The sequence below is a fragment of the Marinobacter sp. genome, assembly GCF_052091845.1.
Classification (GTDB): domain Bacteria; phylum Pseudomonadota; class Gammaproteobacteria; order Pseudomonadales; family Oleiphilaceae; genus Marinobacter.
This window is the reverse complement of record NZ_JBQDCO010000008.1, coordinates 56,707-101,986: the sequence shown is the minus strand read 5'-3', so window position 1 is coordinate 101,986 and position 45,280 is coordinate 56,707. Positions and strand designations below refer to the sequence as shown.

The 45,280-nt window shown below is 54.1% G+C and carries 37 protein-coding genes, 1 tRNA gene and 2 pseudogenes (1 of these 40 cut by a window edge); 9 read left to right on the top strand and 31 right to left on the bottom strand.

Translation table 11 applies throughout. The annotated features are described in order from the left end of the window. Positions 1-54 precede the first annotated feature (54 nt). The 8 genes and pseudogenes from ACTHYN_RS04570 to ACTHYN_RS04535 all read right to left on the bottom strand — a co-directional run. A pseudogene (locus tag ACTHYN_RS04570) lies at positions 55-168 on the bottom strand (LysR family transcriptional regulator); the annotation flags it as partial. 96 nt (positions 169-264) lie between these two features. Beyond that, complete coding sequence (locus tag ACTHYN_RS04565; RefSeq protein ID WP_441811317.1) at positions 265-1,275, bottom strand: ABC transporter ATP-binding protein; 1,011 nt, start codon at positions 1,273-1,275, stop codon at positions 265-267. Continuing rightward, complete coding sequence (locus ACTHYN_RS04560; RefSeq protein ID WP_441811316.1) at positions 1,272-2,282, bottom strand: ABC transporter ATP-binding protein; 1,011 nt, start codon at positions 2,280-2,282, stop codon at positions 1,272-1,274. The genes ACTHYN_RS04565 and ACTHYN_RS04560 overlap by 4 nt, the downstream gene beginning before the upstream one ends. A 6-nt stretch (positions 2,283-2,288) precedes the next feature. After that, positions 2,289-3,221 carry an ABC transporter permease gene (locus ACTHYN_RS04555; RefSeq protein WP_441811315.1) on the bottom strand — a complete coding sequence of 311 codons (933 nt, stop codon included), beginning with the start codon at positions 3,219-3,221 and terminating at the stop codon, positions 2,289-2,291. Continuing rightward, a complete protein-coding gene (locus ACTHYN_RS04550) occupies positions 3,218-4,267 on the bottom strand; it encodes an ABC transporter permease (RefSeq protein ID WP_441811314.1) in 1,050 nt (349 codons plus the stop codon). The genes ACTHYN_RS04555 and ACTHYN_RS04550 overlap by 4 nt, the downstream gene beginning before the upstream one ends. Positions 4,268-4,351: 84 nt before the next feature. Next, positions 4,352-5,749 (bottom strand): annotated as a pseudogene (locus ACTHYN_RS04545) (ABC transporter substrate-binding protein). Positions 5,750-6,092: 343 nt separating this feature from the next. Continuing rightward, on the bottom strand, positions 6,093-6,815 hold the full coding sequence (locus tag ACTHYN_RS04540; protein WP_441811313.1) for an LrgB family protein: 723 nt from the start codon (positions 6,813-6,815) through the stop codon (positions 6,093-6,095). Further along, positions 6,808-7,173, bottom strand: coding sequence for a CidA/LrgA family protein (locus tag ACTHYN_RS04535; protein ID WP_441811312.1), 366 nt, complete (start codon positions 7,171-7,173; stop codon positions 6,808-6,810). Before ACTHYN_RS04535 ends, ACTHYN_RS04540 begins: the two co-directional genes overlap by 8 nt. A gap of 75 nt (positions 7,174-7,248) precedes the next feature. On the opposite strand from ACTHYN_RS04535, the gene ACTHYN_RS04530 reads away from it, so the two are divergent. Next, positions 7,249-7,788 carry a YaeQ family protein gene (locus ACTHYN_RS04530; RefSeq protein WP_441811311.1) on the top strand — a complete coding sequence of 180 codons (540 nt, stop codon included), beginning with the start codon at positions 7,249-7,251 and terminating at the stop codon, positions 7,786-7,788. Between the two features lie 101 nt (positions 7,789-7,889). After that, a tRNA-Arg gene (locus tag ACTHYN_RS04525) sits at positions 7,890-7,966 on the top strand. Between the two features lie 421 nt (positions 7,967-8,387). Here ACTHYN_RS04525 and ACTHYN_RS04520 read toward each other — a convergent pair. After that, on the bottom strand, positions 8,388-9,377 hold the full coding sequence (locus ACTHYN_RS04520; protein ID WP_441811310.1) for an Abi family protein: 990 nt from the start codon (positions 9,375-9,377) through the stop codon (positions 8,388-8,390). Positions 9,378-10,272: 895 nt separating this feature from the next. On the opposite strand from ACTHYN_RS04520, the gene ACTHYN_RS04515 reads away from it, so the two are divergent. Continuing rightward, positions 10,273-11,709: a uracil-xanthine permease family protein gene (locus ACTHYN_RS04515; RefSeq protein WP_441811309.1), complete on the top strand. Its 1,437-nt coding sequence runs from the start codon at positions 10,273-10,275 to the stop codon at positions 11,707-11,709. 99 nt (positions 11,710-11,808) lie between these two features. Here the strand turns inward: ACTHYN_RS04515 and uraD are convergent, their stop codons facing one another. Next, complete coding sequence (uraD, locus tag ACTHYN_RS04510; protein ID WP_441811308.1) at positions 11,809-12,324, bottom strand: 2-oxo-4-hydroxy-4-carboxy-5-ureidoimidazoline decarboxylase; 516 nt, start codon at positions 12,322-12,324, stop codon at positions 11,809-11,811. A gap of 312 nt (positions 12,325-12,636) precedes the next feature. Here uraD and ACTHYN_RS04505 point away from each other — a divergent pair, with 312 nt between their 5' ends. Then, positions 12,637-13,365, top strand: a complete 729-nt coding sequence (locus ACTHYN_RS04505) for a GntR family transcriptional regulator (protein ID WP_441811307.1) — start codon at positions 12,637-12,639, stop codon at positions 13,363-13,365. Positions 13,366-13,398: 33 nt separating this feature from the next. Here the strand turns inward: ACTHYN_RS04505 and pyk are convergent, their stop codons facing one another. From pyk to ACTHYN_RS04440, 13 genes are all read right to left on the bottom strand, one after another. Next, the gene (pyk, locus tag ACTHYN_RS04500) at positions 13,399-14,862 is read right to left on the bottom strand and encodes a pyruvate kinase (RefSeq protein ID WP_441811306.1); all 1,464 of its coding nucleotides are present in this window, start codon (positions 14,860-14,862) and stop codon (positions 13,399-13,401) included. 51 nt (positions 14,863-14,913) lie between these two features. After that, positions 14,914-15,801: a 2-hydroxy-3-oxopropionate reductase gene (locus ACTHYN_RS04495; RefSeq protein WP_441811305.1), complete on the bottom strand. Its 888-nt coding sequence runs from the start codon at positions 15,799-15,801 to the stop codon at positions 14,914-14,916. 33 nt (positions 15,802-15,834) lie between these two features. Further along, positions 15,835-16,611, bottom strand: a complete 777-nt coding sequence (gene hyi, locus ACTHYN_RS04490) for a hydroxypyruvate isomerase (protein WP_441811304.1) — start codon at positions 16,609-16,611, stop codon at positions 15,835-15,837. 84 nt (positions 16,612-16,695) lie between these two features. Beyond that, positions 16,696-18,471, bottom strand: a complete 1,776-nt coding sequence (gcl, locus tag ACTHYN_RS04485) for a glyoxylate carboligase (RefSeq protein ID WP_441811303.1) — start codon at positions 18,469-18,471, stop codon at positions 16,696-16,698. Between the two features lie 47 nt (positions 18,472-18,518). Further along, on the bottom strand, positions 18,519-19,016 hold the full coding sequence (locus ACTHYN_RS04480) for an ureidoglycolate lyase (protein WP_441811302.1): 498 nt from the start codon (positions 19,014-19,016) through the stop codon (positions 18,519-18,521). Between the two features lie 19 nt (positions 19,017-19,035). Then, positions 19,036-19,887, bottom strand: a complete 852-nt coding sequence (locus ACTHYN_RS04475) for a bifunctional allantoicase/(S)-ureidoglycine aminohydrolase (RefSeq protein ID WP_441811301.1) — start codon at positions 19,885-19,887, stop codon at positions 19,036-19,038. Further along, positions 19,884-20,831 carry an allantoinase PuuE gene (gene puuE / locus ACTHYN_RS04470; protein WP_441811300.1) on the bottom strand — a complete coding sequence of 316 codons (948 nt, stop codon included), beginning with the start codon at positions 20,829-20,831 and terminating at the stop codon, positions 19,884-19,886. Before puuE ends, ACTHYN_RS04475 begins: the two co-directional genes overlap by 4 nt. A 375-nt stretch (positions 20,832-21,206) precedes the next feature. Further along, the gene (locus ACTHYN_RS04465) at positions 21,207-22,430 is read right to left on the bottom strand and encodes a urate hydroxylase PuuD (RefSeq protein WP_441811299.1); all 1,224 of its coding nucleotides are present in this window, start codon (positions 22,428-22,430) and stop codon (positions 21,207-21,209) included. A gap of 65 nt (positions 22,431-22,495) precedes the next feature. Continuing rightward, positions 22,496-22,849, bottom strand: a complete 354-nt coding sequence (gene uraH / locus ACTHYN_RS04460; RefSeq protein ID WP_441811298.1) for a hydroxyisourate hydrolase — start codon at positions 22,847-22,849, stop codon at positions 22,496-22,498. A gap of 281 nt (positions 22,850-23,130) precedes the next feature. Next, a complete protein-coding gene (locus ACTHYN_RS04455) occupies positions 23,131-23,895 on the bottom strand; it encodes an outer membrane protein OmpK (RefSeq protein WP_441811297.1) in 765 nt (254 codons plus the stop codon). 37 nt (positions 23,896-23,932) lie between these two features. Next, positions 23,933-25,273: an NCS2 family permease gene (locus ACTHYN_RS04450; protein ID WP_441811296.1), complete on the bottom strand. Its 1,341-nt coding sequence runs from the start codon at positions 25,271-25,273 to the stop codon at positions 23,933-23,935. 160 nt (positions 25,274-25,433) lie between these two features. Beyond that, entirely contained in the window at positions 25,434-26,750 is a 1,317-nt protein-coding gene (gene guaD / locus ACTHYN_RS04445; RefSeq protein WP_441811295.1) for a guanine deaminase, read from the bottom strand. A 109-nt stretch (positions 26,751-26,859) separates the two neighbouring features. Continuing rightward, the gene (locus tag ACTHYN_RS04440) at positions 26,860-27,555 is read right to left on the bottom strand and encodes a TetR/AcrR family transcriptional regulator (protein WP_441811294.1); all 696 of its coding nucleotides are present in this window, start codon (positions 27,553-27,555) and stop codon (positions 26,860-26,862) included. A gap of 238 nt (positions 27,556-27,793) precedes the next feature. Between ACTHYN_RS04440 and xdhA the strand changes: the two genes are divergently transcribed. Genes xdhA through xdhC form a run of 3 tightly spaced genes read left to right on the top strand, consistent with a single transcriptional unit; the run spans position 27,794 to position 32,602 of the window. Beyond that, complete coding sequence (gene xdhA / locus ACTHYN_RS04435) at positions 27,794-29,344, top strand: xanthine dehydrogenase small subunit (RefSeq protein ID WP_441811293.1); 1,551 nt, start codon at positions 27,794-27,796, stop codon at positions 29,342-29,344. Beyond that, a complete protein-coding gene (gene xdhB / locus ACTHYN_RS04430) occupies positions 29,337-31,715 on the top strand; it encodes a xanthine dehydrogenase molybdopterin binding subunit (RefSeq protein WP_441811292.1) in 2,379 nt (792 codons plus the stop codon). Before xdhA ends, xdhB begins: the two co-directional genes overlap by 8 nt. Positions 31,716-31,717: 2 nt before the next feature. Next, positions 31,718-32,602, top strand: a complete 885-nt coding sequence (gene xdhC, locus ACTHYN_RS04425; RefSeq protein WP_441811291.1) for a xanthine dehydrogenase accessory protein XdhC — start codon at positions 31,718-31,720, stop codon at positions 32,600-32,602. Here the strand turns inward: xdhC and ACTHYN_RS04420 are convergent. The 8 genes from ACTHYN_RS04420 to ACTHYN_RS04385 form a co-directional block, all read right to left on the bottom strand. Then, the gene (locus tag ACTHYN_RS04420; protein WP_441811290.1) at positions 32,574-33,686 is read right to left on the bottom strand and encodes a helix-turn-helix domain-containing protein; all 1,113 of its coding nucleotides are present in this window, start codon (positions 33,684-33,686) and stop codon (positions 32,574-32,576) included. The two genes, xdhC and ACTHYN_RS04420, sit on opposite strands and share 29 nt — an antisense overlap. A gap of 154 nt (positions 33,687-33,840) precedes the next feature. Then, positions 33,841-34,380 (bottom strand): ricin-type beta-trefoil lectin domain protein, encoded by a 540-nt coding sequence (locus ACTHYN_RS04415; protein ID WP_441811289.1) that lies wholly within the window; start codon positions 34,378-34,380, stop codon positions 33,841-33,843. Further along, on the bottom strand, positions 34,377-35,759 hold the full coding sequence (locus ACTHYN_RS04410) for a hypothetical protein (RefSeq protein WP_441811288.1): 1,383 nt from the start codon (positions 35,757-35,759) through the stop codon (positions 34,377-34,379). The genes ACTHYN_RS04415 and ACTHYN_RS04410 overlap by 4 nt, the downstream gene beginning before the upstream one ends. Positions 35,760-35,940: 181 nt before the next feature. Next, positions 35,941-36,921 carry an NAD(P)H-dependent flavin oxidoreductase gene (locus ACTHYN_RS04405; RefSeq protein WP_441811287.1) on the bottom strand — a complete coding sequence of 327 codons (981 nt, stop codon included), beginning with the start codon at positions 36,919-36,921 and terminating at the stop codon, positions 35,941-35,943. Positions 36,922-36,996: 75 nt separating this feature from the next. Next, on the bottom strand, positions 36,997-38,181 hold the full coding sequence (locus ACTHYN_RS04400; protein ID WP_441811286.1) for an acetyl-CoA C-acyltransferase: 1,185 nt from the start codon (positions 38,179-38,181) through the stop codon (positions 36,997-36,999). A gap of 83 nt (positions 38,182-38,264) precedes the next feature. Beyond that, positions 38,265-40,358 carry a 3-hydroxyacyl-CoA dehydrogenase NAD-binding domain-containing protein gene (locus ACTHYN_RS04395; RefSeq protein WP_441811285.1) on the bottom strand — a complete coding sequence of 698 codons (2,094 nt, stop codon included), beginning with the start codon at positions 40,356-40,358 and terminating at the stop codon, positions 38,265-38,267. A 172-nt stretch (positions 40,359-40,530) separates the two neighbouring features. Further along, on the bottom strand, positions 40,531-41,325 hold the full coding sequence (locus ACTHYN_RS04390) for an IclR family transcriptional regulator (RefSeq protein ID WP_441811322.1): 795 nt from the start codon (positions 41,323-41,325) through the stop codon (positions 40,531-40,533). Positions 41,326-41,581: 256 nt separating this feature from the next. After that, positions 41,582-42,943, bottom strand: coding sequence for a hypothetical protein (locus ACTHYN_RS04385; RefSeq protein ID WP_441811284.1), 1,362 nt, complete (start codon positions 42,941-42,943; stop codon positions 41,582-41,584). Between the two features lie 247 nt (positions 42,944-43,190). Here ACTHYN_RS04385 and ACTHYN_RS04380 point away from each other — a divergent pair, with 247 nt between their 5' ends. After that, positions 43,191-44,360 (top strand): acyl-CoA dehydrogenase, encoded by a 1,170-nt coding sequence (locus ACTHYN_RS04380; protein WP_441811283.1) that lies wholly within the window; start codon positions 43,191-43,193, stop codon positions 44,358-44,360. A 57-nt stretch (positions 44,361-44,417) separates the two neighbouring features. Then, positions 44,418-45,280: the 5' portion of an acyl-CoA dehydrogenase family protein gene (locus ACTHYN_RS04375; protein ID WP_441811282.1), read on the top strand. 334 nt of this gene lie beyond the right edge of the window; 863 of the gene's 1,197 nt are visible here — the first part of the coding sequence; its start codon is at positions 44,418-44,420; its stop codon lies beyond the right edge, outside the window.

Here is a 45,280-nt window from a genome sequence, read left to right as displayed (position 1 = left end):
CGGATCATAGCTTAGGGACACCATCAGGTTGTCTAACTGATTGGGTCCACCTCACAGCTTGATGCGGCGACTGAACGTAGGCTGGCTTACGTGCTGAAGCTCAGCCGCACGAGAAAAATGGCGCGTGCGAGCAAGCGCCATGAAATCTTCCATCCAGCGTATTTCCATGGGCTCCCCGGCCAATAAGCAAAGAGTAGGGTTAAAGAGTAGCGGCGTTTCATGGGCTATTCAGTGCACGCATCATAACTTATCGCAGCCGCTTTCTTACAATCGCCCTTCCTCCACCGCATGGCAGGCAACCTGGGCGCCGCCATCGGTCGCGATCAGCTGGGGAATTTCCTGGTAACAACGCTCGTTTGCATAAGGGCAGCGGCCATGGAATACGCAGCCAGATGGCAGGTTAACCGGCGTGGGCACCTCCCCTTGCAGCCGAATATAATTGGGCCTGTCGTCTTCAAGCTTGGGAATTGCCGATAGCAACGCCTGGGTATACGGGTGGCGCGGCTCGGCAAACAAGGTTTTGGTGTCCGCCAGCTCACACACCCGCCCAAGATACATCACCGCCACCCGGGTACCGAAGTGCTCCACCACGGCCAGATCGTGGGTGATGAACAGATAAGTCAGGTTGCGGGTTTCCTGGGCGTCCATCAGCAGGTTCAGTACCTGGGCCTGAATGGACACATCCAGCGCAGAAATCGGCTCGTCTGCCACAATAAACTCAGGGTCTACGGCCAAAGCCCGGGCAATGGCAATGCGCTGGCGCTGACCACCGGAGAATTCGTGGCCAAACCGGCTCCCCCAATCCGGGTCTATGCCCACCGACGCCATCACCTCCTGAACCTTGCCTCGCACCTCATTGCGGGCCAACTCCGGATGGTGAAAGTGAATCGGCTCTTCCAGAGTTTTCTGAATGGTCATGCGCGGGTTCAGGGACGCATAGGGATTCTGGAAAATCATCTGCATTTTGCGACGATACGGCAGCACATCCCGTCCTTTGAGATTATCGATGCGCTGGCCGCTGTAATGTACTTCTCCACCGCTGGGTGACAGCAAGCCCATTACGGTGCGGGCAATGGTGGATTTTCCGCAGCCGGATTCACCCACCACACAAAGTGCTTCGCCTTTGTGAACCTGCAGATCCACACCGTTAATGGCGTGAACCGCTTCCTGCTTGCGCTGGAGACGGCCATTTTTGAAGGTGATTTGCTCCAGCAGATTGCCAGACAAATCGAACCGTTTTTCCAGCCCGCGAATATCTACTAATGGGGAGGTCATGATTCGGCCTCCTGCATGCGCTTCTCCTGCTCTATCAGGTTACTGACCTCGTAACACGCTACATCCACGTTTCCGGAACGTACGTATTGGGGCATGGTTTGCCGGCATTGGTCAGTCGCAAACTTGCACCGAGGGTGAAATGGGCAACCCGTAGGCACCTTATTTAACGACGGCATGGAACCGGGAATCTGGAACAACCTTGCACCCGGCTCCCCCATCTGCGGCAACGCATTGATCAGACCCTGGGTGTAAGGGTGCTGGGGATCGTTAATGATCTCCCGGGTTGGGCCCTGCTCGATTATGCGACCGGAATACATTACCAGCATGCGCTGGGTTACCTGGGAGACAACGCCCAGGTCGTGGGTGATCAGCATCAGCGCTACGTTTTCCTGCTCGCACAATTCCAGCAGGAGCGCCATGATCTCGGCCTGAATAGTCACATCCAGCGCAGTGGTGGGCTCATCTGCCACAATAATCTCCGGGTCCAGCAACAGCGCAATGGCGATAATAACCCGCTGGCGCATGCCCCCTGACAGCTCGTGGGGGTACTGATCAAGCCGCTTTTCCGGCGAGGGAATCTGCACCTTTTGCAGTTTCCCCAGTGCAATATCCCGCGCTGCCTTTGTGCTGATCCGGCGATGGGCCTTAATGGACTCAACCATCTGGGTGCCAATGCTCAGCACCGGATTCAGGGTCATCATCGGGTCCTGAAAAATCATGGCAATGCGGTTACCACGGATTTTACGCAGCTCTCGCTCGCTCATAGCCGCCAGGTCCCGGCCTTCAAACAGAATCTGCCCACCGGCGATGTAACCGGGACGGGCAACCAGGTTCAGAATGGAAAAAGCCGCAACCGATTTACCGGCACCAGACTCCCCCACCAGACCTAACCGCTCCCCCTTATCCAGGCTAAAGCTGATACCGCGCAGGGCTGTCAAATCGCCGCCTCGCACGGCAAACCGGACATCCAGGTCTTTTACTTCCAGCAGTGGCGTGTTGCTTTTCATGGTTCTTTAGCCCTTATACAGCCGTGGGTTCATGACATCCCGCAGCCAGTCACCCAACAGGTTGATGACCAGCACGAGTACAACCAGCACCAGGCCGGGAAGCAGAGTAATCCACCAGGAACCGCTCTGAATGTAGTCAAAGCCGGATTTGATCAGCGAACCCAGAGACGGCTGGGTTTCGGGCATGCCAAGGCCCAGGAACGACAGCGCCGCCTCAGAGATAATCGCGTTGGCGATTTGCACTGTAGCGATAACAAAAATCGGCGAAAGGGTATTGGGCAAAATGTGGCGGAACATGATTCGGTTGGTGCGAAAGCCCATCACCTTGGCCGCATCCACATATTCTTTCTTTTTCTCCGCCAGCACAGAGGCGCGCACGGTGCGAGCGATTTGCGGCCATTCGGCTACGCCAATGATGAAAATCAACATGTAGATGGCAATCTCACCGAACATCAGGTTGCCAAAACTGGCCTTGAACACCGCACCCACTATGATAGCGACCATCAGGGTGGAGAACGACAACTGAACATCGGCGATGCGCATGAGGATGGAATCCACCCGACCACCCAGGTAACCGGCCAGCAGCCCGAACAGGATACCCAGTGCAGCCTGCAAAACCACGGCACCAAAGCCAATCAGCAGGGACACGCGGGTGCCGTACAAAATGGTGGAAAGCATATCCCGGCCCTGGGCGTCGGTACCCAGCGGAAAGGCAGCATCTGCGCCGCCCATCCCCACCGGCGGCATTTCCGAGTTCATGATGTTGATCTGCGTGAGATCGTAGGGATCAGTGGGCGCCAGCATGGGCGCAAATATGGCTGCAAGGACCATCAAAAGCAGCACAAGAAAGCTCACAATCGCTACTTTGTCGCGTTTGAAGCTATACCAGAGAAAGGACTCGCGAAAACGATCCCAGCGTGAAAGAGTCGCTGTTGTCATGCTTTCTTACCTGTCAGTTTAACCGTGGGATTCACCAGTCCGTATACCAAATCCACCAGGGTGTTGGTGATCACGAAAATCAGGCCCACCACCATTAAATAGGCAACAATCAGTGGAATGTCGCTGCGGGTGATGGCTTCCAGAAACATCAGCCCTACGCCGGGCCACTGAAATACCGTCTCCGTGAGAATTGTGTAGGCCACCATAATGCCGATCTGCACGCCACCTACGGTAATAACCGGAAGCATGGTGTTCTTGAGGGCATGAAGAAAGTTGATCCGAACCGCACTCAGGCCCTTGGCCCGGCCGTAGCGAATATAGTCACTTTGCAATACCTCCATCATTTCCGCACGAATAAGGCGAATAAACAGCGGCAACATGATAGAAGCCAGAGACACGCACGGCAGCACCAGGTGCAACAGGCCGTCCTTCGAGAAAAAGCCGGAATACCAGGAGCCGAACAGGTGGGTGAGTTCATTACCGCGGCCGTAAGACGGCAGACCACCCTCGGTGCTCAGGGCGCCGTTCAGCCATTGCCCCCAGCCGGTGTCCACCGGAAACCAGGCCACGGTTACACCGATGGAATATATCTGTATTAGAACAATAGCCGTAAGGAACACCGGAATGGATATGCCAACGGTGCTCACGCCCATAAAAAACTTTGCCAGCAAGGCTCGCGGTCGTATGGCCGCATAAACCCCGATGGGCACAGATAAGAGCATGATCATGAGACTGGCGCCAATGACCAACTCCAGAGTGGCAGGCAGATGCTCGGAGATCACCTCCAGAGTAGGTTTGTCATAAAAATACGAATTGCCTAAATCCCCCTGGATGGCGTTGCCCGCAAACCGCAGATACTGCACCACCATGGCATCGTTCAGCCCCAGCTCTTCGCGCAGGGCTTCCCGCTCCTCCTGGGAGACAGACATACCGACCATTTCTTGAAGCGGATCCCCCAGACCATCCTGGATAGCAAACGCGATCACACTGATCACGAACATAACCAGTAAGGCCTGGGATATCCGTTGAACCAAAAACGCTAACATGAAGAATTTACCGATGAGGAGTAATGAACGCCTCTCTCCCCTTGCGGGAGAGAGGTTGGAGAGAGGGGATAGCAGACACCCTCTTTACTCTACGACCAAATCACCCAAATAAGGGAAGTTCATTACGTTCAGAACCGGCTCGATCTTCACGTTTTTCTTGCTCGCCCAAGCCAGATCCTGCCAATGCAGGGGCACAAACGCAGCCTCGTCGTAAAGGCGCTGCTCCACTTCCTGCAGCATAGAGGTGCGCTTTTCAACATCGGTTTCAACGCTGGCTTTTGCAACCAGAGCGTCGATTTCCGGGTTGCAGAAGTTGCCAGCGTTGTACTGGCCCGCACCACTGCCTGCTTCTGTGCAGAAGGTTAAAAACTCATAGAAGTTGGCAGAGTCCTCGGTATCTGCGTGCCAACCAATCAGCATCATATCGCCCGAGCGATTATCAAACTCAGGCCAGTACTGGGCTTTTGGCAGGGTTTTAAGATCCACTGTAATGTTGATGCGGGACAACATGGCCGCCGCAGCCTGGGCGATTTTGTCATCGTTCACGTAGCGGTTGTTTGGCGCCATCATGGTGATGGTAAAGCCATCTTCATAACCCGCTTCTTTCATCAACTGCTAGGCCTTTTTAACATCGTAGCGCGGTTTGAGCGACTCGTTGTGACCCTGGTAGCCAGCCGGAGAAAGCTGGGCTGCCGGGGTGGCAAAGCCTTTCATGATCTTCGCGGCGATGCCTTCCTGGTTAATGGCGTAGGCCACGGCCTGGCGTACCTTCGGGTTTTTGAACGCCTCAACCCGCTCCTGGTTCATGTGGAACAGGATGATACGAGTGCCGCTCATGGTTACCAGGCTAGAATCCTTATCACGCTTTATGCGATCCAGATCTGTAGGCGGCACCGGGGCGATAAAATCGACACCACCGGATAACAGTGCAGACACGCGAGTATTGTTTTCCTTGATCGGGGTCAGCACAATTTTCTTTACGTTACCCGGGGAGTCTTCATCCCAGTAATCCGCAAAGCGCTCAAATTCCATGCGCACGCCCTGCTGGCGTGACTTGACCGTGTAGGGGCCAGTGCCGGAAAGGTTGTCGGAAGCAAACGAGCTGCCGTGCTTCAAAATGGCATCCTTGGGCTTGCCATCTTCCGTCTCGCCGGAATAGAACTGGCTGTCCAGCGGGAAAATATAGGTAGCAGTGTTGAGCAGTAGCGGAAATGGCTCGCTGGTTGTCAGCTCGAAGGTGTAGTCGTCAACAACATTAATGCCGTTGAACGGCTTGAAGATAGCCTTGAAGTCCTGGCTTTCTTTCAGGCGATCGTAGGTAAACTTCACATCCTCAGCGGTAAGCTCGTTGCCGGAGTGGAACTTCACCCCTTCGCGAAGTTTGAAACGCATGGTTTTATCATCAACACGCTCCCAGCTTTCTGCGAGACGGGCCTCAAAACCAAGATCTTTCGTCCACCGAACCAGTGGATCAAACGCCATATGAGACAACTGCAGAATGCCACCAGAGAGCTGCTCGTGAATATCGAGGGTAACCGGATCGGCGTCGTACGCCATCTTCAGTTCTTTCGTCGCCTCGACAGACAATGCCAAGGGGGCCGAGACCAGCGCCATGGTCCCGACTATAGCTGCAAGTAGTTTTTTCATTGGGTTTTCCGTCGTTGTTTTACGAATTTTTACGGCATTTTTATGCACACCAAGACACAGGCGTCCCGGACGTCTGTAATAGAAATTAGTCGCGGAAACTACTTACGGCAATCGAAATTACAACTTACGGCTATTCGTGAACTGAATGACGACCAAAGCAGCCTGCTGCCACCGGCCTTTAAAGGCGAAAAACCAGAGGCAGGATGAGTGCGGTAAAAACACCGGTTAACCCCATGCCCAGAGACGCAAAAGCACCCGCAGTATGGCTGATCTCAAACGCCCTGGCCGTTCCGATCGCGTGACCATTCAGGCCAAGCGCAAATCCAAGAATGCGCTCGTCTTTTACTGATACCCACTTTGCCAGCAAGTCTACAAATAACGTCGCGACCACACCGGTTACCAGCAGCCCGCCCATCAATAATGGCACTGAGCCGCCCAGTTGCCTGGTGATGCCGATGGCAATGGGTGCGGTGACAGACTTGGGAGCCAACGACGCAAGCACCTCCGGTGTCGCGCCCATGGCCCAGGCAATCACTACGGCATAAACCCCTGCCAGCGTGGCCGCCAATGGCAGCGTGACAACAATCGGAAGCCACATGGCGCGTATGTGGTGAACCTGCTGATACAGCGGAATGCCCAGGGCGACCGTGGCAGGACCCAGTAATACGGTTATCCAGAGGGCCCCTTCCTGATAGTTCACATAGTCGATCGAGAGAATGGCAATTGCCGCCGCCAGCATCACGGCGGAAAGCACCACAGGAGGCAGCCACAAAGGCCGGCCCATGCGCGCAAATAGCCAGTTGCCGGCAAAAAAAGCAGTCAGCGTGAGCCCAATCGCAAACATTGGCCCAACAGACAAGGCATCAGCCAGAGAGAGAAAACGCCCGGAAATTTCAGTCATCGGCACGCTCCCGCCCAGACAGCCGCGCCATGCCTTTCATCAATAACATGGTGGTCAGAACACTCAGAAACGTACCCAGCAACAAGGCCGCCGATACCGCCAACCATTGCCCGGAAAACTGTGAGGCCATGAAAAACACACCCACCACACCTGGCATGATCAACAAAACCAGCACCGAAATCAGCGCCTGGCTGGCTAACGCCAAATCATCGCTCACGCTACCCCGCAACATCAGTGTAAAGGTCATCAATATCATACCCAACACGCCGCCGCTGACCGGTATCAAAAATATCAGTCGTAGTGCCTCGCCAAACAGGAAAAACAAAACCAGGATCAAAAAACCGCGCAACATCGACATGCTGTTTTGCTCATTACCCAAAGAATTGCTTTACACTAACGCAAACCAATATATCGATACCAATGCAGGACCGCTATGGCGCTCAAAGCAACCATTTTTAAAGCCACGCTCAATATTGCTGATATGGACAGGCACTATTATGCAGACCATCAACTCACGATAGCCCAGCACCCCTCAGAAAACGACGAGCGCATGATGATTCGGCTGCTGGCTTTTGCACTGAATGCCCGCGAAGGGCTGGAGTTTACCAAAGGCCTGAGCACAGAAGACGAGCCCGAGCTTTGGCAAAAAAGCCTGAGTGACGAAATTGAACTATGGATTGAGCTGGGCCTACCCGACGAGAGCCGCCTGCGCAAAGCCTGCAACCGCGCCCGCCAGGTTATCCTGTACGCCTACGGAGCCCGTGCCGTGCCTGTATGGCTGGAAAAGCACAAAAACAAGCTGAGCCGCTTCAGCAATCTGACGATTATTGAACTGCCAACGGAATCCACCGAAGCCCTCGCTGAGCTGGTAGAAAGGAGCATGAACTTTCAGATATCCATCCAGGATGGCGAAGTGTCGTTCAGCAATGACGATGCGCTGGTGAACATCACACCCGCGCCGCTTTTTCCATAATAGCAAGCGGCCGTTATCAACCAGCCAAGGGCTGGACAGAGTGCGCCTGCACACGTAAGATTGCGCACTCGAAATTGACGCGAAGCCGTTAACGTTCGAATGCGCCCGTAGCTCAGCTGGATAGAGTACCGCCCTCCGAAGGCGGTGGTCACAGGTTCGAATCCTGTCGGGCGCGCCATATTATTCAACAAAAACCGCCACTTACGGGTAATGCCGCGTGGCGGTTTTCGTTCCTGGTCACGCCAGGTGACATATCGGGGACACCGCGGAGTATCTTAAAGGCGGACTATCCGCCTCACCTTCATTGAGATGCAACAGGCTGTGAAGAGGCCTCCTAAGCTTAGCGTCCACCGGTCACAGGTAAACGCTGGCCTGACAGCTAAAAACTCAATTTGGTATTTCCCTGGCGCTATCTGAAAGTCCGGATAGGTTTGCCTGTTCGGCACCAGGCACTGCCCCAGGCGGAAAGAACCTAAAAACAGTGCCCTCATCTTCTATGCCATATCGAGCTCCCGAGAGCTCTTCTTCATCCGGATGTCCTCATCACTCAAATCCTGAAAAACACAATCCGAAACTGGCCTATCCAGTCGTACCTGTCGTCAACTCCAAAATACGTCGCCCCGCCAGTCAGCCGGAAATCCCATAACTTCCTCCGACACGCTGGGAAACTCATCAAACATCCCTTTCACTCGTTGATGCCAACTTGTGTCAGGACTGACCTTGTGCATCAAGTAATTGAGCATGCACATCACGACATATACCCGAACATTATGGCGAGGGCGAGTTAGAGAGTCCGGCCATTGAAACGAAGCCTTTTTGGGCAATTCGGGCTTGATGCCGAGCTCGCGGTTCCAGAGCCTGGCATGATGAGCACAAATATTGCGGGCTATCGTCAGTGTATGGAACCACGATTGAAGCAATGGCCAAGGTAACTCCATGCGCCTTGCAATGGTTTTTCTGTCTGCATCCTTCGCAAGGCCTGCGTACAAGTGAGATAAAGCACCCATTGTTAGCTCTTCGAGAGCAGCCCAGCCCGGCATCAGCTCTGGCTCCGAATATGTAAGCCCATAGTGTCGGGCATAACTTTCCTTCGAGCGCTTGACCTTGAGTTCCGTTTTTCTTTTAGCGGACGTCTGAGCCAACCTTTCTACTCGGGCGCACTCCCGCTCATAATCTCGTCGCTCGTCCTGCTGTTTGCTGCGCACTGTCTGCAGCAATTGAGTATGTTTATATCGCCCCTTGAACAACTGAGCGTCGAGGTACCAGTGCGCGCCATATTTCGGCCCCATGTGGTTACTGATCATCGCACGGGCAGCGATCTCTACCCTCTCGATTGCATCCATTACGAGCAAGCGCAACCGCCTATCAAAGCTGTAAAGATGACTCAGGTTACGAAAACCAGCACCTTCAGCGAATCGATGGTCGTCACCAGGAATTTGAAATGGTCGCATGTAGGGAGTGAGCCGAAAAAAACTTACGACCTCAAGGAAGCGGGCTGCGCGCTCCTCATCGTTAATCTGCAACCCTCGGCGCTTTAGGAGTTGAATCTGCTGCGAGACATCTATTGCGGGCTTGCTAAAGTGCATCATGCCTGTTTTCTCCAGGCATAAAAAAACCCGCTCGATTTGTGCGTGACTGCCGAGGCAGACATAGGCATGGCGGGTGTGTTGCTCGATAATATAGTGATGGCGTCCCGATTATGCAAGCTCAATTTTTGCCCTCTGTGACTCTACTTACCCACGTATATCGAGCATGGTATCACTGAGTGGCTAACCTTACACAGACCAACCCAGTGGTTTAGTGGCCCGATAATTCAGGCTACCGATATAGCTGGGGAGCTCACCACCATGTTTTTTTCAAGACGATGCCTCTGATCATTTCCGGACAGCGCCTGGCAAGACCCCGATTTCCTAGACACCCAACAGCTCCTTAAAATATCGTTTCTCGAACTCTACGGGCGCTATTCTGCTATTATTGCCATGCCGACGAACCGGGCTGTAAAACATTTCGGTATCATCAATCACGCCCCGTAGGGCCACACTGCTCTGCTGAATCCTTCAGGTAAAGCCAGATGGGAAGAGCGATGAACGTCTCCTGTTATTTGTCGCTCCGGTTGCCGAAGCCGAGATTAATGTTGGAGAAATACAGGCTCGGGCAACGACTCATCCATGAACAATTCCACACCACATAATCAGACTGTCGGACCAAAACTGTATACAACCAATACCCGCAGAAAAACACAGCAATAAAATTTATCGGCACTTCAGAAACGGCGACTCAACCATTTTCTTACGCTCGGTCAATAAGATGGCAGTGCCACCTCATGCCCGGCCAAGCATCATAGCTGTACAAGAATGCTCAGAAATCCAAATAAAAACACCATACGCGTTCTCTTTGTGATCATCTTATGTACAATAACCAAAAAAAAATGGAACAACTCGATCTTTTAATGCATACAACAACAAACGAGAGGACAGAACTCCAATGAGCGAATCTAATGCATCTCCGGAGCAAGGGAAGCATACAGAGGGGGTCAGCACATCCCTCTTTGAATATAATAGCCGACCGCCTTTCTTAAAGGCTCTGCCTCTGGGACTACAGCACTTTCTTGCGGCGATCGCTGGCATCATCACGCCGCCCATTATTGTCGCCGGTGTAGTTGGCGCGACGGTTCCCGACCGGCTCCTGCTGATACAGGTCGCTATTCTCGCCTCGGGTATTTGTACCCTTTTCCATCTCTACGGTGTCTGGAAACTTGGCGCCCGGGTACCTGCACTGTTTGGTGTTGGCTTTGCGTATGTGCCGACACTCATTGCCATAGGTAGCCAATTCGGCATTGAGGGCGTTCTTGGTGCCCAGTTGGTTGGTGGTATTACCATGATGGTCATCGGCTACTTTATCCAATACATTCGCCATCTTTTCCCGCCGGTGGTAGCGGGTACTGTTGTGCTGGTTATCGGTTTGTCGCTTTACAGTGTTGCCATCCGCTACATGGCGGGCAGTGGTAACGTCAACGCGGATGGCTTCGGCGATCCGATGAACTGGCTTGTAGGCCTGGTTACCCTGCTCGCAGTGCTGGCTGCCTCCCAGTACGGTAAAGGTGTAATCAAGCTGGCCTCGATTATTGTGGGCATCGTCGTTGGTTATCTTTTTGCTTTGTCCCTGGGCATGGTTAGTTTTGCGAACATCACCGCAGCAAGCGCGATAGCCCTGCCCGAGGTGATGCCATTCAAGTTGGAGTTCCACTCTGCGGCCATCGTCTCCATGGTCGTCATCTGCATCATCAACTCGGTACAAACCATTGGTGATCTGTCGGCCACCACCATCGGCGGCATGGACCGGGAACTGAAAACCAAGGAATTGACCGGCGGTTTGTTGGGCAACGGCCTGACAACAGCAGCCAGTGCACTCTTCGGCGCCCTGCCAACGTCCACGTTCAGCCAGAACGTTGGCATCGTAGCCATGACCAAGGTTGTCAGCCGTTTTGTACTGGTGATTGCCGGTGTTTTCCTGCTGATTGCCGGCCTCAGCCCCAAGTTCAGCGCGCTGATGACGACAATCCCTTACCCGGTACTGGGTGGCGCCACTATCACCGTGTTCGGCATGATCACGCTGATGGGCATCAAGCTGGTGATGGAAGACGAGCTGTCTTCACGCAACATGACCATTGTTGGCCTGGCGCTGGCGCTGAGCATGGGCATCGAAGCCGTTCCCACGTCCATCGCCATGTTCCCGGAATTTTTGCAGAACGTGATGGGCGGCTCGCCAATCACGGTAGCTGCGTTCGTGGCCTTCACGCTTAACCTGATCCTGCCGAACAAAACCCTGGCCGATGAAGCCAACGATCGCGCAGAGCTCGAAGAAGCCGAAATAGCCCATGCCGCTGAAGTAGCCAGAAAAGCGGCCGCAAACGAGACCTGACAGCCACACCTGGCTTCAACCTAAACACTGTCCCGGCAAAGCCCCGCCGGGACAGTTGGCGCTTCACTGCCCCCTTGCGTTCCTCCTACATCTTTGCCATTACATGGCCTGCAAACGGAACAACGCGATTTTGTTGATCTCAGCAACCGCACGCTGAAACTCCTGCTCCTGGGAGTTACCCATACGCTCCTCAAATGACGCCAGAATCTTGTGCCTATCGCTGCCCTTCACTGCCATGATAAAGATAAAACCAAACTTGGCTTTGTATGCCTCGTTTAGCCGCACAAAACGCTCAAATTCCTCTGGTGTGCACTCCTGAATTCCCGCACCTGCTTGCTCCGACGTGCTTGAAGCCGTCAATTCCCCCTGCAAGGCCGCTTTACCCGCCAGATCCGGGTGATCATTGATCAGAGCCAACTGGGTTTCTCGATCCGCGCTGAGAAGCACTTGGGACATACGCTCATGCATGGCTTCAACCTGATCCAGAGACTCATCTACACCGGAATCGTAAACTTGCTCAGCTACCCACGCAGAATGCTCGTAGATGTCCGCAAAAGCCTCCACAAAGGCGGCGCGATCTAGGGTGGAGGGGGTCAAAGTTTGAAAATCGCTCATATTTACTCCTTTTTGTGGTTTTATATTTTCGACAATAATGTATCATTTATGTATACAATTTTATTAAACTACACGGAGCCCTGTAGATCAATACCGTGTAGATTCTTGCCAAAGCAGGGCGCTTTCTTTGTAGCGATTGAAAAGGGTTTGTAAGATATTCCCCATTGTTTACTTCACAAACAGATGTTAATACGTCAGTGAATACAATAAAATTAGATATGTAGCTACCAACTTAGCCAAACAACTCTAAACCCAACATCAGGCTGAAATGGCGCCTGAATGCGCCCTCACACTACCCATTCGCGAGAGATTATGAGCAAGCAAGCAGACTCGGCAACCAGCACCAACCGTGCGTTCAAAAAAAGAACTGGATCGAAAAGCGATACCATATACGCTCACATTTTCGACGCCATTCTGGAGCACCGTCTGAGTCCCGGAACCAAATTAAGCGAAGAAGCTCTGGGTGAAATCTTTGGTGTTAGCCGCACCATAATCCGGCGGGAATTATTGCAACTGGCGCACGAGGGCGTGGTTTCTATTCGCCCTAACCGGGGTGCCATGGTCGCTAACCCAAGCGTAGAGGAGGCCCGCCAGATTCTTTACGCACGACGCCTGGTTGAGCGAACCATTACGGAATTGGTGGTTCAGAACGCAACAGAAAAGCAACTGGCCGAACTCAGAAAAATGGTGGTAGACGAGCAAAACTGCTTTACCCGCGGAGAGATGGGCACAGGCATCCGCTTATCAGGCGAATTCCACCTGAAACTGGCTGAAGTGGCGGGCAACGCCCCTCTTACCGGCTTTCAGCGCAGCCTGGTATCACAAACATCCCTGATCATCGCGCAGTACGAGAAGGTTACCCGCTCCCACTGCTCCTTCGATGAACACAACCAGTTGCTGGATGCGGTCGCTGCCAAAGATACGGAAAAGGCAATCTCTTTGATGATGCGCCACATGGATCACATCGATGAGAAACTGAACTTTGACGATGAGGGCACAACGGACGACCTGCACGTGATTTTCTCTCACGTGCGTGGGTAAAGCCCGCTGGCCCATCGCTATCAGGCACCCTGCTTAGCTGCCTGTGTTGACCTCGATGAATTTGATTGTATTGGTACTGGCGTCTGTATTCATTTTGTCGCCCCAGGTCAATATAACGTCATCGCCCTGCGCTGCAATTCCCTTGGACACCAACAACTCAATGGCCCGGTCGTTTAACTCGTGGGCCGGTATCCTGGTGTTATCAAAATGCACAGATACCACACCCCGGTAAAGTGCCATCCTGCGTTGTGCCACCTGGTTGCTGGCCAACCCGACAATCGGCAACCCTGAACGAATGCGCGAGGCAATCAACGGTGTACGACCGGTTGTTGTCATGCAAGCGATGGCGGCAACGCCTTCAAGGTGATTGGCAGCGTACATGGCAGACAGCGCGACTGCGTCGTCAATACGCGTAAAGCCCTGGTGCATGCGGTGGCCAGATTCCTGAGTGCTTTTCTCCCGCTCGGCTCCCAGGCACAAGCGATTCATGGCCTCTACCGCTTCGACCGGATACTCACCAGCTGCCGTTTCTGCAGATAGCATAACGGCATCGGTGCCATCGAGAACGGCGTTGGCCACATCAAACACTTCGGCCCTGGTGGGCAAAGAGGCGCTGATCATGGTCTCAAGCATCTGGGTTGCGGTAATCACCGCACGGTTCAATTGTCGCGCCCGCGTAATCATACGCTTCTGCACACCAATGAGCTGAGCGTCGCCGATTTCCACCCCAAGATCACCCCGGGCAACCATGACGGCTTCCGACGCCTGAATGATGCCATCCAGGGTTTCATCATCGGCCACAGCTTCTGCACGCTCAACCTTGGCCACCAGGCCAATATCCTTGCCGGCCTCGCCAAGAAGCTGGCGGGCCTCGTGCATATCTTCAGCGCTACGGGGGAAGGACACCGCCAGGTAGTCTACCCCCATGCTCACAGCTGCTTTGAGATCGGCCCGGTCTTTATCAGTAAGCGCGGCGGCCGATAAACCACCACCCTGCTTGTTGATGCCTTTGTTGTTGGAAAGCTTGCCTCCCACAACCACCTTGGTGCTAACCTCCGAGGCACTGACATGCTCAACTTCAAGCACCAGGCGACCGTCATCAAGCAGCAACAGATCGCCTGTGGCCACATCGCTTGCCAGCGACTTGTAATCGCACCCAACTCGCTGGGCGTCGCCTGCATCAGCCTCCATTGCCATATCAATAACAAACGGCTGCCCCTTGCCAAGGGTAACAGCGCCATCCTTGAAACGCGCAATGCGTATCTTGGGGCCCTGCAGGTCGCCCAGGGCGGCCACTGTTTTGCCCAACCGGTCCGCAACCTCACGAACAGCCGTCAGCCGGCGCTGGTGATCCTCGGTGGTGCCGTGAGAAAAGTTCAGGCGCACAACATCAACGCCTGCTTCAATCATGGCGTCCAGCACGCCAGGGCGGTCACTTGCCGGCCCCAGCGTAGCCACAATTTTAGTGCGACGGATCGTATTCTTTAAGTTTTTCATGTAGCCCTCGGAAGCACCAATATAATGGCGCAAAAATCATCAATGTTTGCGTTAGCTTCCTATTTCGTGATCAGCCAACTTTTCCAGCGCTCTCACAATACCCGCATGATCCCAATCCGCTCCGTTATTGGCCGCACACGCCTGAAACAGTTGCTGCGCATTCGCCGTACCCGGCAGCGACAAGTTGAGGCTACGAGCACTTTCCAACGCCAGGTTCAGGTCTTTCTGGTGCAAGCGAATACGGAAGCCAGGATCAAACGTTCGATTGATCATGCGCTCACCGTGTACATCCAGGATCTTCGACGTTGCCAGGCCACCCAACAGGGCTTCACGCACTTTGCTTACGTCTGCACCGGCCTTGGAGGCGAACAGTAACCCCTCTGCGGCAGCCTGAATAGTCAGCGCAACTACAATCTGGTTCGCCACTTTACAGATTTGGCCAGCACCATGGTCGCCTATGTGGGTAATGGTCTTGCCCATAACTTCCAGCACAGGCAACGCGCGCTTGAAGCTCTCTTCCGGCCCACCAACCATGATGGTCAGTGCGGCATTAATGGCACCACCTTCGCCGCCGGAAACCGGGGCGTCAACAAACTCACCACCGGCGTCGGTGATGCGTTTGGCCATCTCCTGGGTAGGGATCGGCGCGATGGAACTCATGTCAATAACCAGAGTGCCCGGCTTCAGGCCTTCTATAACACCGCCTTCTCCCAGCAATACCTCTTCAACATCCGGCGTATCCGGAACCATGGTAATAATAATGTCAGACTGCTCGGCCACAGCCTTGGCGCTCTCTACCTGCTTCATGCCCTTGGAGGCCATATCCTCGTGCAAAGAGCCTCTTTTAACGAAGGTAACCAGTTCGTGACCTGCGTCCATCAAGTGCCCCGCCATAGGCCGGCCCATTATTCCGAGACCAATAAATCCGATCTTACTCATAATTTTCCCCTTCTGGTTCGTTGCGCGATGTTTTTATTTTACCTGGCTCAGCCAACCGAGCCCTTCGGTCGTAGAGGCTGCGGGCTTGTATTCACAGCCAATCCATCCCTGGTACCCCAGTTTTTCAAGATGAGCAAACAGGAACGGGTAATTGATTTCCCCGGTACCTGGTTCGTGACGACCCGGATTATCGGCCAACTGCACATGTCCAATCTTTGAGAGATTGGCCTCAATGGTCGGGGCCAAATCGCCTTCCATGATCTGCATGTGATAGATGTCGTACTGCAGCTTCAGGTTGCCACTGCCAACCTCTTCCAACAACTTTACACCCTGATCTGTGCGGCTCAGGAAAAAGCCGGGAATGTCGCGGGTGTTGATGGCTTCTACGAGTAGCAAAATGCCGGCCTTCTCAAGCTCGGCCGCAGCAAAGCGCAGGTTTTCCACAAACGTAGTGTGGGCCTGGTCCTCGCTAACACCTTCCGGCTGGATTCCTGCCAGGCAGTTCACCTGCTTGCAACCCAGTACGGTTGCGTATTCGATAGCCTGGGCGACGCCTGCGCGAAACTCTTCCACGCGATCAGGGTGACAGGCAATGCCGCGCTCACCACCGGCCCAATCCCCGGCCGGGAGGTTGTGCAGAACCTGGGTGAGGTTGTTGTCGTCCAGTTGCTTCTTGATGTCCTGTGCCGGAAAGTCGTAAGGAAAGAGGTATTCGACGCCCTTGAAACCGGCAGACGCGGCGGCCTCAAAACGGTCAAGGAAATCCACTTCGGTAAACAGCATACTAAGGTTTGCGGCAAACTTAGGCATAGTCAGTCTCCTGCTTGTCGATTTATTGTTCTTTGAGAGTCTGCCGGTTGCCCCTTCAGACAACCGGCAACATTCGTGCCTCTATTAAGTCAGGCTGGCGATGGAGGTTGGGGCATCGGTGACGTTCTCGATCAAGTCCTCAAACTCGTTCACACCGTCCAGGTCGGTTCCCATGGAGATGTTGGTTATGCGCTCAAGCATGATCTCAACCACTACCGGCACACGGAACTCTTCTTTCAGCTTTTTCGCTTCTTCGAACGCCGGCGCAATGTCCTCGGCCTTGGTTACGCGAATAGCCTTACAGCCCAGGCCTTCAACCACAGACTTGTGATCAACGCCGTACTCGGCGATGTCCGGGCAGTTCACGTTCTCGAACGACAACTGCACGCAGTAATCCATGTCAAAGCCGCGCTGGGACTGACGAATAAGCCCCAGGTAGGAGTTATTCACCAGCACGTGAATATACGGCAGGTTGAACTGCGCACCGGCGGCCAGTTCTTCGATCATGAACTGGAAATCATAGTCGCCGGAAAGCGCTACAACCTCGGCGTCACGATCTGCCCGGCACACACCCAGAGCGGCCGGGATGGTCCAGCCCAGCGGGCCGGCCTGGCCACAGTTGATCCAGTGGCGCGGCTTGTACACGTGCAGGAACTGGGCACCGGCGATCTGGGACAGGCCAATGGCTGTCACGTAGCGGGTGTTCTTGCCAAACGCCCGGTTCATTTCCTGGTAAACGCGCTGCGGCTTCACCGGGTTGTTGGGGAAGTCCGTCTTGCGCAGCAGTGTGCGCTTACGTTCCTGACATTCCTCTACCCAGGTGCTGCGATCTTTCAGTTTGCCGGCGGCCGACATTTCCCTGGCCACCTCAACCAACTGTTCCAATGCCGCCTTGGCGTCGGAGACAATACCGTAGTCCGGTCCGAAAATTTTGCCGATCTGGGTCGGCTCAATATCAATGTGAACGAACGTCCGGTCCCTGGTGTAGGTCTCAACATTACCTGTGTGGCGATTGGCCCAACGGTTACCAATACCCATTACAAAGTCAGAGGCCAGCATGGTGGCGTTGCCGTAGCGATGCGACGTCTGCAGGCCGACCATGCCCGCCATCAACGGATGGTCATCGGCAATGGTGCCCCAACCCATCAATGTGGGGATCACGGGTACTCCGGTCACTTCTGCAAATTCAACCAGAAGATCTGATGCATCGGCGCTGATCACACCACCACCGGATACCAGCAGGGGTTTTTCAGCCTCGTTCAGCATGGTTATTGCTTTTTCCACCTGAGCACGAGTAGCTGCCGGCTTGTAGGCGGGTAGCGGCTCGTAGGTGTCTATGTCAAATTCAATCTCGGTCATCTGCACGTCGATGGGCAGATCGAGCAGAACCGGGCCCGGACGAGAGCTGCGCATCAGCTGAAAAGCTTTCTGGAACGCGCGGGGCACCTGAGCTGGCTCAAGCACGGTGATAGCCCACTTGGTTACGGGGCCGGCTATAGACTGGATATCAACCGCCTGGAAGTCTTCTTTGTGAAGCTTGCCGCGCGGCGCCTGGCCGGTGATGCACAGAATGGGAATGGAATCACCGATAGATGAGTACAAACCGGTGATCATGTCAGTACCGGCGGGGCCGGATGTACCTATGCACACACCCACATTGCCAGGCTTGGTACGGGTGTAGCCTTCGGCCATGTGCGACGCGCCCTCAACATGGCGTGCCAGTACATGATCAACACCGCCCACTTTGCGCATAGCGGCATAAAACGGGTTGATGGCTGCTCCGGGTACACCGAAGGTTACATCAACGCCTTCTTTCTTTAATACTTCAACGGCTGCTTCTGCTGCTGTCATACGAGCCATAATAGTTCCTCCAGAAAATTGTTTTTGTTTTCGGATAGAATGATCGGCTACTCGGGTTCTCCACAATTTACGCAAATATCGAGTGCGTACTCTTCACAGTTATTGCCCGCGCCACCGCGATCAACAACCAAAAACTCTCCTTCAACGTTAAGAACAGACTGAATGGCGTGCCAGGTTCCGGCCTTGTAATTCACGCCTTGCAGGCCGTTGGTTACAAACGCACGGACGTCGCCGGGGTTTATGGTCTCACCCCGCGGTGCCACCACAATCACAAAACGCTCCTCGTGCAGCGGCATAAATGCCTGACTGCCCTGCGGATGCCGCTCCAGGAACGTGAGTTCCAGCGGCAGTGTTACAGGCTGGCTAACAAACATGCTAACCAGCACCCTGGCCTCTTCACCCAAAGCTTCTACCGTGGCCAAATCATGGTGACGCTGGGTACGGCCAGAGTTGATGGGAAACGATTTTGAGTCGTTCCGCTCAATCACATCGCCAAAGTCGGCAAACGCCTCGGCGCTTAACGGTTGTGCTTGAAGTTCCAGCATAACGATTCCTTGTTTCGGCTTAGCGTGAGCCGAATCCATTGAATTTCATGTGCCGGTTAACGTCTTTGTAAAGCAGATAACGGAAAGGGCCTGGGCCTCCGGCGTAACATGCTTGTGGGCAGAAAGCACGGAGCCACATGTAGTCACCAGCCTCCACTTCAACCCAATCCTGATTCAGGCGATAAACAGCCTTGCCTTCCAGTACATACAGCCCGTGCTCCATAACGTGGGTTTCAGCAAACGGAATCACGCCGCCCGGCTGGAAATTCACGATGTTTACATGCATGTCGTGGCGGATGTCTGAAGGGTCTGCAAAACGCGACGTTGTCCAACGCCCGTCTGTGCCCGGCATTTCGTTAGGTACCACTTCGCTATCGCTGGTTACAAAGGCTTCTGGCACTTCAATACCGTCTACAAACTCGTAAGCTTTACGTATCCAGTGAAAACGAAGCATGCCGTCGGATTCGTTGTGTAGCTGCCAGTTGGCTCCGGGTGGAATAAAGGCATACCCACCTTCAACCATGTGATGTTTCTGACCCTCGAGAGTCAGAGTCATCTCACCTTCCACAACAAACAGAACGCCCTCGGCGCCAGCATCCAGCTCAGGCCGTGAACTGCCACCACCAGGTGACACCTCCATGATGTATTGCGAAAACGTCTCTGCAAAACCAGACAATGGACGCGACAGAACCCACAGACGGGTTTTGTCCCAGAACGGCAACAAGCTGGCAACGATGTCCCGCATGACACCCTTTGGAATAACAGCGTAGGCGTCGGTAAATACAGCGCGATCCGTTAGCAGCTGTGTCTGGGGCGGATGACCACCAGTGGGCGCGTAATAAGTAGGCTTCTGTGAAGATTTATTAGTCATGACATCTCCTTGGATGAAAACGGGTGGCGTTCAGCCCAGTGGTTGGCAATATCTATGCGTCTCGTAACCCAGACACGATCATGGGCCTCGATGTGATCGAGAAACCTCTGCAAACCACGGAAGCGCCCTGGCCTGCCGACCATACGGCAGTGAAGGCCAACAGAAAGCATCTTCGGTGTTTCGTCGCCTTCTGCATAAAGTACGTCGAAGGCATCCCGAAGATAGGTGTAAAAGTCGTCGCCGTTGGCAAAACCATACGGCGAGGCAAAACGCATATCGTTGGTGTCGAGTGTGTAAGGCACAATCAGGTGAGGCCGATCTTCTCCCTGGCTGTTCTGCTGCGTTGTCCAGAACGGGAGGTCATCGCCGTAATAGTCGCTGTCGTATGTAAAGGTGCCTTCATCAACCACCAGGCGGCGAGTATTCTCGCTATCGCGACCGGTGTACCAACCCTGGGGCTTTTCACCATACAGGTTCTGGAAAATTTCAATGGCGCGACGCATATGCTCACGCTCTACCTGTTCAGGTACATCCTGATAGTGAATCCAGCGCCAGCCATGGCAGGCAATCTCGTGACCCAGCTCTTTAAAGGCATGGGCAAGTTCCGGGTGACGCTCAAGCGCCATGGCTACTCCGAAGACCGTGAGGGGCATGCCACGGCGCTTAAATTCGTTCAATATCCGCCAGACGCCCGCTCGGGAACCGTATTCGTAGATCGACTCCATGCTCATGTGGCGGGCCGGATAAGCCTCGGCGCCGGCAATTTCTGACAGAAACTGCTCTGAATGGGTATCGCCATGCAAGACGCAGTTTTCTCCGCCTTCTTCATAATTCAGCACAAACTGCACAGCAATACGCGCCCGCCCCGGCCAGTCCGCGTAGGGCACCGACGAGCCGTAACCTTTAAGATCTCGTGGGTAGTTATCCGGCGTCGTCGCAGTCATCAACTCAATTCCTTCTCTTGTTTTACTGAACAGATGAGGCTTACCAACCTAATCTTTATGTATTTTTGTATACGTAACTTACAATACATTGTATCCATGATTTTGGCAATTTCTACATCTAAATTAATAAAGACTGCATAATATTTAAAAATAGCCGCCCTGAAAGCACATCGCTACAGCCAAGCGATTGTTTGTCCAGAAATAATGGATAGAACAAATATTGCACAAAAATACCGGTAATGGCTCGCAATCAGGACAAGAGAGAAAAAAAGAAAAACGGGAGGAGAAAAAGGGAGGCACACCCCCGGGCACAGAGAGCCCGAGGGGGTATTCAGGTTGAGCGGTTGTCAGCCTGGGATTGACTGAGAGTAAAGGTTACTCATCCCAGTTGGCTATGATTTCACGCTCCGCCTCAGTCATTTGGGTCACGTTACCCAAGGGCATATATTTGCTTGCCACAACCTCCTTTATCTTGGCCGCCTGGCCGGTAATCTGGGCATCTGTTTCAAACATCTGCCCGGCCGGGGCCGCTGTAATACCCGGGTACGTAGGCTCTTCCGCATGACATACCACGCAATGCTGGCTCATAACCGCACTCACGTCTGCCAGCGTAGCGGCTCCCGGCCCGGCTTCTACGGCCTGTGCGGAGCCTGAGCTATCTGCTTCGTCAAAGGGAGGCGCTGACACCCAGAAAGCCGCCAAAATGAAGGCCGCGCCAGCAACCAGATAGCCTGGCTGGGTTTTTCCAGCGTGCATCAGCACGAAAAACTGACGAATAACCGCCCCGCCAAAGATCAGCAAGGCCATAATGATCCACGCCTGATCATGAGTATAAGAGAAGGCGTAATGGTTGCTAATCATCAGAAGCACAACGGGAAGCGTAAAATAGGTGTTATGCACCGAGCGTTGCTTGCCACGCTTACCATCGAGCGGGTTAGGTGCCTCACCTGCCTTCATTGCCTTAACAATTCGCCGCTGGCCGGGAATAATCCAGAAGAAAACGTTCGCACTCATGGCGGTAGCCATCACCGCACCGGTCAGAAGAAACGCCGCCCGGCCAGCAAAAAGCTGTGTGCTGAGATAGGCAACGGCGACAACAAGCACCCCAACCGCGATACTTAACAGGCCATCCCGGTCCATGTTGGGGCTGATGCGTTTACACAACTCGTTGTAAATAACCCAACCCATTAACAGGAAGATGAGAGCCAGACCATTAGCCTGCCAGCCCGTTAACTCTGCGGCCCACGCCCAGCTGCTGTTAGGGTTAACCAGATAGAAACTTGGCTGCGCCATATAGAGAATAATGAACAGAGCAAAGCCGGATAACCAGGTGGTGTATGCCTTCCAGAACGACCAATGCAGGTCTTCTGGCAAATCCTCCGGGCTAGAGGCGTACTTTTGGTTGTGGTAAAAACCACCGCCGTGCACGGCCCACATTTCCCCCGCAACGCCCTTTTTTATGCAGTTTGCACTCTTGGGCTTTCTGAGGCTGTTATCCAGCATCACAAAGTAGATTGATTCGCCAATCCACGCGATGGCTGCGATCACGTGGAGCCATCGAAGCATGAAGTTTACAAAGTCGAGAATAAAAGCTTGCATGAGGCCGCTCTCTTATTGCGTTTTGTTGTGATTGTCGTTCAAGGGAGAAGGCCCCCTTTCCAGCATCAGCTGCCCCGATAGGTGGAGTAGCTGTAAGGAGTCGCCAACAACGGTACATGGTAGTGCTGAAATGCATCAGCAACCCCGAACCGCAGCGGGATAACATCCAGAAATGCCGGCTCGCTCATGTCACTACCCTGAGCCCGAAAATAATCCCCGGCATGAAAAACCAGCTCGTACTGCCCAACGGTAAAGGCATCACCTTCCATAATCGGCTCATCGCACCGCCCATCAGAATTGGTGACCACTTCTTTGATTAATGTGCGAGTCTCACCCTCAAGGCGATACACCTCAATTCGAATACCCTTACCGGGAAGACCCTGAGAAGTATCCAGCACATGTGTAGTTAGATATCCCATAAAACTCTCCTATGACGCAATGGCCGTTTATATACAAAAAACGCCATACTAAAACGATCCGTTGTGAAAGATAAAGAATACACTGATAGTATAATTGTGTATACATTCTTTGCCACAAACAGGATCGTATTTTTAAACCACTGTGGCGAGAAGAATAGGATAGATATCTGAAGAGGGAAAGGAGAAAACCAGGGCGCCCTGCCAGCGGTTCCTGACAGGACTGGAATACGACTTCTTTCTATGCAGGTCGGGCGGCAATAGTGCAGCCCGACCCAGCTGCATCAAAAGTGGAACTTAACCAGTGCGCTGATGGCGTTTTCGGTATCGAAGGCCGTGTTGCCATACTTGTTACGCCAGTACGAATACTCAATACCAGCCAGCAGAACTCCCGGGTTACCGGTGAAATTGCCGATATCCAGCTTTAACTGCGGATTGAAGTGGAAGTCAGCCGCATGATCACCACTGACTGCAGATGAGTAGTCGATGTAACCGTCAAACACAAACAGTGCGCTGCCGGCCTCAATGGGTGCTTTCCAGGTAACAGTCGCCTGCCAATCGTCTTTGGTATCGAATTCCGTATCATTGTCCACGTAATAGAAGTTGGTATTGAAATAAACCAGTCCAGGCACATCCCAGCTGAGCCCCAGGCCGTACATCAAGTTATTATTGTTAACATCGCCGCCGCCATATTCATACTGGCCAGACAGCCGAACATCCTTGATCGGGCCAAAACTCAAGTCCTGGCCAGTCAACCAACTCAGGCTCAGGTTGGGGGCAAACTCACCATAAATACTGTCATTACCGGTAGAGAAGCCGTGGCCGCGAAAACGGTCAAAGAAGAGGAACGTATCTCCCCAATCATGCCCCGTCGCATTTTCAAAGGTGAACACCGTTGCCGTATCGCGTTCGCCACCAAAGGCTTCGTATTGATCGCTATACAGCAACGAAATGCTGGAATCACCGAAGAATTTCTCTGCGTGAGCACTGGTGGATGCAAACGTAGCACAGGCGCACGCTGCTACCAGGGACTTCTTTAAAAGTGTCATAGTATTTCCTGTCTTGTTTTAGTTTTCAGGCTGCCATTTACATGAAGGCAAAGTTGGCGATAAAGATCACACATAGCAAATACATGCTGATCGAGACTTCTTTATGCTGACCGGTGAGCAGCTTCATCACACCATAGGTTATGAAGCCAATCGCGATACCGTTGGTGATTGAGTATGTCAGCGGCATCATGATCACAGTCATAATAGCCGGAATGGTGTCACTGAGATCGTCCCACTCGATGTGGGCCAAGCCACTCATCATCAGCATGGCCACATAAATCAGAGCGCCTGCCGTTGCATAGGCAGGAATCATTCCAGCTAACGGCGCAAAGAACACCGCCAGGCAAAACAAAACGCCCACGGTGACCGCAGTCAGACCGGTACGACCACCCGCTGCAACGCCGGAGGCACTCTCTACGTAACTGGTCACTGGGGTACAACCCACAAACGAACCAACAACACTGGAGGTACTGTCTGCTTTCAGGGCACGAGGAAGGTTTTCGATTTTGCCGTCTTGATCAACCAGGTGGGCGCGGTGAGCGACCCCCATTAAGGTCCCGGCAGTATCGAAGATATTCACGAACAGGAATGCCAGAATAACGCTGATCATGCTCACCTGGAACGCACCGGCTATATCCAGGGCCATAAAGGTCGGCGCAAGGCTGGGCGGCGCAGACACCAAACCGCCGTACTCAACAATTCCGAGGCCCCAACCAATGGCAGTCACCGTCAGGATGCTCAGCAAAATAGCACCAAACACATTACGATAGCTGAGCACTGCAATCATCAAAAAGCAGATTCCACCAAGCAGTGCGGCAGGTTCGGTAAAGGAGCCAATAGTCAGCAGCGTCGCCGGATTGGCAACAACAATTCCGGCTGATTTAAGACCAATAATCCCGAGGAACAGACCCACCCCGGCACCCATGGCGTACCTGAGACTCATAGGTATGCTGTCGAGCAGCCACTCCCGAATCTTGGACAAGCTCATGATCATGAAGAGAACGCCGGAAAGGAACACTGCACCCAGTGCAATTTCCCAAGCATAACCCATATCGCCAACAACGGTATAGGTAAAGAAGGCGTTCAGGCCCATGCCTGGCGCCAGGCCTACTGGCCAGTTGGCATACAGCCCCATTAGGAAGCAACCCAAGGCAGCGCCAATACAGGTTGCGACAAATGCAGCGCCGTAATCCAGCCCTGCGTCCGCCATTATCGCGGGGTTCACAAAGATAATGTAGGCCATGGTTACGAACGTAGTCAGGCCCGCAACCAGCTCGGTTTTGACTGAACTTCCGTGCTTCTCAATTTTGAAAAGCCTTTCCAGCAACCCTGTGTTCGCCGGCTCTATACGTGAACTTTCCTGCCCAGCGTTAGCCATAAGATTTCCCTCATATTTTTTGTTTTCTATCACCTAGAGCAGAACTCTTGGGGAAGGCGACGAATGATTGAGCCGGTCTATTTCTTGACCATAAAGTCAGGACCAGCAATCACGATTATGGCTTTGTATACAATAATTACAATCACTGATTTGCTTTTTTTTAAGATTTTGAAAACTTCTTCTGATGCAACGACTTGCCAGCACTGAATGTTTCCTTCACGGCCCTGTCATCACCAAGCATGATGAGTGCAAACAGTTTTTCCTGAAGACTGCTGGCACGACTCAAGCGATAGCTGATCAACGGCGTAGCATTATAGTCGAGTACAATAAAATCTGCCTCTTTACCTTGCTCAAAATTACCAATTTTTTCATCAAGATAAAGAGATTTTGCGCCGCCCAGCGTCGCAAGATACAACGCTTTGAAAGGATCCAGCTTCTGCCCTTGCAATTGCAGTACCTTGTAAGCTTCATTCAGGCTTTGAAGCTGAGAAAAACTGGTGCCGCCGCCGATATCTGTACCCAGCCCAACCCGTACACCCTGTTTTTCCAGGCGTTCCAGGTCCAGAAGCCCGCTCCCCAGAAACAGGTTTGATGTCGGGCAAAACGCCACGGCAGAGCCAGTATCACTCAACCGTTTGCACTCATCGTCATGCAGATGAACACCGTGGGCAAATACCGCCCTTTCGCCAATTAATCCATGGTGATCATACACATCAAGGTAGCCGCTCCGCTCCGGAAATAGCTCGCTAACCCACTCAATTTCCTTTTTGTTCTCGGAAATGTGCGTGTGCATATACAAATCCGGAAACTCGTTAAAGAGCTTGCCGGCAAGCTCCAGTTGCTCCGGGCTGCTTGTTGGTGCAAACCTGGGTGTTACCGCATAAGACAGACGCCCTTTGCCGTGCCAGCGCTCGATTAATTCCTTGCTGTCTGCGTAGCCGGTATCTGCGGTGTCCAACAGATACTCCGGCGCATTGCGGTCCATCAACACCTTGCCGGCAATCATCCGCAGGTTAAGCTTTGAGGCCTGTTCAAAAAATGCATCGACAGACTCTTTGTGAACCGTCCCGAACACCAGAGCGGTGGTGGTGCCATTGCGCAGTAATTCCTGCAGGAACATGTCAGTCTGGGCACTGGCAATATCAGCGTCGCCAAATTTCCCCTCGCATGGGAATACATACATTTCCAACCAATCCAGCAACTGGGCTCCGTATGAGCCAACCATTCCGGTCTGGGGGTAGTGGATGTGGGTGTCGATAAACCCCGGGGTTATCAATGCGTCCTGATAATGGATAACCTCAACGTCTGCCGGAAGAGAGGGCAGCAGACCCTCTGCATCTCCAACACTGACAACAGCCCCGCTTTCGACTACGAGCAGGCCGTCCTCGAAATATTCATAGGAGTTTTCTGCACCTACGTCGTAGGGGTTTGCAATACTGTGAAGAATAGAAGCCCGGTAGGCTTTGCATTGGGACATGATCACTCTCGTTTATTTTTCTGCGACGTTTGGCGATTGACTGCAACGGCAATTTAAACGGGTTGAGAGTGCCGGTCAACGATAAGCTGACCAATAAGTCAGGAAAATACTACTCGGGAACCTCAAGCCCACAACCACGGAGGATAACTTGAGTCAGGAACTCTGCCGCATGCTTGAAGTCCTTTTTGGTGTAGGCTTCTTTCTCTTCAATCGCCAGAATCTGAACCTGAAAATCGGCGTAATGCTGGGTTGACGACCAGATCAGATGAATCAACTGAACCGGATCGACATTCCCCATACGTCCGGTGTTAATCCACTGCTGAATCACCATTGCCCGCTCACGCACCCAATCTTTCATACTGGTCGAGAGGTACTCTTTCAGTACGGGTGCGCCTTGAATGATTTCCATGGCAAACAGCCGGGAGGCCAGGGGATGAGTTCGGGACATTTCCATTTTTACCTGGATAAAACCCGCAAGGGTTGTGGCCGGGTCGTCCTCCGGTCTGACGTTTGAGAAAACATCATTCCAACGCCCCATGATGCCGTCCATCAAGGCGTAATACATGCGCTTTTTATTGCTGAAATAATAGAGCACGTTGGATTTTGGCAGCCCGGCCCTGTCGGCAATTTGCTGCACTGTTGTTGCGCCAAACCCCTTGCGGGAAAACTCTTTCTCGGCCGCTGCAAGAATTTGCTCACGATTGCGCTGGCGAATGCGTCCTGGGCGCACTTTAACCTTGGATTGACCAGAAGGCGGAGGCGACAGGTGCTGCCAGGAAGGATCGGATTTGTTTTGCTCGTTCATAAAGCCGCTACACTTTGGGGGGCGATGGGCGAAGATAACTGATATCCCGACAGCATTCAAAGAAATGAATCGCCTCGAAACAATATAAAATTGGTGCTTATTTCTTGCACAAAAAACTGGACTATCTGGTCAGGAATATGTAAAACGAAAGTAGCCTGAACAAAACTTTTATCCAGAAACGCAGAAACTCTGGAGTGGCGATCCATAAATAACAACTTAACCATTCGCGGTGAACCTTGTGATCGAATTCTACTTGAACGGCCAACAACAAACCCTCGACCGAGCCGACCCGAACCTCAGCATTCTCGATTGGCTTCGCATGAGTAAACGCCTGCCCGGCACCAAAGAAGGCTGTGCCTCGGGTGACTGCGGCGCCTGCACAGTTGCCATTGGCACACCAGACGAAAGCCGCTCGGGGCAGTTGCGCTATGACAGCGTCAACAGCTGTATCGCTCCCGTAGGCAGTCTGCATGGCAAGCACCTGGTCACTGTCGAGGCGCTACAGACGGAGCCGGGCCATCCCGTGCAGAAAGAGATGATCGACTGCCACGGCGCCCAGTGCGGCTATTGCACGCCCGGCATCATCATGTCGCTGTTCGCCCTGCACACAGAGAAAGCAGCGGCCGGTGCGAGCACCAGCGATAACGAACTGCTCGAGGCCTTGTCGGGCAACCTTTGCCGCTGCACCGGCTATCGCCCGATCATGGAAGCCGGTCGTCGGGCCAGTGTACAAACCTGGAACCCGGGCACCACACATGACAACCCGGCAGATGCCAACACCCAAAGCCAGGGCGGCGCACTCAGCGGCCCCGCTGCAGCGGCGGGTGCGGCCTGGCTTCAGGCCCCGGAAATGCTCGCCGGGCTCAAGCAGTTGCAAGTCACCAGTGGCACCCTGTCAGACACACAGGGTGCCCGTTTTGATGCCCCTGCCACACTTGAGGAACTGCGACAGATTCTGCAGCAATCACCCGATGCCCGAATGGTGGCCGGCGGCACTGATCTGTCCCTGGAAATCACCCAGCAGCTGAAAGATCTGACGCACATTGTCGGGCTTGGCGGCATTGCCGAGCTCCAGGAAATCCGGGAGAGCGACGACGGTATTTATATTGGTGCCGGCGCCACTTATACCTCCATGTTCCATAAGCTGGAGCAGCGCTGGCCCCACTACGGGCCCATGCTCGAAAGACTGGGGTCGCTTCAGGTACGAAACCGCGGCACAGTTGGCGGCAACGTCGGTAACGCCTCACCGATCGGCGACATGCCGCCTACGCTGATCGCCCTGGGTGCCACCCTGGAGCTGGACAGCGCCAAAGGCACCCGCAAGATGCCCGTGCAGGACTTTTTCCTCGACTATAAAAAGACCGCCCTGAAAGCTGGCGAGTTTATTCGCGGGGTATGGATTCCGGCGCCGCAGCCGGATGAGCAACTGTTTATCTACAAGATTTCCAAGCGCATTGACGACGACATTTCCGCCGTCCTGGCGGCGCTGTGGGTCAAACGCGACGGTGATCAGGTTACTGACTGTCGCCTTGCCTACGGTGGCATGGCGGCGATACCCAAACGTGCCGCAGGTGCAGAAGCGCAGATAAAAGGAAAGGCATGGAACCAAACGACCATTTTCAATGCCATATCTGCTATGGAGAAGGAGTTTGACCCTATGTCTGATGTCCGGAGTTCTGCAGCCTACCGTCTTCAAGTAGCCGGTAATTTGTTACAACGCGCGTTTCTGGAAAGCACTCAAGACGCAACTCAAACCCACCAGCCGCTCATGGTGACTGACTATGCGTAAGCTCCCGATCAATACCCCCAAACCTTCTGACACAGCCTCTGGCCTCTCCGGTACGCAGGCGTACCACGACAGTGCCTGGAAACACGTTTCCGGCAAGGCCCGCTATATAGATGACCTACCCGAGCCAGAAGGACTGTTGCATGCCGCCGTAGGCCAGAGCACCCACGCTCACGCCCGCGTCACTGCAATGGATCTGGACGCCGTTCGCAACTACCCCGGCGTTGTTGAGGTGATGACGGTTAATGATGTGCCCGGCCATACCGATATCGGCCCGGTTTTTCCGGGTGACCCGGTACTCGCCGGTGATCTGGTAGAACATGTGGGCCAGCCACTGTTCGCGGTTGCGGCCACCAGCCATCGGGCTGCTCGACAAGCCGCCCGGCTGGCGAAAGTCAGCTATGAGCCTCTGCCAACTGCACTGACCGCGCAGGAAGCCCTGGAGCAGAAACTGTTCGTACGCCCGGACCACACCCAGCTTCGTGGCGACCCTGATAAAGCCCTGGCCGAGGCACCACACCGCCTGCAGGGCGAAATGAACGTCGGTGGGCAGGAACACTTCTATCTGGAAGGCCAGGCCTGCCTGGTAGAGCCTACCGAAGATGCCGGGGTCTTCGTGCACACCTCCAGCCAGCATCCATCGGAAGTGCAAAAGCTGGTGGCGGAAGTGCTTGGCCTGGCTATTCATGAAGTTCAGGTAGAAGTCAGGCGCATGGGCGGCGGCTTCGGCGGCAAGGAAACCCAGGCGGCACCGCTGGCCTGTATTTCAGCGCTGCTGGCACGCAAAACCGGACGCCCGGTCAAATACCGCATGGCCCGTGCCGACGACATGGTACAAACGGGCAAGCGCCACGATTTCTATAACACCTACGATATCGGTTTTGACGAACAAGGGGTGCTGCGTGGCGCCGACATTATGGTCGCCGGGCGTTGTGGTTTCTCCCCTGACCTGTCCGACGCCATCGTTGACCGTGCCATGTTCCATTCCGACAACGGCTACAGTCTTGGCGAGGCACGAGTGGTTGGCCACCGCTGTAAAACCCATACCGTGTCGAACACGGCCTTCCGTGGTTTTGGCGGCCCTCAAGGCATGATGATCATTGAACGCGCCATGGATGACATTGCCCGATACCTCGGCGAAGACCCCCTGGATATCCGCAAGCGAAACCTCTACGGCCCCGGCCGGGATGTCACTCACTACGGCCAGAAAATCGAGCAGCACCTGTTGCCGGACATGATCGAGAAGCTTGAGGTCAGTTCCGATTACCGCAAGCGCCGTGCAGAGATCACCCACTTCAACAAGACCAGCCAAATTCTGAAGCGCGGCCTGTCGTTGACCCCGGTGAAGTTTGGCATTTCCTTTACCGCCCAACACCTGAATCAGGCCGGCGCCCTGGTGCATGTCTACACGGATGGTAGCATCCACCTGAACCATGGCGGCACGGAAATGGGCCAGGGGCTGTTTATCAAGGTAGCCCAGGTGGTCGCCTCGGCCTTCCAGGTGGATCTGGATCGGGTCAAGGTGTCGGCCACCCGCACCGACAAGGTGCCCAACACCTCGCCCACCGCCGCCTCCTCAGGCACAGACCTCAATGGTATGGCGGCTCTGGATGCCTGTGAGAAGATCAAGCAGCGCCTGGTCGACTTTGCTGCAGAAGCGCATGGCGTCAGTGCCGAGGACATCGCGTTCGAGAACAACACAGTACGTGTTGGTGACCAGCGCATTGACTGGGCCGATTTTGTTCAGCAGGCCTACATGGCCCGGGTGTCGCTGTCTTCGAACGGCTTCTACAGCACCCCCAAGATCCATTATGACCGGGCCACCGGCCAGGGCCGTCCCTTCCTGTACTTCGCCAACGGCGTTGCCTGCTCGGAAGTGGTGGTGGACACGTTAACGGGTGAATACAAAGTCCTGCGGACTGACATTCTCCACGATGCTGGCCAATCGCTGAACCCGGCCGTCGATATCGGCCAGATTGAAGGCGGTTTTGTTCAGGGTATGGGCTGGCTGACCACGGAAGAGCTGGTATACAACAAGGAAGGGCGCCTGTTATCGAACGGCCCGGCCACCTATAAAATTCCGGCCGTGTCGGACGCGCCAGCCGATTTCCGGGTCGAGTTGCTGCCCGCCAGCCCGAACCCCGAATCGACCGTATTCCGCTCCAAGGCCGTGGGTGAGCCGCCGCTGATGCTGGCCATGTCGGTTTGGTCGGCCATGCGCGACGCCATTGCCAGCGTTGCCGATTACCGCTACAGCCCGCCGCTGGACACGCCAGCTACGCCGGAGCGGGTACTGGGGGCCATCACTACTACCCGTCGCTGGGCAGCGGAGCAAACGGCAACCACCGAAAAGCCGGTGAGTCAGGAGGCCTAGCCATGCGCGACCATTTAACATGGGTGCAGGCGGTTGCCGACTGCGAGCGCCGTGGCCAGCCTTATGTGCTGGTCACTGTGCTCGGCGTAGCCGGCTCCGTGCCCCGGGAACCCGCCAGTAAAATGGTGGTTACCGCAGAGCACAGTTACGACACCATTGGCGGCGGCCACCTTGAATACCGGGTGATCGCCCAGGCCAGGGAGCGGCTGGCAAATCACGACTACACCTATGAACTGGCGCACTTTCCTTTGGGGGCCAGCCTCGGCCAATGCTGCGGCGGCAGCGTGGCGGTACTACTGGAAGCCCAGGGCGGCGGCGATGCCCACCTTGTGGTTTTTGGTGCAGGCCATGTTAGCCAGTCGCTGATGAGCATTGTGGGCGAGTTGCCCTGGCGGATAACCTGGGTGGATTCCCGCAGCGATTGCTTCCCGGACAAGATACCGGCCAATACCGCCGTGCACTGCACGGATGATCCGGCCGGTGATGCTCCCGACTTATGCGCCGACAGCCATGTGCTGATTCTGACCCACAGCCATGCGCTGGATTTTGCTCTGTGTGAAACCCTGTTGAAACAGGATACTGTGCTATCCATCGGGCTGATTGGCTCGCATACCAAAGCGGAACGCTTCCGCCAGCGACTTGATCACCGGGGCTATGCCGAAACAGACATAGCCAGAATAAGGTGCCCGGTTGGACGCAGTGATGTGCCCGGCAAACGGCCCATGGAGGTTGCGGTCTCTATCTCCGCAGAGCTTCTCAACCTGGTTGCCGACAGCACCCCGGAAAAGCCCACGCGAAGAGGCTTATCCTGGTCCGCACTCAAGGCTTTGACAAAAGAGACGGATGGCAAGGGGGGCATCAAACCCCCGGCACTGAAGGACGCTTAGAGCTCAAAAACCTGTAGTAATGAGGGGCTGCAGCGCAGCCCCTCGCCGACCTCATGACCTGCCGATAAGCCGTAGGGGTAGTGTGCATAATATCCCGGAAGGCACGGTTGAAAGAACTCAACGTGCGATAGCCAACATCCAGCGAAATATTCAAAACAGGCTCGTCCGGTGTATTAACCAAACGACTTGAGGCTTCCGCAATCCGCAACTGGTTGATGTAATCATTAAAATTGCGATAACCAAGTGTTTGGTTAATCAACCGGCGCACCCTGTATTCAGGAATACCAATGGCCTTTGCCAGCTGTTTGAGCGTTAACTTCTCCTGTTTATAAAAACCGCTGGCCATCAGGTTGGCCAGCTTTTCAGCATCGTCACTATCAGTCTGACGCGCAGTCTGGCGCGGCGATTCCATGGGGTGTCGCACTTCCTGATCTGGTACCGGCATCTCTCCAGCCGACTTTCCCGGTGGCGCAAGCTCCAGCAACCCATCCCGTGACGAAACGGCACAGAACAATATCATCAGTGTCGCCATGCCAACCACTATGCTGCGGGTAACTTCCTGGTAAATCCCAAAATTCAAGCTAACCGTTGCAATACCAACAGCGCTGCCCAGAACCAAAAGCAACACTAACCGGGCCTTTCTGCGGGCTTCGACCAAGTCATTGCGCCAGTGACGAACCACATAAACAAGACTGTGCAGCACAACCACATACTCAAACCACTGCCCCAGTTTCCAGCCCAGAAAAACGCCCCACTCAGGCCAAAGCCCTGCCTCTATAAAAGGCCTGGAGAGTGTGGGAGTCAAAAAACTGTATAAAGCCATAGCGCCCCATACGCTTACCAACCGCGGCCTGGCGGCAAACACCAGCTGGCACAGGACCCAGAACAGAGCAGGCATGGCAGTCTGGAGATCAGAGGTTATCCAGCGCCAATGAGAGGGAACGAGCGGATCTATCAGGTATGCGGCCGATGCGATGATAATCAGGATAAACACCTTGCCGACCAGCAAATGCCGGAAATCGCGCCAGAAGACCAGTAACAGGGAAACCAGACACCCCAAACCAAAGCCAGTGAGCGTGAGCACAGCGGAACTCTCCAAGATTGATATTATTATTGTGTTCTATCAAGTATAGGAGAAAGTTTACCGGTTTGGCATTGACCCGTTTGCCGGGGCGCCAGTAGCTATGGCGAATGGAAGGAAAGCAGCTCGGAGATGTACCGAGCTGCCTGCTTAACATTTACTGCGGAAGTGTCGGAACCCAACGCTGATTACTGCCGCCATGGTGCTGGTACATCACCAAATCAGTACCGGCAGCATCCAAGGCATAACGACTATCCTGCTGCAACCGGAATGACTTGTCGGCGTGCCGTTCGAACGTCAGCGCGCCGCTGGCGGTCAGGCATAAGCCAGTCTCGCCACTCCGATACTCCGCCCAGTGCCCACTTGCAGAGTCCATGTGCAGTTCCCACTGCTGATTTGCATCACCATGAGACTGCCAGAAACCTACCCAGCCACTGCGGTAAGCATCAAGAGAATGGCTATTGCTGCCGGCGCTAGTGATACGCTGGCCAGAATACTGCCAGTTTTGCTGGGCACTGCCATTACAGGCTTGCAGATTGGGGTAGCCGTTATTCCAGGGTGTGCCATTGTTGTCCAGGCACAAGGCGTTGTCGCCAACCTGGTTGGCGAAGGTTCCCTGCAGCGCATCGAACAGCCAGCGCTGATCCCGGGCCAATGGCTGGCACGCATAATGGTCTACCCAGGCGCCGCTGTTCACGCCGTCATCATTGCCAGGAACATCAAGACAGGTTCCTTAATATCGAGTACTGCTTCATGGCTGTGCTGGGACATATGATCCACTTCGATAATCATGCCCATGTCCATCATCCGGTTTACCAGATAGATGCCAAGGTCGGTCAGACCACGATTGTTGCACTGGTCGGTTGTTTCATCGTAATTCGTGGAACCTGTAATCCCCAGCAGTGCTTCAAGCCCGAACAGCCCCAAATCGTTGTACATCATCTGGCCTTGGGTTTCGTCGTCGCAAGCACTGGTAGAAAAATACCGCCCTGTTGACAGGTTATTGCCCACATTAATCAGCCCGCTTTCGATTCGGGGGCCGCCAAACTGATTATCAAACCGGTGAATGGGATAAACCGCACGAACGCCAAGGTCAAGTATTTCTGCAGCTGGGCGCCAACATAGGCCTGGGAGCAGGTTACACAACACCTCGTTTTCCACGAGATGGGTCACCATCATTTTCTGGCCACCCAGAAAGGCCCGCTCTATCCAACGGTAGTAGTAGCCAGTATGGGACAAGCTTTGATGATTAGGCCAAAAGGGAAAATCTGGCCAACCCGCGGTGTTATAGCGGAAATTAATATCGTTGAAGCCCATCAGATTACCAATCACATCCAGGGAACCATCGGGACCATGAACATCAGAACTGTCGGCAAGCGCTTTGGTCACACCGAAGGGGTGGAACGGGGAGCCAGCCATCATGGTACCGCCCATGAACTCGTAAGAGGTGATGTGGGTATGCGCATCAATAGAACCACGCACGGGTTCGTTGGCATTTCCTTTTAATGGCTCAAGATCCCCGGCAATGTTCACCTCTGCTTCCGGGAAATCTTCACAGTTTTGCGCAGGAACAAGCCGGAACCAGGCTTCGCTATCCTTGTTTCCGGGGTTCAGCAAATCAAGCAAGTAGATGCCCCGGCTGTTCCAGTTGTGCCTCAACGTGCGGTTGAGAGACAGGCTCGTGAACCGGAATTGCTGTTCCCCGCTCTGCATGCGCTCATCTATGCGCCAGTTAGCATGCTGGCCCGGCACGTTGCCTGCGGTGATATCCGCCGGCAACCGGGTGTCCAAAAACCGGCCGCCCTGATCACGCATCATAAAGGTGCCCAGCTCACTGGGCTTCATATAGAACAACGCAGCGTCTTCCGGGCTGACTGCACTGAAATCAAAACTCCAGCCACCATTAATGGTGCCGTTGGTCTGATACCGGCGCATGAAGCGATCGTTGTGTGCCGATTGAACTGCAAAGCAGCCCTGTGCGAGCCCGTATACCTCTTCGGTATCAGCGTTCGCACCATGGGAAGTTGAAAAAAACAAGGTAGCGACCCCGAATAGGGTCAGGATGAATCGAGCCATGGTCCCGTCCTTTTATTGTGTTTTATATCGGATTGACTAGGTGGTTCGGTCACAAAGATAGGAGCGGATCATGGCGGGCGCCACAGGAAGGCGTTTGCAGAACTTGCAAGGAGTGTGCAGTTTCTTGAAAGCGTGTCTGAAGGGGCCAGGCGACCCCCTCATTTCGAACAGTATTAAGCCGTCAGGCGTCCAGAAAGCTGGTTAAGCGCTGGCGGACAATAGACTCGGCATCTGCCATGATGCGCTGAATCAGCTCGTCGCAGGTGGGGATATCGTTGATTAGCCCAGCCACCATGCCGCAGCTCCAGGCCGCTTCGTCCATTTTGCCTTCCTGCAGCACAAGACGGCCTTTGACGCCGGTTACCAGATGACGAATGTCATCAATGGTTTCGGCCTCGCCTTTTTCTTTTTCAATCCGGATAATTTCCGTCACAGCGGCGTTGTTCAACACCCGTTCTGTGTTGCGAAGGTTGCGCATAATCAGGCGGGTTTGCAGCTCGTCAGCCTCGACAATGGCTTGCTTTACATTGTCATGAATGGGGGCGTCTTTCGTGGCCATAAATCGCGTGCCCATATTCATGCCGTCTGCGCCCAAAGCCATTGCCGCAACCAGGCTGCGGCCATCGGCCATGCCGCCAGAGGCAACAAACGGAATCGTCAGTTCTTCCGCCGCCCGGGGCAGGAGAATAAAGTTTGGTATGTCGTCTTCACCTGGGTGACCCGCACATTCGAAGCCATCAACACTGACCGCATCACAGCCAATCCTTTCCGCTTTGAGGGCGTGACGTACAGAGGTGCATTTATGAATAACTTTGATACCGGCAGCTTTAAGCTGCGCCATGTATTTTTCCGGGCTGCGGCCCGCGGTTTCAACGGCTTTTACCCCGCCCTCAATGATCGCATCGATATATTCAGGGTAAGGAGGCGCATTGAATGAAGGCAAAAAGGTAAGATTCACACCAAAGGGTTGGTCGGTCAGTTCATGGCACCGTGCAATTTCCTTCGCCAGATCTTCCGGTGTAGGTTGCGTAAGCCCGGTGATAATACCCAAACCACCGGCATTAGAGACGGCCGCGGCCATCTGGGCATAACCAACATGGTGCATACCACCCTGAATAATCGGGTGGCGGATACCAAACAGTTCTGTAATTCGGGTTTTCATGATTTCTTTCCGATGCTTGTTGTGCGTATTGAGTGCTAATGACCGCGCGATAAAACTCGGTTGCCGCGGCAAGCGCTATACCACTTCGAACAGACCTGCAGCCCCCTGGCCGCCACCAATACACATGGTAACCACCACGTATTTAGCGCCCCGGCGCTTGCCTTCAATCAAGGCATGGCCTGCAAGACGAGACCCGGTAACGCCGTATGGATGGCCGATCGAAATAGAGCCACCGTTCACGTTCAGCTTTTCCATGGGAATGCCAAGACGATCACGGCAATAAACCACCTGAGACGCAAAAGCTTCGTTCAGTTCCCACAGATCAATGTCATCCATGGTCAGGCCGTTACGCTCCAGCAAACGAGGAATGGCGAACACCGGACCAATCCCCATCTCATCCGGCTCACACCCGGCTACGGCAAAACCACGGAAAATACCCATGGGCTCAATGTTGTTTTTCTCGGCATAGGTACTGTTCATCACGGTGCAAACCGAGGCACCGTCAGACAACTGACTGGCATTGCCGGCGGTCACAAAATTGCCCTCTCCACGCACCGCGTTCAAACCCTGAAGGCCCTCAAGCGTGGTGTTCGGGCGATTACACTCATCGCGAGTCAGCGTGACGTCTTTCTGGCTAACGTCGCCGGTTTCCTTATCCTTCACCATCATGGTGGCGTCGAAGGGCACAATTTCATCGTCAAACTTGCCCGCTTCCTGGGCCGCAGCCGTGCGCTGTTGGGAAATCAGGGCGTACTCATCCTGAGACTCACGGCTCACGTTATAACGCTGGGCGACGATATCGGCCGTCTCAATCATCGAGAGGTATAGTTCAGGCCTGTGCTTCATCAGCCACTCATTCCTGGCATGAAAGCTGTTGAGCTTATCGTTTTGCACCAGAGAAATAGACTCCACACCACCAGCCACCATCGCCGGCACCTTCTCGGATACCACACGCTGCGCAGCAATAGCGATAGACTGCAGACCGGAACTGCAAAAACGGTTGATAGACATCCCCGCCGTCGTCACCGGCAATCCTGCACGAATAGCTGCCAGGCGCGCCATGTTCTTGCCCTGGGCGCCTTCGTGGAAGGTCGCACCAAGAATCACATCCTCAACAATAGCCGGATCAATACCCGCACGAGCAACAGCGTGCTTAATCACATGGCCGGCAATATCGACACTGTGGGTGTTGTTCAAAGCGCCCCGGAAAGACTTCCCAAGACCGGTACGAGCCGTAGAAACAATAACTGCGTCTGACATAAAAGTGACCTCGAAATAAAAATGGAGCACTTACCTGTTTAAGGTAACTGGAAAAAGATACAAACCCGGTGCTCAAATTGGCCTTACAAGTCGCCAAACTTCTTCCCATCAGCAACCAGTTGTTTCAACAGCGGGGCAGGCTCCCACTGCGCACCACCCACATCACCGTGATACTTCTCCACAGCAGCCAGAATCGAATCCAGACCAATCTGATCCGCCCAGAACATAGGCCCACCACGATAAGCCGGGAAGCCATAGCCATAAATCCAGACCACATCAATATCCAGAGCCCGATCAGCAATGCCTTCCTCAAGAATCTTGGCCGCCTCATTCACCATCACATACATGCAGCGCTCAAGAATCTCCTGATCCGTAATTTCACGGGAGTCGATACCCTGCTCCTTACGGAAATCCTCAATAATCCGCTTTACCTCAGGATCCGGAATCGGCTTGCGGCTGCCTTCCTCATACTTGTAAACACCCGCCATGGTTTTCTGACCAAAGCGATTCTGCTCCGCAAGCTTATCCATCCAGCTCGACGCTACGTTTTCACCCGCATTACGAAGCTCTTGGCGGATGCGATACCCCACATCAATACCCGCCAGATCCGACATGGCAAACTGACCCATGGGATAGCCCAAATCCGTCAGCACTTTATCGACCTGCTGTGGCGTGGCGCCTTCATTGACCAACGCCATAGCTTCGGCGCCGCGCTTGTGCAGCATGCGGTTGCCCACAAACCCGTGGCAGTTGCCAACCAGCACACCCACCTTCTTAATCTTCTTTGCAACGGCCATCACGGTCGCTTTTACCTCGTCAGAGGTCTTGCTACCGCGAACATTCTCCAGCAGCTTCATAACATTGGCGGGACTGAAGAAGTGCATGCCCACCACGTCTTCCGGCCGTTTGGTAGCAGAGGCAATTTCGTCGATATCCAGGGTAGAGGTGTTGGAGGCCAGAATGGCGCCGGGTTTACACACCGCATCCAGTTTGGTGAAGATCTCTTTCTTCACCGCCATGTTTTCAAACACAGCCTCAATCACCAGATCCACGTCTTTGAAATCATCATAGTTCAGGCTGCCGGTGATCAGCGCCATCCGGTCTTCCACCTGCTGCTGGGTAATACGCCCCTTCTTCGCAGAGCTTTCATAGTTCTTGCGAATAATGCCCAGCCCTTTGTCCAGAGCTTCCTGCTTCATTTCCACAATAGTCACGGGCAGGCCCGCGTTGGCGAAGTTCATGGCGATACCGCCACCCATGGTGCCAGCGCCAATGATACCGACGCTCTTCACATCACGTACCGGCGTATCCTTCGACAACCCTTTAACTTTGGAAACCTCACGTTCTGCGAAAAAGGAATGGATCAGGCCTCCGCGCTGGGGCGAATCCATGCACTCCATAAACAGTTCGCGTTCGCGCTTCACGCCTTCAGGGAATGGCAGGTTAAACGCCGCCTCAACAGCGTCTACGCATTTAAACGGGGAAAACTGGCCACGGGCCTTCTTCTGCAATACGGCCCGGAACTGTTCGAACACGTCGCTTCCCTTGTCCGCGGCAATTTTGTCCGTTAGATCGCGAACCCGACGCACGGGCTTGCCTTCCTCAGCAATCTGCCTTGCGTAGGCCAAACCTGCCGCTTTCACGTCGGTACCCTCGTCAACGACATCCACAATGCCAAACGCCAGCGCGTCTTTAGCACCGACAAACTCACCCGACGTAATCATTTCCAGTGCTTTTTGTGCACCGGCCAGGCGCGGTAAACGCTGCGTGCCACCAGCTCCTGGCAGCAAGCCAAGTTTTACTTCTGGCAGGCCAACTTTGGCGCTGCTCAACGCAACCCGGTAATGGCAGCCAAGCGCCGTTTCGAGCCCGCCACCGAGTGCGGTACCGTGGATAGCGGCAACCAGAGGTTTATCGCTGTTTTCGAATTGTTCAACCACCGCAGGCAGGCTTGGCTCCTGCATGGGCTTACCAAATTCACGGATGTCAGCACCCGCTATAAAGGTGCGACCTTCACAGACCAGCAAAAGCACTTTGGCGTCGGCGTCCTTCTGCCCCTGCTCCAGCGCGGCGACCAAGCCTGAACGCACCGCATGGCTAAGGGCGTTGACCGGCGGATAATTCACGGTAATTACGCCAATACTGCCTTCACGATTGTAGGTTACGACCTCTGGCATAAACTTTTCCTCGCTGTATATGGAATTTAGTTTTAACAAGCGAAACATAAGTACGATTTAATACAAGTTTGTGCTGTGTTTCAACCATCAATTAAAATCCAGGCATAAAAAAACCGCAGAACGAATTCTACGGTTTTATCGAAAAGCCCGGGCGCCAGAGGGTCTGACCGGTTTAAACCCCCAGTGATTCAATATCACTTGCCAGCATCGCCAGCTGGTGAGCAATAGAGCTTCGAAGCTTTTCAGCCGGAACCAGATAAGAAGGCGCAGCGCAGGTCAGCGTCATGGTGGTGCCGTCTTGCAGGTGAACAGGAACACCGGCAGAGTTGATATTGCGGTCCCACTCGCCAAGCGACAAGCAAAACCCATGCTCGTCATAGTCTTCCATGGCACGCTCCAGTCCCGCTTTTTTCTCAGGCCAGGATTCCGGGCCATATTTCAGCTCCAGTGCGTCATCTATAACTTTGCGCGCTTTGTCTGAAATGGCACAGTAGTAGGCCCGGCCTGCAGATGTCGTTGCCATTGGGAGTTTAACGCCGATATCCATACGCAGAAGCGAAGCTTCCGGCGGCAGGCGATTTTCCACGTAAATCATATGCAGGCGATCGCGGCACGTAAGGCCAATGGACATATTATTCTGACGGGCAAACTCATCCATGTAAGGCTTGGCCAACTGACGAACTTTCAGGTTGGACACATAGGCGTAACCCAGTGCCAGCACACCGGAGCTGAGCTGGTACTTTTCCAGCTGGGTGTTATAGCTTAAGTATCCAAGTTTGGTCAGTGTGTAGGTCATGCGGGACACGGTTGGCTTAGGCAGGTCGGTAAGCCGGGCAATATCCTGATTGCCCAGAATAACCGGCCCATGACTGAAAGCCCGCAGGACATCCAGGCCACGAGACAGCGCCTCAACGAATTTCCTATCTTTCTCCGGCTTCACCGGTTCGTCATCACTGGAGGCTGCCATCAGTTCCAGTGAAGCGGTTTTTGCATTTGGCATAGTGTGGCGTCCTCCAACGACGTCGCCTGATTCCGTGCCCTAGGCTATAAATCTTATATATGTAGAGTATGCTGCATTTTAATGTGTGATGAATCCAAGCACCACAAATTTGCTCTAAAACGAAACACTTACCTTTCAGTTTTCACGATCTCTTACACTCCGGGTCGAAAAACCAGCAGCCACCACCATTTATTGGTAAGTGGTTTTACCTGACAAAATACCCTCAACCAACCACGGGCAACACAACAATCTCGAGGGCCAGAAGCACGAGCAGCGCAGGCACAGCAATCAATACGAACACGCCATTCCAGCGGAACGCGACCACCGAACGAGACACCTGGCCAAAACGCGACAGCAGCATCACAGATGGCCCAAAGGGCGAAAGCATCATAGCCAGGGAAAAACCAATCACCAAAGCTACCGATATCAAAACCGGATCCATGCCCTCCGCAATAAGTTGCGGCAGCAGACCAGCCTGAACGCTAAGCACCGTAATCGGGATAATGCCAATCATTGAAAGCAGCGGCAGCATCAAAAGACCGGCCACGGCAAGCACCCACATTCCGCCAGCGGATGTAACGAGGCCACTCAGAGCATCGTTTGGAATCACGCTGGCCAGTGTGCCCCCCAGGATCGCCGACGCTGAAAAAATCGCCATCTCATTATTCATCGCTGAAACCTGGACGGCACCCTCCTTAACCACAGCCTTAAGCGATCGTTCATGCCACGCCATGTACAGAAGCGTAACCGAGGGCACAGCCAGCATGGCTGCAGCTGACACCTTAAAATCAGTCAAAAAGACAATAACGGCCATAACGGCGAACACGAGCAGCACCAAGCCAAGTAGCCGGAACGTGCCAGTCGGTATTCGAGTCAGCGCCACGCGCTCACCGCTGACGTCACGAAAGCGGCGATGCTCCAGCATCCAGCCAACCGAAACCAGCACGATCGAAGCCGCGATACCGTAGGGCAAAAGCATGGACCAGCTCAACTCGGGTAGCTCTCGGGTCAGTATGGCCACAGCGACACTGGTAGGCGCCACAAGGGGCACAAGCGCAAAACCACGGAGTGCACTGACCAGTACGCTGCGCAGCCATTGCCGACGAGACTCCCCGGTAATTTCCCGTTCCCGCAGGGTTTCCGAAAGGCTGCCGCACAACAGGTTCATCATGCCAAAGCTCAGCACCGAGGCTATGCTACAACTCACGAGAGCGTATTTTGGATACAGCCAAACCGGCCGCCCACCCAATAAAACATCGTGAATCCGCCGCAGGACCTCAAAGCGCCTTACCAGGCATTGCATCATGCCCAAGCTACCAAGAAAGGCCGCGTAAAACGCGGCATCGGCGGATGCCTTGATCAACTGCCCCTTGCCCAGATAACCACGAAACCCCAACCATGCCACCGTCACCAGAGAGAGCAACAACAACACACGCGAGTACGCCTGTAGTCGGCCGCCCGCCCACAAAAAGCAAAAAACAAACAGCACTCCCGCCAGTGCGCCGAGCTCTGTGCTAGACATACACATAGCAACCAGCTCAAGCAAAACGGCCAAAGGTAACAACCAACGATCTGCAGTACTCATGCCTGCCCTGCCCTTGCCTCCTGTTCATAGTTGCGACGTCAGTGACGGTCTCCGCTTGCATTTCACACAAACCCGGATTAGTCTTTTTGACAAGCCAATACAAAACTTAGTTTCGCTTAACGGAACAATACTAGCACAAACGACAAGGCAGCCCGGAATATTTTATTGCCGAGTTTACAGATTTCACCGGCAACCTGAGCATTCTGATTGAACAAGTTAATAACTGATTTTACTGAGGAGTAACATTATGGCTTCCGCCCCCTGGGATGACCTGCTGCAGTTTGACAAGCAACTGGATGAAACCGAGCGCCAGGTTCGGGACAGCATTCGCAGTTTCTGTGATAAGAGCCTGATGCCTGGCATCGCCGAAGCCAACCGCCATGAAACGTTCGACCGCAGCATTTTCACCGATATGGGCGAACTGGGCATGCTTGGGGCCACTCTACCAGAGGAGTATGGCGGCCCAGGTCTGAGCCACGTCTGTTACGGATTGATCGCCCGCGAAGTAGAACGTGTTGACTCTGCCTATCGCTCTGCCTTGAGCGTTCAGTCCTCACTGGTTATTCACCCAATTCATGCGTTCGGCCAGGAAGCTCTGAAAAAACGCATTTTGCCCAAGCTGGCCTCTGGCGAAATGGTTGGTTGCTTCGGCTTGACCGAACCCAACCACGGATCTGATCCGGGTGGCATGGAAACCCGCGCCAAAAAAGTGGACGGCGGCTACCTGCTGAGCGGCTCCAAAACCTGGATCACCAACTCGCCTATCGCCGACGTGTGCGTAGTCTGGGCCAAGCTGGACGGCACAGTGACCGGCTTTGTAGTCGAGCGCGAAGGCTCCAAAGGCCTGGAAACACCGAAGATTCCGGGCAAGTTCTCGCTTCGCGCCTCGGAGACCGGTTCCATCTTTATGGATGAGGTCTTTGTACCAGACGAAAACAAGCTGGAAGTAAACGGCCTGAAAGGCCCGTTCAGCTGCCTGAACAAAGCTCGTTTCGGCATCAGCTGGGGCTCTTTGGGCGCTGCTGAGTTTTGCTGGCACGCAGCCCGGAATTACACCCTGGAGCGTAAGCAGTTCGGCCGGCCCTTGGCCGCCAACCAATTGATCCAGAAAAAGCTGGTAGACATGCAAACAGAGATCACGCTGGGCCTGCAGGCGGTTCTGCAGCTTGGACGCATGATGGATTCGGGCGAGGCCACACCAGATGCCATATCTCTGCTCAAACGCAACAACTGCGGTAAGGCATTGGATATCGCCCGGGTTGCCCGCGACATGCACGGTGGTAACGGTATCTCCGACGAATATCACGTAATCCGTCACGTGATGAATTTAGAGGCGGTTAATACTTATGAAGGCACTCACGATGTTCATGCCCTTATTCTTGGGCGCGGCCAGACAGGTATTGCAGCGTTTAGCTGATACCGGCGCTTTCACATTCATTTCAAGCTTAACCGTTAAACATTACGAGGCTAACCAATGAACATGAACTACACCGCCGAGGAGCTTGCCTTCCGCGACGAAGTGCGTGCTTTCCTGGATGAAAAACTGCCGGCCGATATTTCGGCCAAAGTGAAGGGTGCCCGCCACCTGTCCAAAGAAGACCATCAACGCTGGCAAAAAATTCTCACGGCGCAGGGCTGGTACGCCACCCACTGGCCGGAACAGTACGGCGGTGTGGAATGGTCGCCCATTCAGAAACACATCTGGGACGAAGAGTCCTGCCACTACGGTGTTCCCCGCTCCATTCCGTTCGGCGTGAACATGGTGGCGCCGGTCATCATCCAGTTTGGCAACGAAGAGCAGAAGCAAACATACCTGCCTCGCATCCTCAGCGGTGAAGACTGGTGGTGCCAGGGTTATTCCGAACCGGGCGCAGGCTCGGATCTGGCCTCGCTGAAAACCCGTGCCGTGCGTGAGGGCGATCATTATATTGTGAATGGCCAGAAAACCTGGACCACACTTGGCCAGCACGCCAACATGATTTTCTGCCTGGTGCGCACCAACACCGAAGTAAAGCCTCAGGCAGGCATTTCTTTTCTGCTGATCGATATGAACACACCGGGCATCAGCGTGCGCCCGATCATCACCCTGGATGGCGAGCACGAAGTGAACGAGGTTTTCTTTGAAGACGTAAAAGTCCCCGTTGAAAATCTTATCGGTGAAGAAGACAAGGGTTGGACCTATGCCAAGTTCCTGCTCACCTATGAGCGCACCGGCCTCGCCGGGATCGGTATGTCCAAAGCGGCACTGTCGCACCTGAAAACGCTGGCCTCCCGTCGACTCAAGAACGGTCGCCCGCTGATTGAAGACACAGCCTTCAGCCAGCGCATTGCCAAGGT

Coding starts and splice junctions, on each gene's coding strand:
- ACTHYN_RS04390 (WP_441811322.1), bottom strand. CDS start 41,325: ATGGCAGCCTCCAGTGATGACGAACCGGTGAAGCCGGAGAAAGATAGG.
- ACTHYN_RS04385 (WP_441811284.1), bottom strand. CDS start 42,943: ATGAGTACTGCAGATCGTTGGTTGTTACCTTTGGCCGTTTTGCTTGAG.
- ACTHYN_RS04540 (WP_441811313.1), bottom strand. CDS start 6,815: ATGACTGAAATTTCCGGGCGTTTTCTCTCTCTGGCTGATGCCTTGTCT.
- puuE (WP_441811300.1), bottom strand. CDS start 20,831: ATGACTGCGACGACGCCGGATAACTACCCACGAGATCTTAAAGGTTAC.
- xdhC (WP_441811291.1), top strand. CDS start 31,718: ATGCGCGACCATTTAACATGGGTGCAGGCGGTTGCCGACTGCGAGCGC.
- guaD (WP_441811295.1), bottom strand. CDS start 26,750: ATGTCCCAATGCAAAGCCTACCGGGCTTCTATTCTTCACAGTATTGCA.
- ACTHYN_RS04405 (WP_441811287.1), bottom strand. CDS start 36,921: ATGAAAACCCGAATTACAGAACTGTTTGGTATCCGCCACCCGATTATT.
- ACTHYN_RS04440 (WP_441811294.1), bottom strand. CDS start 27,555: ATGAACGAGCAAAACAAATCCGATCCTTCCTGGCAGCACCTGTCGCCT.
- ACTHYN_RS04520 (WP_441811310.1), bottom strand. CDS start 9,377: ATGATGCACTTTAGCAAGCCCGCAATAGATGTCTCGCAGCAGATTCAA.
- ACTHYN_RS04535 (WP_441811312.1), bottom strand. CDS start 7,173: ATGTCGATGTTGCGCGGTTTTTTGATCCTGGTTTTGTTTTTCCTGTTT.
- ACTHYN_RS04400 (WP_441811286.1), bottom strand. CDS start 38,181: ATGTCAGACGCAGTTATTGTTTCTACGGCTCGTACCGGTCTTGGGAAG.
- pyk (WP_441811306.1), bottom strand. CDS start 14,862: ATGAAAAACTTAAAGAATACGATCCGTCGCACTAAAATTGTGGCTACG.
- ACTHYN_RS04495 (WP_441811305.1), bottom strand. CDS start 15,801: ATGAGTAAGATCGGATTTATTGGTCTCGGAATAATGGGCCGGCCTATG.
- uraD (WP_441811308.1), bottom strand. CDS start 12,324: ATGAGCGATTTTCAAACTTTGACCCCCTCCACCCTAGATCGCGCCGCC.
- xdhB (WP_441811292.1), top strand. CDS start 29,337: ATGCGTAAGCTCCCGATCAATACCCCCAAACCTTCTGACACAGCCTCT.
- ACTHYN_RS04465 (WP_441811299.1), bottom strand. CDS start 22,430: ATGCAAGCTTTTATTCTCGACTTTGTAAACTTCATGCTTCGATGGCTC.
- ACTHYN_RS04515 (WP_441811309.1), top strand. CDS start 10,273: ATGAGCGAATCTAATGCATCTCCGGAGCAAGGGAAGCATACAGAGGGG.
- ACTHYN_RS04560 (WP_441811316.1), bottom strand. CDS start 2,282: ATGAAAAGCAACACGCCACTGCTGGAAGTAAAAGACCTGGATGTCCGG.
- uraH (WP_441811298.1), bottom strand. CDS start 22,849: ATGGGATATCTAACTACACATGTGCTGGATACTTCTCAGGGTCTTCCC.
- ACTHYN_RS04480 (WP_441811302.1), bottom strand. CDS start 19,016: ATGCTGGAACTTCAAGCACAACCGTTAAGCGCCGAGGCGTTTGCCGAC.
- ACTHYN_RS04565 (WP_441811317.1), bottom strand. CDS start 1,275: ATGACCTCCCCATTAGTAGATATTCGCGGGCTGGAAAAACGGTTCGAT.
- hyi (WP_441811304.1), bottom strand. CDS start 16,611: ATGCCTAAGTTTGCCGCAAACCTTAGTATGCTGTTTACCGAAGTGGAT.
- ACTHYN_RS04395 (WP_441811285.1), bottom strand. CDS start 40,358: ATGCCAGAGGTCGTAACCTACAATCGTGAAGGCAGTATTGGCGTAATT.
- ACTHYN_RS04475 (WP_441811301.1), bottom strand. CDS start 19,887: ATGACTAATAAATCTTCACAGAAGCCTACTTATTACGCGCCCACTGGT.
- ACTHYN_RS04550 (WP_441811314.1), bottom strand. CDS start 4,267: ATGTTAGCGTTTTTGGTTCAACGGATATCCCAGGCCTTACTGGTTATG.
- ACTHYN_RS04410 (WP_441811288.1), bottom strand. CDS start 35,759: ATGGCTCGATTCATCCTGACCCTATTCGGGGTCGCTACCTTGTTTTTT.
- ACTHYN_RS04455 (WP_441811297.1), bottom strand. CDS start 23,895: ATGACACTTTTAAAGAAGTCCCTGGTAGCAGCGTGCGCCTGTGCTACG.
- gcl (WP_441811303.1), bottom strand. CDS start 18,471: ATGGCTCGTATGACAGCAGCAGAAGCAGCCGTTGAAGTATTAAAGAAA.
- ACTHYN_RS04450 (WP_441811296.1), bottom strand. CDS start 25,273: ATGGCTAACGCTGGGCAGGAAAGTTCACGTATAGAGCCGGCGAACACA.
- ACTHYN_RS04530 (WP_441811311.1), top strand. CDS start 7,249: ATGGCGCTCAAAGCAACCATTTTTAAAGCCACGCTCAATATTGCTGAT.
- ACTHYN_RS04380 (WP_441811283.1), top strand. CDS start 43,191: ATGGCTTCCGCCCCCTGGGATGACCTGCTGCAGTTTGACAAGCAACTG.
- ACTHYN_RS04555 (WP_441811315.1), bottom strand. CDS start 3,221: ATGACAACAGCGACTCTTTCACGCTGGGATCGTTTTCGCGAGTCCTTT.
- ACTHYN_RS04505 (WP_441811307.1), top strand. CDS start 12,637: ATGAGCAAGCAAGCAGACTCGGCAACCAGCACCAACCGTGCGTTCAAA.